Below are 57,671 nucleotides of genomic sequence, written 5' to 3' on the forward strand. Positions count from 1 at the left end.
CGAAGTCGTGCTGGTTCACGCGGATTTCCTGCCGGTGCTGGAGGCAATTCGCGAGAAGCTGCCGCGCGTGCATACATTCGTTCTGATCGACGATGAAGGCAACGCAACGCTGCCACCGGGCATTGAGTTCGCGGGCGAATACGAGCAATTGCTCGCCAGCAGCGGCACGCAGTTCGACTTCCCCGACTTCGACGAGAACACGCGCGCGACGACCTTCTACACGACCGGCACGACCGGTTTGCCAAAGGGCGTGTATTTTTCGCATCGGCAACTCGTGCTGCACACCATCACGGTGATGGCCGCGCTCACGAGTCCCGAGCACGGTCAGCGCGTGCATCGCGGCGATGTGTATATGCCTCTCACGCCGATGTTCCACGTGCACGCGTGGGGCATGCCGTATATCGCCACGCTGATGGGCCTGAAGCAGGTGTATCCGGGTCGCTATGTGCCGGACCGCCTCGTCGAGTTGATGCGCGAGGAAAACGTCACCTACTCGCATTGCGTGGGGACGATCCTGCACATGATGCTCAGTTGCCCGCAGGCGAAAACCGCCGACTTCAGCAAGTGGAAGGTGGTGATCGGCGGTGGCGCGTTGCCGCATGGTCTCGCACGCGCGGCGCTCGAACGCGGCATCGACATCTTTACGGGCTATGGCATGTCCGAGACCTGCCCGGTGCTCACGCTTGCGCAGTTGATGCCTTCGCGCGAGCCGCGCACGCTCGACGAGGAAGTGAGCCTGCGTTGCCGCACGGGCCTGCCGATTCCGCTCGTCGATCTGCGCATTGTCGATGCCGAAATGCGCGACGTGCCGCACGATGGCAGCGCGAGCGGCGAGGTTGTTGTGCGCGCACCGTGGCTCACGCAGGGCTATCTGCACAACCCTGATGCGTCGAAGACGCTATGGGAAGGCGGCTGGCTGCATACGCAGGACGTGGCGCGTATCGGCACGGACGGCTATCTGCAGATCACGGATCGCATCAAGGACGTGATCAAGTCGGGCGGCGAGTGGGTGTCGTCGCTCGATATCGAGAGCCTGATCTCGCAGCATCCCGCCGTGGCGGAAGTGGCGGTGATCGGCATCAAGAGCGAGAAGTGGGGCGAGCGTCCCGCCGCGGTGATCGTGCTGCGTCCCGAGCATGGCGCACCCGTGAGCAGCGAGGAAATTCGCGCGCACGTGATGCGTTTTGCCGAGACCGGCAAGATCTCGAAGTATGCGGTGCCGGAGATCGTCAAGTTCGTCGATGCGCTGGAAAAGACCAGCGTGGGCAAACTGAACAAGAAATGGCTGCGCGAGAATTTCGATTGACGTAGCAGTTGGACCCCGGCGCCGTCCTGACTCAGGCAGGGCGGCGCCGGTCGTGTGGAGCGATCTTTCAGGCGCGCCTTGGGCGCGCCTTTTTTCGTCCGCTTTCCTGTTGGCGTTATGCCTGCGTCGTGCCCGCGGTGCGCGCCCACGGCAGCCGGCGTTTCGTGGGGGCGTCCAGGCGCGGCCAATGCACGCGCTCGACGGTGATGTGGCGGCGCGGCGCATCGTCGACGAAACGTTCGAGCGTCTCGCGGATATCGCGATCGACGAAATCGGCGCGTTCCGCGTCGATCAGCACCGTGGCGCGATCGGGAATGCGGGCGAGGCAGCGCATGAGCATGGGCTTGGCAAGAAATGAGGCATCCTTACGAAACGAGAGCAGATAGTGGTCGTCGTGCTCCGCGAGGGCGAAGGTGTCGTCGAGGTTCGCGCGCATTGCCAGCAGCATGCTCACCGCAATGCCGATGCCAATGCCGATCAGCAGATCGGTCGCGAGCACGCCCACGATGGTCGCGACGAAGGGAATCAGGCGTTCGGCGCCTTCGCGCATCATCGCCATGAAAAGCTGCGGTTTCGCGAGTTTGTAGCCGGTCTGGATCAGGATGGCCGCGAGGCAGGCGAGCGGAATCAGGTTCAGCACGGTCGTCAGGGCGAATACGCTCACGAGTAGCAGCACGCCATGCACGAAGGCCGAAAGCCGCGTGCGTGCGCCCGCGTTGAGATTCGCGGAGCTGCGCACGATCACGGCCGTAATCGGCAAGCCGCCCAGTGCGCCCGCCACCATATTGCCCACACCCTGAGCCTTGAGTTCGCGGTCGGGCGAAGCGCGCCGCCGTTGCGGGTCCATCTGCTCGACGGCTTCGAGACTCAGCAGCGTTTCCAGGCTCGCGACGATGGCGAGCGTGAGCGCGACGCGCCAGACATCGGCATCGACGAATTGCGTGAAGTCCGGCAGGGCGAACGCGCCGGCCAGCGAATCGAACGAGGCGAGCGAATCCAGCGCCACGCGCTGCTCGACCGGTAAGGCGAGCGCAGGCGCGAACGCATCGAGCAGCACCGTCGTGCCGATGCCAAGCGCCACCACCGCGAGTGGTCCAGGCACGGCGCGCACCAGCGCGTAGCGTTTCGCGCGCGGCGTTTCCCAGGCGAACAGCAACGCCACGGATACGACGGCGAGCACGAGCGCGGGCAGCAGCACAGGTCCAAAAGGCGTAGCGAGCGTGGCCGCGGTGTCGTGCGGATGCGTCGCGCCAGGCGCGCTGAGACCCAGGCCCAGCGGAACCTGCTTGACGATCAGCAGCAGGCCGATCGACGCGAGCATGCCCTTGATGACGGGCACGGGCACGAAGCTCGCCAGTTGCCCGGCGCGCAGCAGGCCCAGCACGACTTGCAGCGCGCCTGCGATCAGCACGGCGCACAGAAACGCAGAGAAACTGCCGAGCGTGCCGATGGCCGAGACCACGATCACGACGAGGCCCGCCGCCGGGCCGCTCACGCTCAGGTGCGAACCGCTGAGCAGCGCCACCACGAGGCCGCCGACGATCCCTGAGAGCAGGCCGGCGAACGGCTCGACCCCAGAGGCCGTGGCGATGCCCAGGCATAGCGGCAGCGCGACGAGAAAGACGACGATGCCCGCGAACAGGTCGCTACGCAGGCTCGCGAAGTCGAAGGAGCGAGATTTCGGCATGGAAAATCCAGTGTGGAGAGGTCGGTCGAAACGGGTGTCAGGCCGCGACGGCGGCAATGGGCGCGTCCTGAGTGTCATGCAGTTGCAGCAGACGTCCTTCGCGCAGACCGAAAACCCAGCCGTGCACTTGCGGTTTGCGCTTCGCATCGCGCAGGATCGGCGATGCTTCGAGGCGCTTGACCTGTTCGATGACGTTGAGCTCGGCGAGATGGTCGACGCGCTGGTCCATTTCGGTGATGGCGTCGAGTTCGGCACGATGGCGCAGCGCCAGATCGCGCAGTCCGGCGATGCGCCGGTTCACGAGCGGCAGCGCGGGTGAGGGCGGCGAGAGCGCCGCGCGCACGCCGCCGCAGTGATGATGGCCACAGACGATGATGTGCTCCACTTCGAGCGCGTGGACGGCGTATTCGACCACGCTGGACGCGTTGGCATCGTCGGCGGCGAACAGGTTGGCAATGTTACGGTGTACGAATAGTTCGCCCGGTTTCGCGTTGATGATGCGCTCGGCCGGCACGCGGCTGTCCGAGCAGCCGATCCACAGCACGCGCGGCTGCTGGCCTTGCGCGAGTTGGGAGAAGAAGTCCGGTTCGCGGGTGGCGACTTCGGTCGACCACGCAAGGTTGGCGAGCAGGAAGCGTTTCGGAGGGTTCATCGATGCAAGCTCCAGAGGTGAACCGGCTGGCAACGGGGGAGTCGCCGGTGTGAAATTCAATTCTTACGAATTGCTTTCTGTAGCATGCTTCGAAAAAAAATCGCGCCCCAGGAAAAAAATTCGAAAAATATTCAGGTCGTAGGTTTTATGGCATTTGCATGGTTCCAGACCGCGTTGCGCGGGCCTTTTCGGGTGCAAGCCCGGCTATTTCAGTGATCGTCCACACGCGTTGGGCGTCTAGATTCCCTTTCCCTGCTCTTGTCGATCGACCGGTTTGACGTTATATTTTTTATAACAATAGAACCTGAGAGAGTACCGCGAGCAAGGTTGCGCGCCCGGATAATTCACGGGCGCGCAGCGTTTGCACGGATCATCACATGGCATCATCCGACACCTGGCTGGTCCGCTACCCCTTGTTCCGCGAGGCGCTTTTTCATGGCGCCATGCCCCTGAGTGCGTTGCCCGCGCAGGCGCGCACGGTCGTGGCGAAACGCGTGTTCGCAGGCGACGTCGCGGGAGACATTGCCGCAAGCGCGCCCGGACACCTTGTGAGCGACGTGCGGGTAGCTTTCGTGGAATTGCCGATGAGTCTGGTCGACCAGGCGGTGCGCGATCATTGCGCGCCAGAAGGCGGCGGCGGCCCGGGCAGCGGCGACGACGCCAGCCTGGACGCCGCGATCGGCGAAACCCGCCTTCACTATCCCAGGGTCGCCAGGCCGCCTTGCCTGCTGATGCCGGGGCAGGGCGTCTTTCTGGACGGCTGGATGCGTTTTCTGGTCTATCGCGCGCGCGGCGATGTCACGGTGCCCGTGCTGGCGGTCGACTGGTTCACACTCTATGAACGGATTGCGCGTGAGCTTGAAGGCGCGCAAGCGGCCACGTCGTATTCGCCAGCGTTCGGCTACGCCCAGTCGTCGCGCGTGCCCGGTCTGGTCGAATAGAGAGAATTAGAAGAAAGCCTCCGCGGCCGCGGCGCCCGATCCCCGGCGCAAAAACCGTGGCGCGAATATCGGCGCGGTAGAATCCTTCGCCCTCCCATGCGCGCGTCGTGCGTGGGGAAGACCGAGCAGTCGACGAGATGCGAATTCGCCACCATGACGCGCCCTGCTGATATCTACTTCCGTTTCCTCCAACTCGCGGACGCCTTGCGTGGCCTGCCCGCGTTGCCGGCGCTCGACCCGCTGGAGCAGCGTATTCTGGAACTGGTGGCGCGCGTTGCGCAGACGAACGAGCGTCTTTCGGTGCGCGACATCATGGGCAAGAGCGAACTGGGTTCGCCCGCTACGCTGCATGCGCGCCTTACCTCGATGCGCGAGAAGGGGTGGCTCCGGCTGGGTGATACCGAGGACGCGCGCCGCAAGCAGGTCGAACTCACGCCCGCCGCGCTGCGCCACTTCGACAAGTTGTCCGAGGCGTTGCTGCGCGCCGCGAAGGATCAGTGACGGTTTTCGCTCGTTGAGTTTCCACGCTTCGCTTCGACTCCCATGATTCACAAGGTTCTGGTCAGTGCATGCCTGCTTGGCAGCCCGGTTCGCTATAACGGTGCGGCGAAGACGCTCGCGCATCCGCTGCTCGAAGCGTGGCAGCGCGAAGGGCGCGTGGTCTCCGTTTGTCCCGAGTTGATGGGCGGATTTGGCGTGCCGCGTCCGGCGGCTGAAATCGCGCGTGCTGAATCGGGTGATCGCGTGCTGGCGGGCGCGGCGCAAGTGGTCGATGCGTCCGGTGCCGATGTCACGGCGCTGTTCGTTGCGGGTGCGCGGGCCGCGCTGGCGAGCGCACTTGAACACGATTGCCGCTTTGCGTTGCTGATCGACGGCAGTCCGTCGTGCGGTAGCCGGTTCATCTACGACGGCAGTTTTTCCGGCCAGCGTCATGCCGGGGCAGGGGTGACTGCGGCTTTGCTTCGAGCGCATGGAATCGAAGTTTTCGCGGATTCCGAAATCGAAGCGCTGGGTGAGCGGTTGGCGCAAGAAGAGGCGTGATCGCACGTCGCTAACTATTTTCGCGTCTGCATCTTCATTGCCTCAGGCCACCGCACCTTGAGCGCGCAAGCCTTTCTCTTTTGTAGTGGCTCGCGCTCGGAGAGCTTCGCTAACTTCCTCAAGTCGTCAATTTCCCGCTGAAGTGCGTTCGAACAAGCGCTATACACCAAAAATACGAACATTATAAAAGTAATGTCAAAATTAAAGACGCATAAGGTAGAAAATTGACGGTTTACGTTGTAATATTAACGAATTGAATCGACGTAATCCCGCCATGAACGACGCCGCTCCCGACGAAGTCCGCATCACAGCCGAAATCGAACGCCTCAAGGCCGAATTCCCCAAGACGCGCGAGCTCTACCGGGAAGTGTGTGCGCTGCTCTTCTTCCGTTTTGGCGTGACGCCCACGGCAAATCGCCTCTATCAACTGGTTCATCGCGGCAGCATGGGGACGCCCACGGCGGTGTTGTCCGAGTTCTGGGCTGAGTTGCGCGAAAAGAGCCGCGTGCGTATCGAGCACGCGGACCTGCCGGAGGAGTTGCAGGGCGCGGCGGGCGAGTTGGTCGCCGCGTTGTGGACGCGTGCCACCGCTGCTGCGCAGGCGTCGCTGGAAGCGTTACGGGTGGAGGTCGAAGACGTACGGCGGGAAGCGCAGTCCAGTGTTGCGACCTTGCAGAACGATCTCGCGCGCACTGAAACGGCGCTGGAGCAACGGACCACGGCGCTGCTCGCCGCGCAGGTGCGCATACACGAACTCGAACAGGCCCAGGCCGCAGCGGAAGCCACGCGCGCCGCGCTGGAGGGGCAGGTCGAGCGCCTTCAGCAGGCGGCCCGCGAGCGCGATGCGGCGCTCGTGCAGGCGCGCGCCGATTTCGCCGCCGAACTCGACAAACTGCGTGCCGGCGCAGAGTTGGCCGAAACGCGTCTCCAGGCGGCGGAGAAACGCGCCCTGCTCGAAATCGAGCGCGAGCGTACCGCCAACACACGCCTGCAACGCGATCTCGAGGCCGCGACGAAGCGCGCCACGCGCGCTGAAGAAACCGCACGCGCTGAAACGCAGACGCTCCAGGGCCAACTGGGCGATCTGCGGCATCAGGCGGGCATGCTGGAAGGACGGCTGGAAGCGATGCGCACGACGCACGCCGTGCAGACTCAGGAGTTGGAGGCGCTGCGCAGCAAAGCGAGTGCAGCGGCAACGACCGCAGTCCCAACCACACGGCGCACCTCACGGCGCGCGGCTCGCTCCGCGGAAGTCGCCGCAAAGCCATTGCGCGTTGCGCGCAAAAAAGTCGTCAAGGACTGACAAAGCCCACCGGGCCGGCGGCGTTTCGTGGCCCCATCCACATGCTGGCTGCTGGATCTACCCTTGGGGCCACCACTTCGCTACTGTAATCGGCTTTCCCACACTGCAAAGCAGGAGAAGCCGAGGATGTCCGAGAGCGATAACAACGATGCCGATTCCATCGCCACTCAAGGCGCGCCGTCGTCGCGCACGCGCGTGCGGCGCATCGCGCAGCGGGCGCAGTACGATCGCGCCACGCTGCACGCGATTCTCGACGCGGCCTACGTCTGCCACGTCGCTTTCGCGGACGAGCACGGCGTGCATTGCATTCCCACGGCTTGCTGGCGCGAAGGCGACCATCTCTACATCCACGGCTCGAACGGCAGCCGCATGCTCAAGCTCGCCGCCGACGGCGCGCAGGTCTGCGTGACCGTCACGCACCTCGACGGTCTCGTGCTCGCGCGTTCGGCATTCAATCACTCGATGAACTATCGCTCCGCAATGATCTACGGCGCGTTCGAAGTCGTCGCGAACGATCACAAGGCCGCGGCGCTCGATGCGTTCATGGAGCACATCGCACCCGGACGTGTGCATGAGGCCCGCGCGGGCAACCGCAACGAAATGGCCGCGACCACGGTGCTGCGCCTGCCGCTTGACGAGGCGGTCGCGAAGGTGCGGGCCGCCGGTCCCGGGGACGACGAAGAGGACCTCGATCGCCCCGTCTGGGCGGGCGTGCTGCCGATGGCGCTGCGCCCGCTCGCGCCCGAGCGCGACGGCGAGTTGCCGGAAGGCGGAGAACCGGCTTACGTGAGGGAGTGGGCGAACCGTGCGGCCAGCGCGAGCCGGTAGTCCGCTGGTTTGGTGATTCAGACCTGCGCGCGGTAGCGGTGAACATTTGTAAAAGCACCGCGCCCCGTTCCTGCCGCCTGGCGCAACTACATGCGCAGGAACGGCGGCGCTTGTACCGCCCGACCGGGCGAGAGCGGGTTCGACGTAACGGCCTCTTCGATTGCCAGCGTCGGAAGTTGCTCGCTGACATAGAGCGCGTGCCGCTCGAAGATCGTGCCGATCTCGCCTTCGGCAAGCAGCTTTTCGCGCCCATAGGCGCGCGCTGGCGCGGAGAGATGGTATGTCACGTCCGCGCCTTCGAATTGAATCTCGACGAGCGATTTGTCGACCAGTTCGCTGACACAGTCGATCACGGCCTCGATGGAGAGCATGGCGTCGCGTGCAATCAGGCACGCCGCCTCCGGGCTGAACCCGCGATTGAACACGCTCAGACGCCGGAACACCGTCTGTTCGGCGGGGCTGAGCATCTCGAAGCTCCAGTCGAATGCGGCCCGCAGGGTCCGGTGTCTGGGCTGGGCGGTGCGATAACCGCCGGCAAGATAGAGCAGCGGCTCGTCGAGCCCCTCGCAGAGTCCTTCCAGTCCCAGCACGGACGCGCGCCCGGCCGCCAGTTCGAGCGCGAGCGGTATGCCGTCGAGGCGCCGGCAGATCTCTTCGACGATCCGAAGCCGCTCATCGCTCATGTCGGCGCTCACGCCGTTCGAGACCAGCCGCCTCAGAAAGAGGCCGACTGCCGGTGAGCGCAGCAGGGCGTCGCGGTTGTCGTCTGCGTTCGGGAGTGCGAGCGGGCCGACACGATAGACGACTTCGTGAGACACGCGCAGACGGAACCGGCTGGTGGCGAGAATCCTGACCTGAGGATGGGCGTGGCTGATCAGCCCGACGAGTTCGGCCACGTGCTCCACGACATGCTCGGCGTTGTCGATGACGAGCACGCCGCGCAGGCTGGCCAGCCCGCTTGCCAGGCTCCGTGGATCGTCCTCGCCCTCGCCGACGGACACACCGCAGACATCCGCGAACGCACGGATCACCGCCGTGCGCGTACCGTGTGCAGCGAGTTCGACGAAGTGGACATCGACAGCCTGTTCCGTGGCGAGTCGCTGCGCGATTTCCCGGGCGATCCTCGTCTTGCCGATGCCACCCGCGCCCACCAGCGTCACGACGCGTGCCGACGCGATCATCGCGCGTATTTCGGCGATGGCGTCTTCACGCCCGAGCAACGCGTCACGCGCGGGCAACGCAAGGGGGGCCGGCGCGGATTCATGACGTGGCAACGGCATGACCCGCACTTCGGGCGCGGTCGCGACCAGTTGATAACCGCGCCCCGGCACCGTCAGGATCAGCTTGCGATCCGCGCCCAGCGCTTTGCGGATCGCCGAAAGCTGCACGTGGATGTTGTTTTCCTCGACGATCGTATCGGGCCAGACCGCCGCCATCAGCGCGTCCTTGGAGACGATGCGTCCTGCCGCCTGGGCGATGGTGGCGAGCACATCGAACGCACGCGAGCCCAGTTCCACCACTTTGCCGCCGCGGCGCAGCGCCCGCACGCCGAGGTCCAGCTCGCATTCGCCGACCTGAATGACGGCGCAGCGTGGATCGAACGAGGGGGAATCGGCTATCGCGTAGTTCATGTCTGTTTCGTGCAGCATGGCTCGGGCAAGGAACTGAGGGCGCGGCAACCCGCCTCGTCGTGGGCGCCTCTACGTCTTGAGCGGGGCAATGGCGCGCGGATCGTATCGAGACGGATGATAGGCGAAGCGGCTTTTCCTCACCGTTATCCGTAGATTAACTTTTGTTAATCTACGGTTCCCGCAGCAGTGGCAGCCGACTTTCAAGCGCATGCGTTTATCGGGAGCGGACGTCGCGTGACGCCGATTCAGAATGCCGAAGGAACATTAACTTAATTTAATGAGGCGCCGAAAATCGGAATATCGGCGCTGGGCGGATAATTGGCGGCTGGGTGGCGGGGACCCGCAAGGCTGGGCTTCGCACGAAGAGCGGCGCCGCGCCGCGTCCGTTTTTGGCGGCTGTCTGGAACCGCGAGTGGCTGGAAATGAAGATCTTGTTAGTAGAAGACAATGTGCAGGTGGCCGGCTTTCTGAGGAAAGGGCTCGCGGAAGCGGGCCATGTGGTCGACTTCGCCGACAACGGCCGCGATGGCATGTTTCTCGCGATGGGCGGCCCCTACGATGCGATCATCCTGGATCGCATGCTGCCGGGCGGCGTGGACGGACTCAGCATCGTGTCGGCGCTGAGGGCGACGGGGAGCAAGACGCCGGTGCTGATCCTGAGCGCGCTCGATGCCGTCGACGAGCGCATTCGCGGGCTCAAGAGCGGCGGCGACGATTATGTGGTCAAGCCCTTCGCATTCGGCGAGGTGCTGGCAAGGCTCGAGGTGCTCATGCGTCGCTCGCAGACCGACGTGCTCGAAACGTCGCTCAAGGTGGGCGACTTGAGCATCGATCTGCTTTCGCGCAGGGTCACGCGCGCGGGCAAGGCGATCAGTCTGAAGCCGCGCGAATTCAAGCTGCTCGAATACATGATGCGCCATGCCGATCAGGTCGTGACGCGCACCATGCTGCTGGAAAACATCTGGGAATATCACTTCGATCCGCAGACCAACGTGATCGACGTGCACGTCAGCAAGCTTCGGCAAAAGATCGATGCGGGGTTCGAGCGCTCGCTCCTGCACACCGTGCGAAACGCCGGGTACATGTTGTCGGCCGACACATGACATCCAGCCCACTGTGAAGCCACGGAACGATGCCGCAGACCCTATGAATCCAGAAGACCCGGACGTTCAAACGTTGTGGGACGACGGTTCGCTCGTCCTTGCGCGAATCAGGTCGCGAGGCACGGCGCAAACGCGGCTCGCCGCGAATGCGTCGGCGAGCCAGCCATCGGCGCAAACCCTGGCGCTGCTCGAAAACGCCTATCGGCTGCGCGAGCGGCTCGATAGTCCGCGCTTCACGCAGCCGCACACGCTGGCGCGGGAGAGCCGGCGCACGACGCTCTTCCTCGACGACCCCGGCGGCAGCGTTCTCGCTTCCCTGCAGCCGCACCGCTTGCCGCTCGGCCAGGTCCTGTCGCTGGCGGCCAATGCGGCGGCCGCGCTCGACGCCTTGCATGCGCGCGGCCTCATCCATCACGACATCCGGCCGGCTCACCTGCTGGTCAACGCGAGGACGGGTGGGGTGGCGCTCACCGGGTTCGGATTGACCGCCGATGCTGATGCCGATGCCGAAGTTGCCACCGACGCCGCTACCAACGCCGCCATCGACAGTGCAACCGAAAGCGAGCCAAACCAGCAGCCGGTTCTGTTCACGGACGCGCTCCCCTACGTGGCGCCTGAGCGCACCGGACTGCTCAACCGTCGCCCGGATGCACGCTCCGACCTGTACTCGCTGGGCGTCGTCATCTACTGGATGCTCACGGGCCGGCTGCCCTGGCTGGCCAGTTCGGCGGCGGAGTGGCTGCATTGCCATACGGCGAGGCAGCCCATTTCGCTCAAGGAGTCGGCGCCTGAGATTCCCGACCCCGTCGCCGCCATCGTCGACCGGCTGCTCGCCAAGGCGGCCCAGGACCGCTACCAGAGCGCGCGAGGCGTGGAGCACGATTTACGTTTGTGTGCCGCGCAATGCCTGCGCGGAGCGCCTATCGAGCCCTTCGCCCTGGGCGCGGCCGACTCGGTCGATCGCTTGCTCATTCCCGGGCGCCTGTACGGGCGGGAGGCGGAAGTGCAGGCGCTGGCGGGGGCCTTCGAGCGAGTCGTGCAAGACAGCTCGCCCGCGTGCGTGCTGGTGTCCGGCTACTCGGGAATCGGGAAATCGTCGCTGGTCGAGACATTTCATCGGTCGATAGCCGCCTCGGGCAGCCTGTTCGCTTCAGGCAAATTCGATCAATACAAGCGGGATATTCCGTACGCGACGATTGCACAGTGCCTGGCGGCGCTCGTGCAACAGATTCTCGACGAGGACGCGCCCGAAATCGCTGCATGGCGGGCGCGCATCCTGCAAGCGCTCGGTTCGCACGGTCAACTGATCGTCGATCTGATCCCCGCGCTCGAAGGTCTGGTCGGCGTGCAACCGGCGGTTGCCGAACTCCCGCCGCAGGAGGCGCAGACGCGCTTCGTCGCCACGCTCACGGGATTCATCGGGGCCTTTGCTTTTCCCGGGCGGCCGCTGGTGCTTTTCCTGGACGATCTGCAATGGCTGGACGCCGGCACGATTTCGGTCCTGGAGGCTTTCGCAAAAGGGCAGGACGCAAGGGACGTGCTGCTCATTGGCGCGTATCGCGACAACGAGGTCGGGCCCACGCACCCGTTGACACGCGTCGTCGAGGCGATGCGCGCGGGGCGGGTCCGCGTTCACGACGTGTTGCTGGCCCCGCTCGGCGTGCACGACGTGGCGGGCCTCGTGCGCGACGCGACTCATAGCGACCGGCAACGCACCGCGCCACTCGCGCAGATCCTGTTCGACAAGACGGGCGGCAACCCGTTTTTTGTCGTCCAGTTCCTCCAGGTGCTGGCCGACGAAGGTTTTCTCACGTTCGACAAGGCGCGTCGCGAGTGGGCATGCAACGCTCAGCAGATTGCACAGAGCGCCTTTCCCGACAGCGTGGTGGATCTGATGGTCGACAAGCTCGGCCGCCTGCCCGATTCGACGCGCCGCGCGCTCGTCGATTTCGCCTGCCTGGGCACCACGGTGTCGAACGCGGTTCTCGCGCGCGTGAGCGGGCAGTCGCGCGAAGCGATCGATGCGGCGCTCGCGGATGCCGCCGCCCAGGGCATCGTGTATCGCCAGGCCGAGGGCTATGCGTTTGTTCATGACCGGATTCAGGAAGCCGCGTATGCGTTGATCGCCGAGGCCGATCGCGCAGGCACGCATTTGCGCATCGGGACGCTGCTGGACGGCGGGGACGGCGACCCGGAGGTCGAGCGCAATATCTTCGAGATCGTCAATCAGTTCAACCGCGCGATCCATGTGATCGAGGGCGTGGAGGTCCGCACGCGCGTGGCCAGTCTCAACTTGCGCGCCGGCCGCCGCGCGAGGGCGTCCGCGGCTTATGGTTCCGCGCTCGCGTATCTGACGCTCGGCAGCGACTTGATTGGCGCTGGCGCATGGCAGACCCATTACGCGGAGAAGTTCTCGTTCGAACTGCTGCGCGCCGAATGCGAATTCCTCACGGGAAACGCCGCGTCGGCCGAGGAGCGCCTGCGCGATCTGGCCGCGCGAGCCGCGAACGTGCCGCACAAGGCGGCCGTGGCGTTTCTGCGCGTGACGCTTCACACGGCGCTCGATCAGATGCAGGCCGCCGTCGAAATCTGTCTGGGCTATCTGCGCGAGGTCGGCATCGACTGGGTGGCGCACCCCGCCCGCGCGGCAGCGGCGGCCGAGTACGTCACGCTGCACGAACAGATCGGCCAAAGAACGATTGCTTCCCTCATCGATCTTCCGATGCTCCAGGACGACACCCTGGAGGCGACGCTCAATGTGCTGACCGCGGTGTTGCCGCCGGCCTTCTTCACGGACGAGAACCTGGTGTGTCTGGTGTTGTCCCGCATGGCGAACCTGAGCATCCGACACGGCAACGCCGACGCGTCGTCGCTGGGTTTTGCCTACCTCGGCATGGTGGCCGGCCCGATCTTCAACGACTACCGCGCGGGGTTCGAGTTCGGCAGGCTGGGACTGGCGCTGGTGGACGAGCGCGGACTCGGGCGCTTCAGGGCGCGCGTGTACATGTGCTTTGCCTATCACGTGATGCCGTGGACACAACCCATGCGCGCCGGGCTGCCGCTCTTGCGGCGGGCGTTCGAAGCGGCGACCGAGAGCGGCGACCTCACCTATATCGGCTTCAGCAGTTGTTGTCTCGTGACGAGCCTGCTTGCCGCCGGTCATCCACTGGCCGCTATCGAAGACGAAGCGCTCGAGCGCCTGCGTATCGTTCGCGCGGCGGGCTTCGGTCTGATCGTCGACATCATGAACGCCCAGTTGTCGTTGATTCGCAGCTTGCGGGGATTGCCGGCCTGGCTCGGCGCGAATGGCGCGGACCATGCGGACGAAGCGTCCTTCGAGCGGCATCTCGAAGGCAATCCCGCACTCGCCATCGCGGCCTGCTGGTACTGGATACGTCAGATGCAGGCACGCTATTTCGCGGGCGACATCCAACGCGCGCTAGAGGCGCAACAGCGCGCGGCGCCCTTGCTCTGGACCACGTCGGGACACTTCGAGCTGGCGGAATATCACTTCTTCGGCGCACTGGCGCGCCTGCATGGGCATGCGACGCTTGCGCCCGCCGAGCAGGTCGCCAACCAGACGGCGCTGATGGATCACGTCGAGAAGCTGCGCGGCTGGGCCCGGCACGCCCCCGCGAACTTCGCCTCGCGCACAGCCCTCGTCGAGGCCGAACTCGCGCGTGTGGGCAAGCGCGAGTTCGAAGCGATGCGCCTCTATGAGCAGGCGATCGAGCAGGCGCGCGAGCAGCGGCTGCTGCATGTCGAGGGTCTCGCTCATGAGATCGCCGGCCGCTTCTATGCCGACCACGGCTTTACGGCCATCAGCGTGGTCTATCTGCGCAATGCGCGCCTGGCCTGGTTGAACTGGGGGGCGATGGCGAAAGTGCGCTCGCTCGACGCGCGTTATCCCGGCCTGGCGTCGGAAGACGCTTCGAGCGCGTTGGCCACGCCGGTGGCGAATCAACTGGAGATGGAGACCGTCGTTAAGGCATCCCAGGCGATTTCCAGCGAGCGGGTGCTGGAGCGCCTCATGCATACGCTGATGACCATCGTGCTGGAGCACGCGGGCGCCCGGCGCGCCTTGCTGATTTTGCCGCACGCGGAGCAGCTCTGGATCGAGGCGGAGGCTAGTGCGATCCGCGAGGGCATCACGGTCAATGTGGGCCGCCGCGCTGCTGCGGCGGACGCCGTGCCGCTCGCGATGCTCCATCACAGTCTGCGCACGCATGAACCGGTGCGGGTGGACGACGCCGCGATCGAGAATCCGTTTGCGGCGGACGAGTATTTCAGCGGCAGGAATGCGCGCTCGGTGCTGTCGTTGCCGCTCGTCAAGCAGGACCGCCTGATCGGCGCTCTGTATCTCGAGAACGAACTGGCGCCGGGCGTCTTCACGCTCTCGCGTATGGCGGTGCTGAGGCTGCTCGCCTCGCAGGCCGCGATCTCGATCGAAAACGCCAGCCTGGAAGAGATCGAAGCGCTCCTGGAAGAAAAGGAAGCCTTGTTGCAGGAAGTGCATCACCGGGTCAAAAACAATCTGCAACTGATCAGCAGTCTGCTCAATCTCCAGGCGTCGCGCGTCGAAGACCGGTCGATGGCGGAGCGCTTTCTCGACAGCAGAAACCGGGTGCGCTCGATGGCGATGGTTCATGAGAATCTGTATCGAGCCGGCAATTTCGCGCGCATCGACATGGCGTCCCATATCCGGAATCTCTGTGCGCACCTTTCCCGCGTTTATGAACTGAGTCAATTGAACGTGTCGCTCGACGTGCGCGTGGACGATGTGCAGCTCGACATGAACCGGGCGGTGGCGTGCGGCATGATCGTCAACGAACTCGTCTCGAATGCGCTCAAGCACGCGTTTCCGCAGGGCCGGCACGGACACCTGCGCGTCCAGCTGGTGTCGGACGACTCGGACGACGAGCGCGGCTGCAAGCTGGTCGTATCGGACGACGGCATTGGCTTGCCGTCCGATTTTTCCCTCGAGACGGCCGATTCCCTCGGCCTGCAACTCGTTTCCGACCTGGCTCATCAGCTCCATGCCTCAGTCCGGCAGGACAGCCGCGTGGGGACGAGCTTTGTGATTCACTTCAAACTTTAAGGACCCGACGGGCTTGGTCATGGCATCCGCACGCATACTCATCGTGGAAGACGATCGCGTGGTGGCACGCGATATCGGTCAACAACTCGTGCGCTGCGGGCATACCGTTGTGAGCAGTGTCGCGAGCGGCGAGGAGGCGCTCGTCGTGGCGGCGCGCTCGCCGCTGGACCTCGTTCTCATGGACGTGCGCCTCGAAGGCGAGATGGATGGTATCGACGCCGCGCGGCGGCTGCGCGAAACGCATGGTCTGCCCATCGTGTTTCTCACCGCCTACGCGGACGAGGAGACGGTGCAGCGCGCGGCCGTCACCGAACCCTTCGGCTACATCCTGAAGCCCTTCGAAGACCAGCAGTTGCGCACCGTCGTGGAGATGGCGCTTTACAAGCATGCGGCCGAGCGCCGGTTGCGCGAGAGCGAGCAGCGCTACGCGGTCACCCTGGCCAGCATTGGCGATGGCGTGATCGCAACGGACTGCGAATCGCGCATCACGCTGATCAACCCCGTCGCCGAGGCATTGACCGGGTGGTCGCAAGTGGAGGCCGTCGGCCAGCCACTCGCGAAGGTGCTCGTGCTGATCGACGAAGACACGAACACGCCACTGGACGACGTGAGCGCCGCAGTCCTGCGCGCACAGGCGAGCGTCGATTTGCCAGTCAGGACCCGGCTGGTTGGCCGGCACGGGCGCGACGTTCCGGTTGAAACTCGCGGCACGCCGATCGTCGACGATGTGGGGCAGGTGGCCGGCGTCGTGCTCGCGATACGCGACGTGACGCAAGCGCGCCGCGCGGCGCAAGCGGAAATTCTGCGTGAAACCAATGAGCGTCTCGGCACGGCCATGTGGGGGTCGAATGTCGGCGTATGGGAGCTCGAATGCGACGGCGAAGATGAACGGCATTGGGTGCTGCGATGCTGGAACGTGCGCGAGTGGCTCGGCTATGGCGAGCATGCCGGTGCGCCCAGCTTTGGCCGCTTCATGGACCTCGTGCATCCCGACGACCGCGACCGCTTTGGCGACGCTATCAGAAGCCAGTCGAAGGCCGGCGGCGCGCTGGCGGTGGAACACCGCCTGCTACACAGCGACGGGTCGTACCGCTGGGTGCTCACGCGCGGCACATCGCGCCGGCACGGCGGCAGCGCGCCGGGTCGCCTGAGCGGCACGTTGATCGACATTACCGAACTCAAGCGCGCGGAACTGGCCTTGCGCGCCAGCGAGGAACGCTTTCGCGGCACGTTTGAAAACGCCGCGGTCGGGATTGCGCACTGCGCCTCGGATGGCCGCTTTCTGCGCGTCAACCAACGCTACTGCGAGATTGTCGGCTATACCCGTGAAGCGTTGCTCAACATGACATTCCGGGACGTCACCGACGCCGCTTCCCTGCCTGCCAGCGTTTCGCGCTTCGCGCAGTTGTTCGAGAAGAAAATCCCTCATTACGCCGAAGACAAGCTCCTCATACGCGGCGACGGTGCGCGCGTCTGGGTCAATGTCTGCGTCGCGATGCAATGGGAACCCGACGAGCAGATCTATCACACGATCGCGGTCTTGCAGGACATATCCGGGCGCAAGGCGCTCGAAGCCACCGTGCGCGAGGCGCGCGACGAGGCGCAAGCCGCGAACAAGGCCAAGGATCAATTTCTCGCCAATATCAGCCATGAATTGCGCACGCCGCTGAACGGCATCTTGGGCTATGCACAGATCCTGCGTCACGACGACGGGCTCGATGCGCGCCAGAAGTCGCAAGTCGCGGTCATCGAGCAAAGCGGGACGCATCTGTCGACGCTCATCAACGACTTGCTGGAGTTCGCGCGCGTCGGCGCGGGAAGCATCGAGCTGCATCTGGCCGATGTGCCGCTCACGCCATTTCTGGAAATGCTCGCGGAGATGGTGGGCGTGCGCGCGAGAGAGAAAGGCCTCACACAAAACTGTGTGATTGCGCCTTGTCTGCCAACGATCATTCGCATCGACGAAAAGCGCTTGCGCCAGGTCCTGCTCAACCTGCTGTCGAATGCCGTGAAATTCACGGACGAAGGCGATGTCACCTTCGCGGTGAGACAGCTCAGCCCGGGCGTCCTGCGCTTCGAGGTGTCGGACACGGGCGTGGGTATCACAGCCGACCAGATCGGGCGCGTGTTCCAGCCGTTCGAACAGGCCGGCGATGCCGAACGGCGCAGCGCGGGCGTAGGTCTCGGCCTTTCCATCAGTCAGCATCTCGTGCGGCTCATGAGCAGCGAGATTCATGTGGAGAGCGACCCCGGACGAGGCAGCCGCTTCTGGTTCGATCTTGCCGTACCGGATCCGGGCGAGGGAGCCTGCGCGACGAGGTCGGCGATCGACAGCGCGACCGACGATCCGGTAGCCGTCGACACGCGCCGCGCCACTGCGCCGCCGCTGGCGGTTCCCTCGCATGAGCACATGGAGGTTCTTCATCGCCTGGCGTTGCGAGGGCAGATGCGCGACGTCATGCGTCATGCCGATTCGCTGCTGGAAAGCGACGTGCGCTATCAGGCGTTCGTGCTGCGCGTACGCCAGCTCGCGGAAAATTTCGAATCGAGAGAACTGCTCGCATTCATCGAACGGCATTGGAACGGAAGAGAGCCAGCATGACAGAGGAAATTGAATGCATGGCGCCGCTCGTGCTGGTGGTGGACGACATGGCGTCGAACCTGGGCCTGGTGGTCGATTTTCTCGAAGGCAACGACCTGCGCGTCTCGATTGCCCGCGACGGCGAAGAAGCGCTCAGGCGGGCCGATCTCGTGCTGCCGGACCTGATCCTGCTGGACGTGATGATGCCGGGCCTAGATGGTTTCGAAGTGTGTCGCCGGTTGAAAGACAATCCGCGAACCCGCGCCGTCCCCGTCATTTTCATGACCTCGCTATCGCAGACGGAAGACAAGACGGCGGGTTTTCAGGTCGGGGCCGTCGACTACGTGACCAAGCCGTTACAGATGGAAGAATTGCTTGCGCGCGTGAAGACGCATTTGAAACTGGGGCGCTTGCAGAAAGCGCTCAAGGAGCAAAACGCGCGCCTTCAGGAAGAGGTGCGCAGCCGCGAGGCCGCGCAGGACGCGCTGATCGAAATGATCCATAACGTGCGCAATAGCTCGAATGCCATTGCTCACGATCTGCGAACTCCGTTGACCGAACTGCGCTTCAGGATGGAAGCGATGATCCTCGACCTCAAGAAGACGGTCGATTGCGAAACGCTGGAGCGGCTGGAGGGGGCGCTGGGCGACATCGACCGTGTCATCGGCATTTTCAACGCGCTGTTGCGGCTCGCGGAAATCGATGCAGGCGTGCGCCGGTCGGGCTTTCTGGAAAGCGACGTCGCGCATATCGTTGCCGAGGCGGTGGAGTTTTATCAGCCGCTGGCGGAGCTGCGCGGACTCGCGTTGACCCTCAGTGGTCCTGAGAGTTTGCCGGCGCTGGTCGATCCCTTGTTGCTGGCCCAGGCGATCGGCAATCTTATCGACAACGCATTGAAGTTCGCGCGCACGCAAGTCCATGTCCATCTGACTGGGGCCGACGGCAAGATCGAAATTGCCGTGGCCGACGATGGCCCCGGCGTGCCGGATGCGGAAAAAGCCCGCGTGACCGAGCGGTTTTATCGTGGCGATGCGAGCCGCGGCACGCCCGGCGTCGGACTGGGGCTGGCGCTCGTCAAAGGGGTGGCCACGCTGCATCGCGGCACGCTGGAACTCGCGGACAACGCTCCGGGGCTGATCGTGAAGCTGGCGCTATTGTGCTGACCGGGTGGGCCGCCGGGCTGGCCGTTTCTTTTCAATCGCGGCCCGTCGCCGCTTCGGGGGCAAGGCTCGCCCCGGCAGTCTGGGTCCCGCGTGTACGGGCATTCGACGCTCCCATTGCGCTGAGTCGCTGGCGCAGTTGGCCAAGGCGCTGGATATCGGGGGCAGGCGAGTCCAGATCGAGCAGGGCATCGAACGGCGCAAGCAGCGCCACAGCCTGAGCGGGCTGATCGCTTTGGATGTGATGGGTGGCCAGGTCGAGTGCGGCGCGCAGTTTCCAGATCACTGCGCCGTGTTCGCTCGCGAGCCTCATGGCGGCGTTCAGGAAATGGCGTGCCCGCGCTTCACATTGGGCGCGCTCCCCATGCGCCAAGCCGCCCAGCGCCAGCGCGTGCTGGAATTCCACCCATCCTCTGGCCCTCAGCATTTCCGGCAAAAAGTGGGACTCGCTATGGGTCTCGCTGCGCTTGATCGCCTCGTCCAGCCTCGCCTTGGCCTGCTCGAAACGGCGGGCCTTTGCCAGCATTTCGGCGCTCGTCACGATGAACGGGACAATCACGCGCCGGAAGCCGCGCGCAACGAGTCGCTGCAAGGCGGGCTCGAACCGCTCAAACCACTCGAGCCACTCGAACGTTGACGCTTCAACGCCGGACTGAAGGTCGATCTGCACGGACAGACATTGCGCATAGTCCTCCCAGACGGCGAACCGGTGGGTCGCCACCTGCGAGCGCAACAGGGCGAGATAGCGCGACGCGGCCTGCACGTCGCCACATTGCAGCGCGACCGGCACGGCCACGGTGGCCAGTACATGGCTGAGCGTGGGCTCCAGCACATCCCGGCGGGAGGGGTTCAGTGACGCTTGCACGAGTTGCATGGCGTGCGCCGGCTTGCCCTGAAACCAGGCAATGCGTGCGAGCGTGCCATTGCAAAAGGTGAGCGGGTCCACGCCGAGCGAGCTGCAGGGCGAGGTATCCGCGCCCGGTTCGCCGAGTGCCGCAACGGCGAACTCGAGGCGCTCGCGCGCTTGTTCGTGCTCGCCGAAGCTGTGCAGCGAAAGAGCAAGCATGGCGCTCGCCAGCAGCCGCTTGCCGCGTGATTCGCTACGCTCGGCGGCCTGCTGGATGCGCGTAGCGTAACGCAGCGAGGCTTGCACGTCGGCGTTCGACAGCGTGGCGTTCCAGAGGCCCCACAGGGCGCGCGTCACGAACGCCTCGTCGCGCGCTGCCTGCGCGAGTTGCAATACGCGTTGCCAAAGCGAGATCGCCGTCTCGACGTTTCCGTCCACGTAGACGAGCGTGGCGGCGTAGGCGGCGCACAGCCGCATTTCGCAGACGACATCGACCGAGCCGGCGGGCAGCGTGTCGAGCACCTCGAGCGCGTATCGCGCCCGTTCGCAGCATTCGTGCAGGAGCGACGCGTCGAGCAGCGTGCCGACCAGCGCCCCCGCGAGTGCGACGCCCTGAGCCGGGTCGCCGTTTTCGGAAAACGCCCAGTCGTAGGCGGTGCGCGCATCGTCCAGCGAAAGGCGTGCGTTGAGATCCGTGCCGTGCCGGTTGCTTTCCGGGTGAACGAGGTCGCTTTCTTCGATGCGCTTTTTCATGTAGCGCATGTGCCGGGACGCGATGACGTGCACTTCGCCTTCGTCGCGTTGCTTCTCCATCGCAAAGGCGCGCGTGCTGCCGGTCAGCCGGTACGTTGCGATCGGACCGTGAAACTCCACGTTTAAAAGCGATTTGGTCGCGAGCTCCCCAAGACTCGACACGACCACGGTGATCGACATGCCGGGCTCCGTGGCGACGGCGCAGACCGCGTCGAACGTAAAGGCGCCGGTAAAGCATCCCAGGCGGCGGAACACAATGCGCGATGGCGCGTCGAGCAGCGCGTAGCTCCACTCGAACGTCGCGCGCAAGGTCTGGTGTCGCGGCAATGCTGAACGTAAGCCCCCCGTGAGCAGGTCGAGTTGCTGGTCGAGCCGTGCGGCCACACCCTCGACGCCGAGTGTCGCGACGCGCGCCGCGGCGAGTTCGATCGCGAGGGGCAGGCCGTCGAGGCGCCGGCAGATATCGGCGACGAGCGCGATGCTCTTGTCGTCGGTGGCGCAGTGTGTTGCGAGCGAGCGGGCGCGGCACAGAAATAGCTCGACTGCCGGATGCGCGAGTATCTCGTCAGTGGCGAGTCCGCTTTGCGGCACGCCAAGCGGTTCGAGACGCAGAACCGATTCCGCGCTGATATGCAGGGCCTCACGACTCGTCACGAGCACACGCACCGACGAATTGCGCACGAGCAGCGCCTCCACGAGCCTGGCGACGACGTCGATCACATGCTCGGCGTTATCGAGCACGAGGAGGCAGCCGGATTCGGCGAGGGCATCGTAGAGGGAATCGGCGCGGACTTGTCCGTCGTCCGTGGGGAGTTTTAGCGCGTCGGCCAGGGTCGCGAGGACCGCCTCGCCCGAAGCAGCTCTCGCCAGTTCGACGAAGCCTATCGCCCGACCGCTTCGGCGATGGATTTCGCTCGCAACGTGAAGCGCGAGCGCGGTCTTGCCGATACCGCCCGCGCCGACGACCGTCGTGACCGATCCGCGTTCGAGGTGATCGAGCAGTTGGCCGATCTCGGCGGTGCGGCCGATCAGGGGCGCGACGAGTGGAGGAAGCGGGGGAAGCTGAAGTGCGGTTGCCGTTGCGGCTGCCATTCGCACAAGGGTTTCGCCTGCTTCAGGTTCAGGTGCTTCAGGTGCTTCGGACGCGCAGCTAGCTCTGGCAATCAGCAGATAGCCTCGCCCCGGTACGGTCTTGATCAGATCGCGGTCGACGCCAAGCAGTTTGCGCAATGCCGCAATATGCACCTGAAGCCGATTCTCTTCGACGATCTGACCCGGCCAGACGGCGTCCATGATGTCGTCTTTCGACAGGATCGCGCCATTGGCACGATGGAGCACTTCGAGAATATCGAAAGCGCGCGCGCCAATTCGCAGCGAAAGGCCGTTCCGCTGGATGTTTCGCTGATCGAAACTGACCTGCAACGAACCTATCTGAATCATGGTCGTCTCCGGCTGGCGAGATCGTGATTGTCTCGAAGGGACATCGGGTCGAGCGTGGACGATGTAACGGTGGGAGGCCATCGATGCTGGGCCAGTCTGTCGTTCCGGCTTCGCCGGGACGCGGATGAACAGCGCACGGTGTATTCGATGCGGGGATTGTGCACAATTCGAAGTGTAAACAAAGATTAGCGGAACGTCTTGAACAAAAATGCTCAGCGCATGGCCAGTGATTTCTATTCAAACTCGCACAAGGGCCAATATCGTCTGTTTTGCCGATCATGGTGCGATTTGGCACGCGGCGTTCGCGCTTGAGCACAATGTATAAATGTCACTTGAAAACAGGCGTTCACAATCCAATTCAGAAATTTTCAGGTCGTCATGCGGCACGGTTCCGCGTCGGATGGGAGGAAGGGCAGTCGTGTTTGCAGGGCACGCGATTCAGGATCGGCACCTGCCGTTGAAAACGGCATCACGCTGAGGACGCGGAAATGCGTCTGCGTATCGGAGTTGGCGTATCTGAACGCCTCATTAAGCATTATTAAGTGCCGGAAAAGGACCTTTTAATTCTGCGTCACTAAGCTCGGAACCCGATGCGGGCATGACCCATTTGCATCGTGGACAACAGCAACTAGCACACTCATCGCGCGCCAACGCGCACATGGGTATGCAACGACGGAGAACAACAATGAACTTGCAAGAAAACGCACACGCGCCGTCGCCCGCGCGCCGCAGAATGCTTTCGGCCAGCGCAGGCGTGGCTGGCGCGGTCGCCATGACGGCACTGCCCGCGGCGGCGTCGGCTGCGAGCGGCAGCACCGCGCACAGCGCCAACGGACATTCGCGCAGCGCCAGTTTCGTGAAGGCCAAGGACGGCACCGAAATCTACTTCAAGGACTGGGGCACGGGCACGCCGGTCGTCTTCTCGCACGGCTGGCCGCTTTCGGCGGATGCGTGGGATCCGCAGATGCTCTTCCTGGTGAATCAGGGCTATCGCGTGATCGCGCATGACCGTCGCGGCCACGGGCGCTCGGGCCAGCCGTCGGCTGGAAACGATATGGATACCTACGCAGACGATCTGGCCGCCGTGCTCGATGCGCTCGATGTGCGCAATGCCATGCTCGTCGGTCACTCGACGGGCGGCGGCGAGGTCGCGCATTACATCGGCCGGCACGGTTCGAAGCGGGTGGCGAAGGCGGTGCTGATCGGCGCCGTGCCGCCGCAGATGGTCAAGTCGGCGACCAATCCCGGCGGTCTGCCCATGTCGGTGTTCGACGGCATTCGCGACGGCGTGGCCGCCAACCGTTCGCAGTTCTATCTCGACCTCGCCACGCCGTTCTATGGCTTTAACCGTCCGAACGCGAAGGTCTCGCAAGGCCTGGTCCAGGACTTCTGGCGCCAGGGCATGCAAGGCTCGATCAAAGGCCAGTACGAGTGCATCAAGCAGTTCTCCGAAGTCGATTACACGGAAGACCTGAAGAAGATGGACATGCCGACGCTCATCCTCCACGGCGACGATGACCAGATCGTGCCGATCGACGATGCGGCGCGCCTGTCGGCGAAGATCGTCAAGCACGCGACGCTCAAGGTCTACCCGGGCGCACCGCATGGCATGTGCAGCACGCATGTCGAGCAGGTGAACGCCGATCTGCTGGCGTTCCTGAAGGCATAAGGCTCGCCGCGAGGGAAGCCGTCTGTCGCCCGATCGGCGGCTTTTCTTCGCGCGCCACCGGCGCGTTCATAACGATTAAGCGCTGAAACAGGACTTTAAGCCTGTGGCCTCGTAGGCTGTGCTGAGGTTGCCGGGCGTCTGCGTGTGCTCAGCCGCAGCCGATCGCGCCCGCCTGCACGGCTGATAGCGCTCGAGCCGGCACTGCCAACCGCCCACGCGATACCCATCGAACCATTCAAAGAGACACGTATGAGCGCTCAGAGCTTCGTGGAGACGGCCGATCGCACTTCGCGGACACGGAGCGCCTCATGAAACCTGAATTTTCGGCATCACCCGACGAAGTGGCGGGTGTGCGTATTCCGCGCACCGCGCTTGCGATGCTTGCGGTGGAGAACGCCTGCGCGGCGCTCGATCCGGTTCTGGTGGGACACGCGCGCCGTGTGTTCGTGTTCGCGGCGCTGGCGGCTCGCCGCGAGCGACATGCCTACGATGCGGAAACGCTTTACGTCAGCGCGATGTACGCGAACATGGGCCTGAGCCCGGCCTACGCGCATTCGAGCCTGCGCTACGAGGTGGACAGCGCCGACGCGGCGCGTGCGCTGCTTGCCGGCGTCTCTTCCTGCTTGGCCGAGGACGTGTGGCGGGCCATCGCCCTGCATACTACGCCAGGCATTCCTGAGCATGTTTCGCCGCTTGCGCGCGTGTTGGCGCTGGCGGCGGGGACCGATCTCGTCGGGGCGAACTACGACGCGTACACATGCGCCGAGCGCGAGGCCATTCTTGCGGCTTATCCGCGCGAAGCCACGTTCAACGAAGACGTGATACGGGCGATAGGCCGGGGCGTCGCCCATCGACCGCAGACGACAAGCGGCACGTGGAGCGCGGACATTCTTGCCCGCCTCGATCCTGACTATTGCCGGCTGAATTTTTGCGGGCTCATACTCGGTTCGCGCTGGAGTCAGCCGGACAAGGCCTTTTTCGCCCACTCGCACTCAAGAAGGCGGAATTCATAGCGGCGCTTCGCGACGTGCCGCGCACGGCGTCAGGCCCGCTGCAATCGAGTCGAGCGATGCTCTAGGGCCCGCGCTCGCGGGCGGCCCAAAAGTGAAGTGTTCCGAAACATCTATCCGGGATACGGCGCGCACCTACCCCCGAGAATTCAGAATAATTTAGCCACGCATTGAGGCGCATGGCCCCGAGTGCTGTCAGTATGTAGGGTCGCGCGCCCGCCTGTTCAGGAACTGGGATTCTTCGCGAGCAGCAGCGCGCAAAGGATGCCGATGACCGCGCATGCCGCTGCGAGCCGGTAGTTGTCTGCAAGCGCCAGCGTGACGGCCTGGGTGCGCACGGCATGGTCGAGCAGCGCGAGACTGGTGGCGGGCGCCAGAGACGGATTGCTCGCGAGCCAGGCGCCGCCTGCCGAGGGCAGCGCGAGCAGCCGCTCGAGGGTGAGCGGATTGAATGCATCGACATGGGCGCCAAGCAATGCCGAGTTCGTCACTTCGAAAATGCGTTGCGTGAGTGCGAGCGAGGTCGTGCCCAACTGACCGCTGAAAAGGCGCGTCGTTTGAATGACCGCGCCGAATGTCAGGGCGTGCTCGGCGGTGAAATGTCTGCCGAGGAAATAGATGACCGAGGTGAGCACCGTGGTTTGTCCCAGCGCCTGTAGCAATTGCGAGGGAATGAAGTCCGCTTCGGCCCAGGCGCTGGTGATGCCGGTGCCGAGCGCGAAGGCGAGCGCCACGGCGGCGAAGCCGAACTTGATGAGCATGCGCGGGTCGACGCGCAGCAGCATGAACGCGATGGCGGGCGCGAAAAGCGCCTGAGGGATGGCGATCCAGCGCAGCGTGTCGCCAACCTGAAGCGGCCGCAAGCCGTGAACGCTGGCGAGAAAGACGGACGGAATGAAGCTCGTGTTCAGCACGCAGAAGCGGATGAGCCCGACCAGGATGATCAGAATCAGGATATTGGGTCGCAGAAACCAGGCGAGATGAATGGCAGGACGTGCGGACACGAGCTGGATGGCGATCGAACCGGCGAGGAGCACGGCGCCCGCGCCCATCATCCAGATGATGAAAGGCGACTGGAACCAGAACAGCCGCTCGCCCTGGTCGAGCGCGATCACGAGCGTCATGAAACCGCATGCGCCCAGCAGCAGCCCGGCGTAGTCGGGCGGCGCTTCGCGCGCGCGGGTGGGCTCGTCGCGCATCGCAATGAAAAGACAGAGCATGAACGGCAGGCACAGCAGCGCGTTTTGCCAGAAAAGCCAGTGCCAGCTCAGGTGCTCGCTGTACCAGCCTTCCAGCGTTGCCGAGATGTTGAGGGAGGTTTCGAGGTTCATCGCGTAGGCGGCAATGCCGAACGGAATCAGGCGCGCAGGCAGCGTGCGCACGATGAAGCTCACGGTGGTGGGCACGAATGCGCCCGACGACAGTCCGGCACAGGTTTGCAGCAGGATGAAAACGCGAAAATCGGTGGCGAGGGGCAGCAGGCATTCCACAACGAGGAACAGCGATGCGGCGACGAGGAGCACCCGGCGCACCCCGAAGACGAACGCGGCCCACACGGCAATGGGGCCCACGAACATCTGCGCAGCCGTGAACGCGGTGTTGATCCACGAGCCGTCGTCGAAGCTCACACCTAGCGCGCCGCGTATGTCGGCGAGGCCGAGCGAGGTGATGCGCGAGGTCAGCGTGGAAATCATCGCGCCGAGCAACACCGCGCCGATCGCCGCGTACGAACGCCAGGTCGGAATGGGCGCGGCCGGCACCGGCGCGGGTGTGGCCGGCGCGAGGCAGGCAGGAGAGGGCGCGGCGTTCTGCATTCGTGGGAGGATTCAATGAACAATAGTTGTCCGAAGTATATTACGATCGCTGACGACTGCCGGAAAGGGGCGCGAATTGAACTCTGTACCGCCGAACGATAGTGCGCTGACAAGAAGACATCTGTTCGTCATCGCGGGCTTCGCCGTCTTTGCGCTGCTCGTCGCGGTCGCGATCGTGTTGGCCTTTTCGGAAGGCAGCCACGGCACCGACGACGCCTATGTCACCGGGCACGTTCACCTGATCTCGCCGCGCGTGAACGGGACGGTCGAGCGCGTCGTCGTCGACGACAACCAGTTCGTGCATGCGGGGCAGGTGCTCGTCGAGCTGGACCCGCGCGACTTCGACGTGCGCGTGGCGCTCGAGCGCGCCCGCATTCTTCAGTCGCAGGCGGCGCAGCGCGGCGCAGAGGGCGCGATCGCCGAGGCGCAGGCCGCCATCGTCGCCGCCAAGGCCGACGAGCACAAGGCGGGGCTCGACTACGAGCGGGCGAAGGCGCTCGTTTCCGGAACGCCGCGCGCGCTTTCGCAGCAGGAATTCGATAACGCCAACGCCGCCTGGGTGGCCGCGCGCTCGCATGTCGATGCGGCCAACGCGCACCTCGTTGCCGCGCGCGCCGCGCTGTTCGCGGCGCAGGCCGAGGAGGCGCAAGGCACGGCGAATCTGCGTGACGCATCGTTGCAGCGCGAGTATGCGTCCGTGGTCTCTCCCGTGGACGGTTACGTGGGGCGCAAGACGGTGGAGTCCGGCCAGCGTGTGACGCCGGGCCAGCCTCTGCTCGCGGTCGTCGAGCCCGCGGTCTGGGTGGTCGCGAACTATCGTGAAACGCAGTTGAAGCACATCGCGGCCGGCGACGCCGCCACGGTGACGGTGGATGCCGAGCCCGGCGTCACGCTGCACGGCCGAGTGGACAGCCTCGCACCGGCAACGGGCGCGCAGTTCGCGCTGCTGCCGCCCGATAACGCCACCGGCAATTTCACGAAGGTCGTCCAACGCGTGCCGGTCAAGATCGTCTTCGATCAGCCTATGCCCGTGCGGCTCGCGCCGGGCCTGTCCGTCCACGCGACCATTGTGCCGGCGGAGCACGCGCGATGAACCGCGGCGCGAGCGCAATGGCGATGGCCGCCTTGCTGTGCGCGTGCACGGTTGAGCATCGAGTGGACCTGTCCGTGCCGCTCGCGCCGGGACCGTTCCGGCAGGCAGGCGCAAGCGTCGCCTCGACTGAGGTCGCGCCCCGTATGGGAAGCGCGTGGCCGGTCCTGTTCGGCGACCCGCAGATGGCGCATCTCATCGAGCTGGCGCTCGAACAGAACCTCGACATCCGCCAGGCGAATGCACGTATCGATCTGGCCCGGGCGGCGGTGACGGCGAGCCGGGCGGAACTCGCGCCACAGGTCAATGCGGGTGCGGAGTATTCGCGCAGCCGCGCGTCGGGCACGATCGACAATGCGTTGCCCAAACGCATGATGCGGACGTGGGCGGCCGCCGCCGACGTCACGTACACCGTGGATTGGACGGGCGCGCTGCGCGGCGAGGCAGCGGCGGCAGAGTCGAACGCCATTGCGACCGAGGCCGACGCAGAAGTGGCGAAGCTGCGTGTCGCCACGGAGGTCGCCGTGGATTACCTCACGCTGCACTACGTCGACGAAGACATTGCCGTGCTTGCGCGTTCCGTTGCATTGCGAGAGACGGCCGTGAAGCTCGTCGAGGCCCGCTCGCGAGTGGGCAACACGAGCGACCTCGACGTGTTGCGGGCGCGCACGGAGTGGCAGACGACGCGCGCCGAACTCGCCGAAAGCCAGCGCCTGCGCGCCAATCTTGTCGATGCGATGGCGGTGCTGCTCGGTCAATCGGCAGCGACGTTCGCACTGGTCAGTGCGGGCGCCGCCGCCGGCACGTTGCAGATGCCGCCAGTGCCGGTCGGCCTGCCCGCGGATGTGCTCGCGCAGCGCCCCGATATCTACGCCGCGGGACGTCGGCTCGATGCCGCGGCATGGAGCGTGGGCGTGGCGCGAACGGCATGGTTGCCGCAGTTGACGTTGACGGCCGACGGCGGCTTCGCGAGCCGCAGTCTCAGCGAGTTTCTCGATCGCAACAGTTCGCTGTGGGGGCTCGCCACCTCGCTCGCGTTGCCGCTTTTCGACGGCGGCCGGCGCGACGCCGCGCTCGCTTCGGCGCAGGCGCGTTACACGCTTGACGAGGCGGCGTATCGCGGTGTGGCCTACGACGCGCTACGCGAAGTGCAGGATGCGCTCAACGATATCGCCGCCGGGCGCGAGCGCATTGCCGAGTTCGACGCTGCCGCCGCGACCTCGAACCAGGTCGCGCAGCTATCGCGGCGACGCTATACGCTTGGCTACGTCGATTACTTTGAAGTGGTCGATTCGGATCGCGATGCCCTGTCGATCAAGCGCGACGCCATTCACGCGCGCCAGGCGCTGGCGGTGGCGACCGTCGGCCTCGTGCGCGCGCTGGGCGGCGGCTGGTCCGCGCCGCAATCCGCACAAACGGCGCGCGCCGCACTGGCGGCCAGCGGTGTTGCCGCGAGATAGCGGCGGCGCAAGCTGGCGTTGCGGCGCGCGCAACGAAAGTCCACGCCATACTGGCGCGACGCGCATCCATTCAGAACGTTTCAGTGCTGGTTAAGGTACGCCAGTGAGAAAGATGACACGATGAGCGCACACGATACAGGCCGCCAGACAAGACGCATATGATCGACGTAGACGATATCCGTACAAGCCTCAACTCAAGCGCGGACACCCGTACGGGCGCACCCGAATCCGAACCGCCGTTTTCGTCGCTGGAACATCGGCGGCATCAGATGTTTCCCTGCCTTTCCAGCGCGGAGATTGGCAGCGCAAGCCGTTTCGCTCGCCGCAAGGCGTTCGAGGCCGGAGCGCGGATCTTCGAAACCGGCAGCGTGGCCGAGGGCTTGCATATCCTGCTGAGCGGGCGCGTGCGAGTCGAATCGCGCGATGCGCAGGGACACACCACGCTCGTCACCGAGCACCACGACGGCCATTTCATGGGTGAGATGGTTCAACTCACCGGCAAACCGTCGCTCGTCGACGCGATCGCGCTAACCGACTGCGAGACGCTCGTGCTCAAGCCCGAGCAACTGCGCGCGCTCATCGTCGCGGACGCCCAGCTTGGCGAGCACATCATGCGGGCGCTGATCCTGAGGCGTCTCGGGCTCATCGAGCAGGGGCTCGGTCCTGTCATCGTGGGCTATGGCGACGATGCCCGACTCGTGCGGTTGCAGGGTTTTCTGCGGCGTAACGCCTATCCCGCCGCCGTGATCGACGCCCGAAACGATTCGGATGCCGTACGGTTTCTGGCCGGGCTCACTTCGACGCCTGAAGACTTTCCGCTGGTCTTTTGCCCCGACGGAACGGTCCTGCGCGCGCCGGATGAAGTGGAACTCGCCACGCGGCTTGGCCTCGTGCCGACGTTCTGTGCATCGCAGTGCTACGACATGGCGATTGTCGGCGCGGGGCCGGCGGGCCTGGCGGCCGCGGTTTATGCGGCATCGGAAGGGCTCTCGGTGGTGGTCTTCGATCGGCGCGCGCCGGGAGGTCAGGCGGGCGCGAGCGCACGCATCGAAAACTATCTGGGGTTTCCGACCGGTATCTCCGGGCAGGCACTCGCGGCGCGCGCGTTCCAGCAAGCGCTGAAGTTTGGTGTCCACGTCGCCATTCCCACTGCGGTCGAGGGCATCGAGCGTACGTCCGGCAGGTTTGCGCTAGCGCTTTCCGACCGGCAATCTGTGCGGGCGAAGGCGGTTGTGGTGGCGAGCGGCGCGGCGTACCGGCGGCCGGCCGTGCCAGGCTTCGAACACTTCGAAGGCCGAGGCCTGTACTACTGGGCGTCGCCCATCGAGGCGCGTCTCGTGCGGGGGCAGGACATCGTGCTGATTGGCGGCGGTAATTCGGCGGGGCAGGCGATCGTGTTTCTCGCCAACTTCGCGAGAAGCGTGCGCGTGCTGATTCGTCGGCCGAATCTCGACGCCACCATGTCGCGTTACTTGATCGACCGGATCGCCGCCTTGCAGAACGTTTCGATTTGCGCAGGCTGCTCGCTCGAGTCGCTTGAGACGAGCAGCGGAAGTCTTGAGCGTATTCAGATCCGGCATCAAGACGCCGGAGTCGAGAGCATCGAGACCCGGCATCTTTTTCTGTTCATCGGCGCCGACCCGAAAACCGACTGGCTGACCTCGACCGGCGTCCAGCGCGACGAACACGGATTCATCGTGACCGGGCCGTCCGGCGGGGGCGCGGACCCGGACTGTCTCCCGCTCGAAACGAACGTGCCCGGTCTCTTCGCTATCGGCGATGTGCGCTCGGGCGCGGCAAAACGCGTGGCGTCGGCGGTAGGCGATGGGGCGGCCGTGGTCGGGCAGATTCACGCGTGGCTTGGCCGATGTGCGGAGCAAAGCCACGCTTCCTGAAGGCGGCATCCCTGAGCGCTGCAATCGCAGCCTTTGCTCCCCGCGTCACCCGTTACGGTTCGAGCAGTCGTTGCAGGCGCAACTCCTCGAGATCGAGTTCGGACTCGATGCGATGCAGGACCGCGTCGTCGACCTTGCCGACGCGGTGCAGGTCTAGCAAAGTCGTGCGCGAGACACCGACGAGTTCGAGCTCGACGCGCAGGAAACGCGCGCGATCCTCGACCCGCTCGACGCCGGAGGTGTGCGCATCCTGGTTTGCGTTCACGCGGGTGCGGTATTCGGCACGCAGACGTTCGAGCGTGGTTCGTTCGATAGCGGACGCACGCTTGCCGATATCGTCGAGCGCAGCCAGCGACGCACCGAAGGTTTTCGCGCGCGCCTCGTGCTCGGACAAGGTACGGCGCGCGGCCGGGCGCAGTTTCAGCAGCCGGATCAGCGGCGCCAGACTGCCGCCTTGCACCACGAGCGTCGCGATGATGAGCAGAAAGGTGCTGAACACGATCAGGTCGCGGCCAGGGAAACTGGCCGGCAACGCAATCGCGGCCGCCAGACTCACGACGCCGCGCATGCCGGCCCATCCCAGCACGACGGCCTCCGCGAACGACCACGGCTGGCCGCCCGTGCGTCTCGCGCGCCACTGGCTCGGCAGCCAGACCGCGGCGAATACCCACACGAGGCGCGCAACGATGGCCGCCGCCGTCGCGGGCAATGCGACGCGCAATCCGGCCGCGAGCACGGCGCCTTCGTGATGCACGCCCGCGAGAATGCCATGCAGCGCGAGGCCGATCAGGATGAAGACGAGCGCATCGAGTACGAACACGATCGCTTCCCACGTCGCCTTGGCCTTGATGCGCATGTCCGCATCGAAGACGCGATGCTGCCGCACGCCCAGCACGAGACCGCAGGTCACCACCGAGAGCACGCCCGAGCCGTGCACGGCCTCGGCGATGCCGTAGCTCGCCCACGCCATGACGAAGGTCACGACGATGCCGAGCATCGGATCGCGCAGGCGCGGCAGCAGCCAGCACATGGCCTGGCCGCAAGCGATGCCGACTGCGACGCCGATCAACGTCAGCGCGAAGAATAGGCCCATTGCACTCGCGACGGTGATCGTGGCCGCGAGCGCGGCGGAGACCGCCATTTGATAAAGCAGCAGGCCCGATGCGTCGTTCACGAGGCTCTCGCCTTCGAGTACCGCGACGAGCCGACCGGGTAGCGGATGGCGCTGGAGGATCGCCTTCGCGGCGACCGCATCGGGCGGCGAGACGATCGCGCCGAGCGTGAAGCACGCGGCCCACGGCAAATCCGGATTGAAGGCGCGCACCGCGACGGCAACGGCGACGGTCGTGAACGTGACCGCACCGAGCACGAGCGAGGTAATGGTGGCGAGTTCCTCCCTGAATTCCTTCCATGCCGTAAAGAACGAACTCGACATCAGCAGCGGCGGCAGCACGGCCGCGAGCAGCAGGTCGGGATCCATCTCGGGAACGCGTTTGCCCGCGACGGCGATGACGCAGCCGCCCAGCAACAGCACAACGGCTGGCGGGATCGAGATGCGCTCGGCAAGCCAGGTGAGCGCGCCCGCGCCACAGATCAGCAACAGGAGGTAGTGAAAAAATTCGACGTTATTCATGGGCGGGCCGATCTGTTAAGCATCCGCAAATCCGTACACGGCGACGCGTCACGAGCCTGGTTGATCTTTTGGCGCGGCATTGGACACCTGGGCGCCCGGCAGCGAGCCGAACATATGCTGGCCGCATTTTGCGTCGCGCCATGCCGCGCGCGGTTTGTCGCCCGAGAGCATCCGGCGCGCGAGGGGAAGGATCTGTTCGCCGGCCAGCATGCCTAGCAGCCCCATCAACGCGATGATGGGAGGAGCGGGCGATTGCACGCCAATCGCGTAATAGACGACGCCGACCAGCACACCGGCGAGCAATGAAAGGATATAGGGTTTCATGATACGAATCTCGGTAATGACCGGCTTAAGACCGACTTAATGACAGGCTTGATCAAAAGCCTTTGCACGGCAATTTTCTCGAAAGGGTATCGGGTTTCTAGAAGCGGGAAAAGGCGCGTTCAGATTATTTAAGGGTAATTTTTCTTGAATTAGATTAATTCGATTTTTAAGTTGTCGAAATGGCGTTTTAGCGTGTCAAATAAGCGCAGCTGGCCGACGATCTCGCCAGTGCAATACACCCTGGTCACCTCCCGTTCATACCCGCGAGGCCTTGTCTGCCTCCCGGTTCAAAGGAAACCTGTGTCATGAGCAATCCTAAACTTGAAGTCCTCACCCCGCAGAACAGCCAGCTGATCATCATCGATCAACAACCGCAGATGGCTTTCGGCGTGCAGTCGATCGACCGTCAGGTGCTGAAGAATAACGTCGTGGCGCTGGCCAAGTCCGCCAAGGTGTTCAACGTGCCGACCACGATCACCACCGTCGAATCGGAAAGCTTCTCGGGCTATACGTATCCGGAATTGCTCGACGTGTTTCCGGACCACAAGCTGCTGGAGCGTACCTCCATGAACTCGTGGGACGACCAGAAGGTGCGTGACGCGCTCAAGGCGAACGGCCGCAAGAAGGTCGTCGTGGCCGGTCTGTGGACGGAAGTCTGCAATACGACGTTCGCGCTGTGCGCGATGCTCGAAGGCGACTACGAAATCTACATGGTGGCCGATGCCTCCGGCGGCACGTCGAAGGATGCGCACGACTACGCGATGCAACGCATGATCCAGGCCGGCGTCGTGCCCGTGACGTGGCAACAGGTCATGCTCGAATGGCAACGCGACTGGGCTCACCGCGAAACGTACGACGCGGTCATGGCGATTGCGAAGGAACATTCGGGCGCCTATGGCATGGGCGTCGACTACGCCTACACGATGGTTCACAAGGCCGCGCAACGCACGGCGCAGCCGCACGAACTGCTCGCGGCCGTACCGGCGAAGTAATCGCGTTCTTTGCGGCTGCCCGGGCTGGAGCGGCGCGTTCCGTGCGGGCACGCCGCTGCGGCAGACGCATGAGGGTGGGCGTTTTCAGCTTTTGTTGCAGCGGGTGTTCATTGGCACCGCGCGGAACAACGGGAAGCAACGAGCCGCAATTCAATCCTTCGAAGAGTTTGACCGTATGGAAACGTATCTCGTGTCGCTCGGTGCGGGCGCGCTTGCCGGCGTGATCTACAGCGCCATCAAGGTCCGCTCGCCGGCGCCGCCGCTGGTCGCCCTCGTCGGTTTGCTGGGCATGGTGATCGGCGTGCAGGTCATCCCCACCCTCAAACCGTTGTTCGGCTTTTAATCGCAGTACGTGAAGCGAGGATACGCACATGTGTGCAACCGCTACCCATCCCGATCTCATTTTGCATAACGGGCGATTCACTACGCTCGACCGTTCGAACCCGCTTGCCACAGCCGTGGCGATCGCCGATGGCCGCTTCGTGGCGGTGGGCAGCGATGCGGAAGTCATGCCGCTCGCGGGCAGCGCGACCCGGGTCGTCGATCTCGGCGGCCGGCCGGCGCTCCCTGGCTTGATCGACAACCACTTGCATCTGATTCGTGGCGGTCTCAACTACAACATGGAATTGCGCTGGGACGGCGTTCGCTCGCTCGCCGTCGCCATGGACATGCTCAAGCAGCAGGTGGCAATCACGCCCGCGCCGCAGTGGGTGCGCGTAGTGGGCGGCTTCACCGAACATCAGTTCGAAGAGAAGCGGCTGCCGACCATCGAAGAACTCAACGCTGTTGCGCCCGATACGCCGGTCTTCATCCTGCACCTGTACGATCGCGCGCTGCTCAACGCTGCGGCCTTGCGCGTCGTGGGCTATACCAAAGAAACGCCTGAGCCGCCGGGCGGCACCATCATGCGCGACGGCGCGGGCAATCCCACCGGGCTGTTGCTCGCGAATCCCAATGCGTCGATTCTCTATGCGACGCTCGCGAAAGGCCCGAAGCTGCCGTTCGAGTATCAATACAATTCGACGCGCCATTTCATGCGCGAACTCAATCGCCTTGGCGTCACCGGCGCTATCGACGCGGGCGGCGGTTCGCAGAATTACCCCGACGACTACGAAGTCATCCGCAAGCTCCACGAGTCCGGCGAGATGACGGTGCGTATCGCGTACAACCTCTTCACGCAGAAGCCCAACGCCGAAAAGGAAGACTTCCTGAACTGGACCAGTACGGTCAAGTATCACGATGGTTCGGACTACTTCCGGCATAACGGCGCGGGCGAGATGCTGGTGTTCTCGGCGGCCGACTTCGAGGACTTCCGCGTTGCGCGCCCGGAACTGCCGCCCGGCATGGAAGGCGAGCTGGAAGGCGTGGTGCGCGTGCTTGCGCAGAACCGCTGGCCGTGGCGCCTGCATGCCACCTACGACGAAACCATCAGCCGTGCGCTCGACGTGTTCGAGAAGGTCAATCAGGACATTCCGCTCGCGGGCCTCAACTGGTTTTTCGATCACGCGGAAACCGTTTCCGAGCGTTCGATGGACCGTATCGCGGCGTTGGGCGGCGGCATCGCCGTGCAGCATCGCATGGCTTACCAGGGCGAGTATTTCGTCGAGCGCTACGGCGCGCAGGCCGCGGAAGCCACGCCGCCCGTCGCGAAGATGCTCTCGAAGGGCATCAAGGTGTCGGCCGGCACCGACGCCACGCGCGTCGCGTCGTACAACCCGTGGGTGTCGCTCGCGTGGCTCGTGACCGGCAAGACGGTCGGCGGTCTGCGGATGTATCCGCAGCGCAATCTGCTCGACCGCGAAACGGCCTTGCGCATGTGGACCGAGTACGTCACCTGGTTCTCGAATGAAGAAGGCCGCAAAGGCCGCATTGCGGTCGGCCAACTCGCCGACCTGATGGTGCCGGACCGCGACTTCTTTGCGTGCGCCGAAGACGATATCGCTACCACGTCGGCCTTGCTTACGGTGGTCGGTGGCCGGATCGTCTGGGGCGCCGGCCCGTTCTCGCAATACGACACGCCCATTCCGCCCGCCATGCCGGACTGGTCGCCGGTGCGCCAGTACGGCGGCTACGGCGGGTGGGGCGCGACGCAGCGCGAGGGCTCGCCGCTTCAGCGCGCCGCCGCGGCCGCGCTGTGCGCCTGCGCGAATGCCTGCGACCTGCACGGTCACGGCCACGCAAGCGCATGGGGCAAGACGCTGCCCACCTCCGACGCCAGCGGCTTCTGGGGCGCGTTCGGCTGCTCCTGCTGGGCGGTCTGACATGATGGCGCTGAGCGGCAGTGGCAGTCGTCGAGGCAGCAGCAGCCCCGCATGGGTCCGCGCGCTGCTTTCGCAGGGGTGGGTCGCGCCGCTCATGCGCCTTGCGCTGGTGTCCGCGTATCTGATCGGCGGCGTCAACAAGGCGCTGCACTTCGACGGCGCTATCGCCGAGCAGGCGCATTTCGGCCTGCATCCGCCCGCGCTTTGGGCCGCGCTCGCAATCGTGGTCGAGATCGGCGGTTCGCTGTGCGTGGTGCTGCGCCGCTTCACCTGGCTCGGCGCGGGTGGTCTCGGCATGTTGACGGTGGTGGCGATGCTGGTCGCCAACGACTTTTGGAACCAGGCCGGCACCGCGCGCTTCATCGCACTCAACAGTTTTTTCGAGCATCTGGGACTGATCGCGGCGCTTGTGCTCGCGACCCTGCTCGCCGATACGCAGACCGCGTCCGGCAGCAGCCGGGCATGATCGATCGGCCAGATGAAACATCAAGGAAATCTCGTTATGAAAGCTCTTCGCCCTGTACTCGCTGCCCTGATGGTGGCGAGCAGTCTCCTCGCCGCACCCGTGTCGTTCGCGAAGCCGCCCGCAGCGCCGACGCTCGCGCCCTGGGTCGCGGTCGGTCCGCAGTACGACACGACCCACGTGTACGTCGCGCCGGAAGATTTCGACCGCTTCACCGACAGCTTCGTGGCGACCTTCGGCGGCAGCAAGTCGAAGCAGGGCGTGTTCCAGGTCACGCCGACGCCGAGCCAGACCATGTCGCAACTCGTCTTCACGCCGTCGGGCACGATCTCCGTGTTCGGCTTCAAGACGCCGATTCCCTGGCCGTTCGGCGCTGAGCGCACGGGCTACCTCGTGACCGACATGGACGCGGCGATGAAGTCGGCGCGCGCGCGCGGCGCGGATGTGATCGTCGATACGTTCCCCGATCCGATCGGTCGCGACGCAGTGGTGACGTGGCCGGGCGGTCTGAACATGCAGCTTTATTGGCACACCCAGGTACCGCACTACGACGCCCTCCAGACCGTGCCCGAGAATCGTGTGTATGTGTCGCCGCAAAGTCTGCACAAGCTGGTTCATGCCTATGTGAACTTCTCGCACGGCAAGGTGGTGTCCGACGATGCGCACGCACCGGGCGTCGAAATCGGCCGGCCGAACGACACGTATCGCCGTATCCGCATCGAATCGGGCTTCGGCAAGATGACCGTGCTCGTGACCGACGGCCATCTGCCTTACCCGTACGGCCGCGAAATGACGGGCTATGAAGTGCCGAATCTCGCTCAGACGCTGGAGAAGGCCAAGGCTGCGGGCGTGAGCGTGCTGGTGCCGCCTTTCACGTCGGATGGGCGCGACGCGGCGATCGTCCAGTTCCCGGGCGGCTATATCGCCGAGATCCACGCCAGCGCGGCGAAATGAAACACGAGGACACGATCCTCGCCGCCATTGCCGGCTTCGTCGACACGCTGAGCTTCGTCGCGCTGTTCGGGTTGTTCACCGCGCACGTCACCGGCAACTTCGTGCTGATTGGCGCGGGCGTGGCGGGCTATGGCCAGGGCGTCCTGCTCAAGCTGATCGTGTTTCCCGCATTCGTTGGCGGGGTCGTGCTCAGCAGCATGCTGGTGCGATCGCTCTCCGAGGCGCGCGCACGTCAGGGCGCGCGCCTGCTCCATGCGGTGCAGGCCGTGCTCATGCTCGGCTTTTGCCTCGCGGGCGTCTGGGCGTCGCCGGTCACGTCTCCCGACAGCCTGCCCGTCATCGCGGCGGGCGTGGTGGGGGCGTTCGCGATGGGCGTGCAGAACGCCCATCCGCGCCTGATCCAGCGGGCTGGCGTGCCCAATACCGTGATGACGGGCAACGTCACCCAGGCCATCCTGGACGTGATCGACATGCTGTCGGCGGGTACGGCCGAGAGCGAACGCGCGACGGCGCGCGCGCGTTTCGCAAAGATGATGCCGGCCATCGTCGCATTCGCGATCGGCGCGGCGGCCGGTGCACTGGGGCTGCGCCATCTGGGCTTCTGGGCGCTGCTCGCGCCAGCGTGCGCGCTTGCCGGGCTCGCGTTGCGCACCGGCGAACACGAGCGCACGGCCACGCCGGGGCATACGTGAAGCCAGGCGGCGAAGGGTGTCGCCGCGACTACGCCCGCCGCGTGAAGCGGTCGGGCACATCCAACCACTCGCCGGAAACGGCAGGCAAAACGGCAGGAAAATTCATGGTATCGAGCACGATGCGCGGGCGGCGCTTCGAAAAGGCCGCCGGTGTGACGGCCATCGCAGGGCTGTTGTTGACGGGCGTCGATGCCGTGTTCGCGCAGGCGGCTGCCCAAAGCGCGCCTGCCGCGGCGGCGGCATGCGACGTCAAACGACCCGTCGTGATGTTCAATCGCTGGCAGGAAGACTGGTCCGTGCTGGCCAATCCGTGTGTGCCGCGCGCGCCGCTCGACGGCCTCAAGTACATCCCGCTCGGCGGCGATCCCTCGTCGTATCTTTCGCTCGGCGCGAATCTGCGCGAGCGCATCGAAAGCAATAACGCGCCGCTGTTCGGCATCGGTTCCGCGCAATCGGATACTTATCTGATCCAGCGCGTCGAGGTGAATGCCGATGCGCATCTCGGCCAGCACTGGCAGTTCTTCGTGCAACTCGAAGACGCGCGTGCATTCGGCAAGAACTCGGTGACGACGGTGGACAAGAATCCGCTCGATCTCGAGCAGGCCTTCGTGACCTATACCGGCGCGCTTGGCGGCGGCACGGTCAAGGTTCGCGTCGGCCGCCAGGAGATGGCTTTCGACTTGCAGCGTTTCATCTCCGTGCGCGACGGCCCGAACGTGCGCCAGGCGTTCGACGCCGTCTGGGCCGACTACGAGTACCAGAAGTGGCGCTTCATCGCGTACGCGACGCAACCCGTGCAGTACCGCGACGCGACCACCTTCGACGACGTGTCGAACCGCGATCTCACCTTCAGCGGTGTGCGTTTCGAGCGTCAGTCGGTAGGTCCCGGCGATCTGTCCGGTTACTGGTCGCGGTATAACCGCACGAACGCGCGATTTCTCGATGCGAGCGGCCCCGAACGTCGAGACGTGTGGGACTTGCGCTATACCGGCACGCACGGCCGCTTCGACTGGGACGCCGAAGGCATGCTCCAGACGGGCACGGTCGGCAACAGCACGATCGGCGCGTGGGCGATCGGCTCGATCGCCGGCTACAAGCTCGACATGCCCTGGTCGCCGCGCATCGGCCTGCAAGTCGATGCGGCTTCGGGCGACCGGCATCCAGGCGATGGCCGGATCGGCACTTTCAACCCGCTGTTTCCTAACGGTTACTACTTCACGCTGGCTGGCTACACCGGCTATTCGAACCTGATCCACGTGAAGCCGTCCATCACGCTCAAGCCGAGCGCGAATCTCGCGTTGCTCGGCGCGCTGGGTTTCCAGTGGCGCGAGACGACCGGCGACGCCGTTTATCAACAGGGCAGTCAGGTCGTGCCCGGCACGGCGGGCAAGGGCAGTCTGTGGACCGGGATGTATGTGCAGTTGCGCGCGGACTGGACGATTGCGGCGAACCTCATCGGTTCCATCGAAGCCGTGCACTTCCAGGTGGGGAACACGATACGCCAGGCGGGCGGCCACAACGCCGATTACGCGGGTATCGAGCTTAAGTACGGCTGGTAGCTTTCGCAGACTGCTTCCGTAGGCATATCGAACACCCGACTTGCATCCGTGAAATTGTTCTGGTAATTTTTCATGAAAATTCACCAAGATAATTTCACGAATCAATTTCACGGATGCCGCGATGTTCGTCGAATCGACCCAGCATGTAGAGAGCTACTACGCCGCGACCCTGCCCGCCGCCGCGCCGGCACGTCCGGCGCTGGAAGGGGATTGCGACGCGGATGTCCTGATCGTCGGCGCGGGTTTTAGCGGGCTGCATACCGCGTTGCGTCTCGCGCTGGCGGGCAAGCGCGTCGCGCTCGTCGAAGCGAGCCGGGTGGCGTGGGCCGCGTCCGGGCGCAACGGCGGTCAGGCGCTGCTCGGCTGGTCGTGCGATATGGCGCCGCTGGAGCGCTCGCTCGGCGTCGAACGCGCCCGTGAACTCTGGGACAGCATGCGCTGGGCCGCGCGCGAGGTGCGCGAGTTGCCGGTGCGGCATGGTTTCGATATCGACTATCGGCCCGGCAGTCTCTGGAGCGCCGTGAAACGCAGCCGCGTCGCGCTGCTCGAAGAGGCGCGCGACGAGGCCGCGCAGAAGTGGGGCTACGACGTGCTGCGCGTGATCCCGCAGCAGGACATGCCGGACTGGATCGGCAGCCCGCGCTATCGCGCCGCGCTCTACGATCCCGAGGCCGGCCATCTGAATCCGCTCAAGCTCGCGCTCGGCATCGCCGGCGCCATCGAGCGCGCGGGCGGCCGCATCTTCGAGCAGACGCGCGTGCTGCAGTGGCGCGAGGCGCCGTCCGGTTTCATCGCGAACACAACCCACGGAACGATCCGCGCGGATACGCTCGTGCTCGCCTGCAACGCCTATATCGATCGGCTCGATCCCGATCTCGCGCGCCGCGTGCTGCCGGTCGGCACGTATCAGGTCGCGACCGCGCCGCTCGATCCGGCGCTCGCGCACTCGCTGCTGCCGCAAAATAGTTGCGTGATCGACAATCAGTTCGTGCCCGACTACTTCCGCCTGAGTCCCGATCACCGGCTGTTGTTCGGCGGCGCCTGCACCTATCTGGGCGGCATCCCGAAGGACATCCGCGCGGCCATCCGACCGAGTCTCGACCGCGCGTTCCCGCAACTGCGCGGCGTCGCGCTCGACTACGCGTGGGGCGGCCATATCGACATCAGCATCCGCCGCACGCCCGATGTGGGCCATGCGCGCGGCCGCTACTGGCTGCAAGGTTTCTCGGGCCACGGCGTGCTGCCGACCTTGGCCGCGGCGCGCGCGGTAACCGACGCGATCCTCGGCGATACGCGCTTGCTCTCGCACTACGAGGCCATCCATAATCCGCGTTTTCCGGGTGGCGATGCGCTGGCCGCGCCGCTCGAGGCGCTCGGCAAGCTCTGGTACCGCCTGCGCGACGTCGTTTGATGGAGTGGGAAGCGTATGGACAGGCAGGAAGAAATCGAAGGGCTCGCGATCCTGATTCGCGATCTGCGCAAGCACAAGAAGGTAACGCTCGCGGAACTGGCGCAGCGCATCGGGCGTTCGGTGGGGTTTCTCTCGCAGGTCGAGCGCGGCCTGTCGATGCCCACGGTCGCGGACCTCACCGCCATCGGCGAGGCGCTGCAGACGCCCACGACCTACTTCTACAGCGTGAGCAAGCCGCGCGCGCTGCCGTGGGTCACGCGCCCGGGCGAGCGGCGCACGCTCTACTACGGCGGCGGGATTACGGACGTGCTGGTGTCGCCGAGTATGTCATCGGGTTTTTCGATGCTCGAAAGTCTGCTGGAGCCCGGCGCGACGAGCGGCGAGCGCCCCGTAGACGATAGCGACGAGCAGGGCGGCTTCGTGCTGGAGGGCGAACTCACGATCTGGCTCGACAGCGATGGCGAAAAAGTCACGCTCAAGGCTGGCGACAGCTTCCAGTTGCCTTCGCGTTGCCGCTTCAGCTACGCCAATCTTTCCGGGCAGCCTGCGCGCGTGCTCTGGGTCTTCACCTGAGGGCGCGCCTGAGCGCCGATCGCTAGTTTCAGCACGCCTCAAAGGCGTGCGTGTTTTCTCGATGATCTGTACTCCATACTAAAAATCAACTCGCGGTAACAAGGAACCCGACGTGACTGCCATCGCCTCCGATCTGTTGAGCGAAGTACGCGCCTTTCGTGCGGCGCATCCCGACGTGGACTATGTCGACCTGATCTGCCTCGATCTGCCGGGTCACTTCTACGGCAAGCGTTACCCCATCGCCATGCTCGAAAAGGTGGCGGCGGGCGCGATGCTCAAGCTGCCGCAGAACACCATCCTGCTCGGCGCCCAGGGCGGCGTGTATCCGATCGGCGAATACTGCTTTCACGATGGCGACCCCGACGCCGCGCGCCGTCTGGTGCCGGGCACGCTCAAGCGGGTGCGCTGGGAGGCGCAGCCGCTCGCGCAGATGCTCATCACCTCGGACGGCACGAAGGCGCCGATCGCCTTCGAGCCGCGCGAAGTGCTCGCGCGCGTGCTGCAGCGTTTCGCGCGGCGCGGGCTCAAACCGGTAGTGGCGTTCGAGCTGGAGTTCTACCTGTTCGACGCGAAGCTGCGTGAGGGACTGCCGCAGCATGCGCGCGACGCACTGAGCGACGACGCTGACGATCAGCCGAACATGCATATCGAACGGCTTTCACGTTTCGCGCCCGTGCTGCATGAGATGGTCGAGGCGGCGCGCGAACAGGGTGTCGACGCAACGGTCATCACCGCCGAACTCGGTCCCGGTCAGTTCGAGATCAATTTCGGCCATTGCGACGACGCGCTGCGCGCGGCGGACTGGTCCGCGCTGTTCTGTCGCAGCACGCGCGGCGTCGCGCTGCGTCATGGTCACCGTGCGAGTTTCATGTCGAAGCCCTGGCTCGATGCGCCGGGCAGCGGCATGCACGTGCACGTCAGCCTCTACGACGAGGCGGGGCGTAATGTGCTGGCCGCGCACGAGCGGCGCGCGCTGCGCCATGCGGTGGCCGGTTGCCTCGAACTCCTGCCGCATTGCATGCCGATCTTCGCCGCCAATCACAACGCATTCCGCCGCTATGGCGCGATGGTCAACGCAGCGAGCCGGGCGAGCTGGGGCTTCGAAGATCGCGACGCCTGCATCCGCATTCCCGAGTCGGACGAGGCGAATCTACGCATCGAGCATCGCCTCGCGGGTGCCGACGCGAACCCCTATCTGGTGCTTGCGGCGATCCTCGCCGGGATCGAATTTGGTCTCGACGCGGGCCGCGAACCGATCGCGCCGCTCAACGAAAACCGCGCCAGCGGCATCGATTTTCCGGGCGATATGCTATCGGCAGTCGCGGCCATGCAGGGGCACGCGGGGGTGCGCGAGACGCTCGGCGAAGATTTTGTGATGGTCTATTGCGAAAATAAACGGCAAGATCATCTCGAATTTATGCAGGCGATTGCTGCACGAGAATATCGGTGGTTTTTGTAAAAATACGCGAAATAGTCACTAAATAGACGAGAAAATCGCCTTGCATGAATCGTTCCCGGTGCCGGAAAGCGTCTGTAAGCCCCGTGTGCTTTACGTTTCGATATGCAACGCGATTTGCCTGTTTTGCCCGCGTGAGGTAGGGTATGCAGGTTTTCTCAACTCAACACAGGTAGCAGATGAACAAACAGGAACTCATTGACGCAGTCGCCGCAAGCACGGGCGAGACCAAGGCAGCCACGGGCGCGGCAATCGACGCGATCCTCGAAGTGGTCACCAAGGCGGTCACGTCGGGCGATTCCGTGCAGCTCGTCGGCTTCGGTTCGTTCTCGACCGGCCAGCGCGCAGCACGCGTCGGCCGCAACCCGGCAACGGGCGCGGAAATCCAGATCGCTGCGGCGAAGACGGTCAAGTTCACGGCCGGCAAGGCCTTCAAGGACGCCGTCAACGCATCGTGATGCTCGTAGCCGCTGCGCGGGTCAGCGCGTGACAGGGGCGGTTTGACGCCGCCCCGGTACGCGTTCCCGCGCTCGCCATCGCGCGGCCAACGGCTGCGCGTGAGCGGCGGCAGGGTGTATCACAAGCCGGGAGCGAAGCGCATTGCGCCTCGCTCCCGGTTGTCGTTTACGACGAAAAATATCGGGTATCCGAAGCAATCCGCATGGGAAGAAGCGCCAACCGGGCAGTCCGCGAACGGCGAAACGCTACCCGATTGGATCCGTAGTCAATACGCTTAAAGCTCGCCGCTACGTGGCGTAGCCCGCAGACCCGCCGACTCCGCACCGTTGCGCGCGAGTTCGTTGCGACGCCGCTTGGCCTCGTACATGGCCGCGTCGGCGGCACGCAGCATTGCTTCCACGCTTTCGCCTTCCTCGCAGCTTTCCCAGCCCAGCGAAAAGCTCAAACGCGGTCCACCGTAGAACTGGTTGTTCAGTTCGACCAGCTTGCCGATGCTATCCGCGACGATTTCCGCATCGCGCGCGTCGGCGCCGGGCATCAGCACCACGAATTCGTCGCCGCCGATGCGCGCGGCATGATACGGCTTCTGAATGGCCTTGGACAGCACTTCGCCCGCCCGGCGCAGCAGCGCGTCGCCAGCGGCGTGGCCCAGCTGGTCATTCACGGCCTTGAGATTGTCCATGTCCACCACGATCGCACTGACCGGGAACGGCCCCTTGCGCTGCAGACGGTTCATCTCGTCGACATAGAACGAGCGATTCTTGAGCTTGGTGAGAACGTCGTGCTTGCCGAGGAATTCGAGGTAGGCCTCGGCTTTCTTGCGCGCCGTGATGTCGGTGAGCGCGAGCAGCACGAGATCCCATTGCTCCTCGTGGCCAGGAAAGACCGAGAACTGCAAATGCACGTTCAGCTCGCTGCCGTCGAGCGCATAGTTCACCACCTCGCGCTGCTGGAACAAACGGCCTTCCCACAGGTCGAGTAACTGCTCGCGAAAGTGCGGGCGCATTTCGTCGCGAAAGACCTGGGGCAGACGCGACAGCAAGGTCGCCTTGTCGGGGGCGCGGTACATGCCGAGCGTGTAGTGATTCACGTCGATCACCTGGATCTCGCTCATGCAGCGCTCGACGAATTCGGGGTGCACGTCGGTGAAGGTGCGGAAATCGACGATGCCCTGCATGCGTGCGTCTTCGAGCAACTGACGGATCGCCGAAAAATTTTCCACCCAGAGTGACACGGGCGCGTGCTCAAAAATGCCGAGCGCGTATTGCTCGCTCGCCGCCGCGCGATGGCGCGCCTCGTCGAGCGCGGAGACGTCCTCGATCGAAACGAGCACGCGGCTCCAGTCGTTTTCATGGCCGGGCAGGATCACGCCGCGCAAGAGGATATCCATGCGACGCCCGCCTAACGTGTAATTCACGCTCTTGCTCTCGAACGTGCTGCTGCCTTGCCACATCTGTTCGAGTTCGCCCACGTGCGCCTGGAACATGTCGTCGCGCAGGACTTCCGCGAGATGCGCGGTGAGTTCCTCCTGGCTGCGCGCGCCGTAGAGGGCGAGCGTGTGGCGGTTGACCTTCAGCACACGGATGCACGCCGAACATTCGGCCACGCGGCGCGGGTCTTCTTCGAGCCACGCGCGCAGGTTCGTGACGCCGGCTTCGCGCCAGCTCTCGAACAGCGCGCGTAGCTGGCTATAGTCCTCGAGCCACAGCGAAGTGGGGGTGACGTCGAAGAAGTCGAGCAGATCGACGCCCATACTGGCAAAGCTGGCGGCGGTGGCCGGAGTGCCTTGTTGCATGTTGGGGGCAAAGAGAGAGGTTGAGGCGCGACGCGGACCGCGCGGCGCGAACTCCTTGCATCCTACCCGAATACCGGGCGCATGAAACTGCGTTCATAACTCACGATGCAGCGCGTGTCGTTTGCGTACTGAAAGGCGGCCTGGCAGGCGGCGTCGTGTTGCGATTGCTCGCGATAGGTTTCGTAGGCGGCCAGACTCGGAAAGGAAAACAAGGCGAGCGCGATATTGTTCGCCCCTTCGCTGGGCAGAAAATAACCGTGATGCTGGCCGCCGAATTGCTCGACGAGAGGAATCCACATCTTGGCGTACGCCTCGAATTCAGCGAGGCGATAAGGGTCGATGACGTAGCGTAGCGTGCAGGTGATCATGGATAGGCGCGTGCGATTGCTCAAGAGTGTTGATTCTAGTGCAGCGGCGGCCACGAAGCCGCCGCTATTTCTGCGCCTTTACGCCCTTATCGGGCCGCCTCGATCAGTTCGAAACCTTCATCGAGCCAGCCCGTGATGCCCCCCGTCATGATCTTGACCGGACGCCCGAGCCGCGCGAGCCGGATCGCACCGCGCGTCGCACCATTGCAGTGCGGTCCCGCGCAATAGGTGACGAAGAGCGTGTCGGCCGGATAGTCCGCGAGCTTCGATTCGACGATCTTGCCGTGCGGCAGATTGACGGCCCCGGGCACGTGGCCGCGCGCGAAGAGCGCCGGGCCGCGCACGTCGAGCAGTACGAAGTCCGGCGGCGTGTTACTGGCGGCGAGCGCCGCGTGCACGTCGGCGCAATCGGTTTCGTAGGCGAGCGAGGCGCTGAAATGGGCGAGCGCCTCGGTGCTCGGCGCGGCGGGGACGTCGGATACGAATGACATGCCAGTTTCCTCGTTGGGGTGTCGATAGCGATCATTCTCGCGTTGGCGCGCTCGCGGCGACAGTGGCGCGATTGCCATTCTCCGGTAACATTGCGCCATGCCATCGACTTCCTCTCAGCCAGCCCATCTTGTCGTTGCGCTCGCCTACGACCGTCTCTGCACGTTCGAATTCGGCTGCGTGACCGAGCTGTTCGCGCTCGAACGCCCCGAACTCGATGTCGAGTGGTATCGCTTCGCTGTCTGCGCGGCCGAGCGCGGTCCGTTGCGCGCGGCGGGCGGCATCACTGTGTCCGCGCCTTATACGCTCGCCATGCTCGATCGTGCGCAGACCATCGTGATACCGGGCTGGCGCGATCCGGACGAGCGCCCGCCCGAGGCGTTGCTCAAGAAATTGCGCGCCGCTCACGAGCGCGGCGCGCGACTCTGTTCGATCTGTTCGGGCGTGTTCGTGCTGGCGGCGGCGGGCGTGCTGAACGGCAAGCGCGTGACCACGCATTGGCGTTACGCCGAGCGCTTGCAGCAGCGCTATCCCGAACTACACGTCGAACCCGATGCGCTCTATATCGACGAAGGGCCGGTGCTGACCTCGGCAGGCTCGGCCGCGGGCATCGACATGCTGCTGCATCTGGTGCGGCGCGATCACGGCGGCATGGTGGCCAACCGGGTTGCGCAACGGCTCGTGGTGCCTCCGCATCGCGAAGGCGGCCAGGCGCAGTTCGTGCCACGCCCGATGCCGCGCGACGAATCCAGCCCGCTCGCGAAGCTGATGGACTGGGTACGCGCGAATCCGCGTCTGGAGCACAGCGTGGCGTCGCTCGCAGAACGCGCCGCGATGAGCGCCCGCACGCTCCAGCGGCAGTTTCTCGACGCGACCGGCATGGGCCCATACGCCTGGGTCGTGCGCGAGCGCGTGAGCATCGCGCGCGACCTGCTCGAATCCCGGCCAGATTTGCCGATGGAGCGCGTGGCGGACCTGGCGGGTTTCGGCTCTGAAGAGTCGCTGCGGCGTCACTTCCGGCGCATCGCGCTCACGAGCCCGGCGGCTTATCGTGAGCAGTTCGCGCGCGGGCCGGGCGCACGCACCTGATCGATCAGTATTCCAGAACGATCTTGCCGAAGTGGCCACCGGCCTGTTGGAGCCGGAACGCATCGCCGATCGCTTCGAGCGGGAACGAGCGGTCGATCACGGGCTTGACGCCGGTAGCGTCGAGGGCGCGCACGAACTCGATCTGATGCTGTCGGCTGCCCACGATCAGGCCTTGCAGACGCTGCTGGCGGCGCATCATCGTGCCCGTAGGCACATGGCCTTCGATCCCGGTCAGCACGCCGATCAGCGCGATATGACCGCCCACGCGAGTCGCCAGGATCGATTGTTCGAGCGTGCCGGGGCCGCCCACTTCGACCACGTGATCGACGCCCAGGCCGTTCGTGTAGTCGAGTACCTGGCGCGACCATTGCGGCTCACGGCGATAGTTGATCAGGTGATCCGCGCCCAGTTGCCGGGCGCGTTCGAGCTTCTCGTCGGAGGAGGATGTCGCGATGACCGTCGCGCCCATCGCCTTGGCGAGTTGCAGCGCGAAGATCGACACGCCGCCTGTGCCGAGCACCAGCACCGTCGCGCCCGCTTTCAACCCACCGTCGACCACCAGGGCGCGCCATGCCGTGAGCCCCGCCGTCGTGAGTGTGGCCGCTTCGGCGTGCGTGTAGCCGTGCGGGCTGCGCGTAAACGCAGTGACAGGCGCGACCACGGCTTCGAGCGCGTAGCCGTCGACGCCATCGCCGGGCGTGGTGGAGAAGTCGGGGATCGTCGGCGCACCGTCTAGCCACGTCGGGAAAAACGTCGACACCACGTGATCGCCCACGGCGAATTCGCTCACGCCCGCACCCACGGCTTCCACCACGCCCGCGCCATCCGCCATCGGAATGCGGCCGTCGGGCGCGCCCATGCGGCCGAGCACGACACCCAGATCGTGATAGTTGAGCGAACTGGCGTGCACGCGCACGCGGATTTCGCCGGCCTGCGGCTCGCCGGGCGCGGGGATGTCCACGAGTTTGAGGTTGTCGAGCCCGGCAGGTGCGAGCAGTTTGATGGCTTTCATGGAGGTCTCCTGGATGCGTCGCCAAAAGGGCGCCGCGAGGTAAGGGGAAGGGCGTGACAAGGCGCGAACGAACACCAGACGAAGCATAGACGTGCCTCGGGCACGACTGCGACGAGCGTGGCCGCACCGGTGTCTTATCGTTTACCTTTGGCGAAATGATTTGCTATTGACAAATAAATTCGCTCGCTTCTATGATGCGCCAACGGTAGTCACTCGACGATTGGCTCGGGAAACGCACCTTGCTGCGCTGCAGCAAGGTGCAGTAGCCGGGCACGCGAGGGCCACGTGATCGGCCCGCCAGACGGGTCACGACAAAGGCGCATCAGACGCCGCTACCGGTAATCCGCACCAGGCGGGTTGCCCGCATGTTTGGAGACAAGCTCATGCCCCAATTGATCGTCACGGACTCCGTGTCCGAGCCGTCGTTCGCCCCGCACGCCGCCGTATCGGGCGAGTCCGCCTCGCAGGCGAGCGACGACCTGCTGTACCGCAAGGTCGCCTGGCGCGTCATTCCGTTTCTGTTCGTCTGCTATGTCGTGTCGTTTCTGGACCGCATCAACATCGGCTTCGCGCAGTTGCAGATGAAGCACGATCTTGGCTTTAGCGATGCGATGTACGGCCTGGGCGCCGCGATCTTCTATGTGGGCTATGTGCTCTGCGAAGTGCCGAGCAATCTGCTCCTCGCGCGCTTCGGCGCGCGCCGCACCTTCATGCGCATCATGCTGCTCTGGGGCATCGCCTCGACCTGCATGATGTTCGTGCACGCGCCCGCGCATTTCTACGCGCTGCGCTTCCTGCTGGGCGTGTTCGAGGCGGGCTTCTTTCCCGGCATCGTGCTTTACCTGACGTACTGGTTTCCGTCGCACCGGCGTGCCGCGGTGTTCTCGATCTTCTTCGCGGGTGTAGCCGTGGCGGGCGTGCTTGGCGGCCTCGTCTCGGGCTGGATCATGCGCGACCTGAACGGCGCGATGGGCTTCGAAGGCTGGCGCTGGATGTTTGCGATCGAAGGGCTGCCCGCCGTGCTGCTCGGGCTGTTGGCTGCGTTCCGGCTGGTGGACGGCCCTACGCAGGCGCGCTGGCTCAGCGATGCGGAAAAGGCCCGTCTGATCGCCCAGCGCGACGACAAATCGGGCACGGAGGGTGCGCAAGCACACGCCCATTCGTCGCGCGCAGTGTTCGCCGCGCTCGGCAATCCGCGCATCTATCTGTTCGCGTTCATCTATTTTTCGCTGACCTGCGCGTCGCTCACGCTGAACTTCTGGATGCCGCTGATGATTCGCGACTTCGGCGTGCATGACGTGCTCGCGATCAGCCTCTATACGGTGATTCCGAATGCGGTTGGCGCTGTAGGACTGATGCTGATCGCGCGCCGCTCCGACCGTCGCGGCGAGCGCCGCTGGCACTTCGCGGCCTGCACGATTGGCGGCGCCGTCGCGCTTTCGCTGTTCACGCTGCACCTGGCCAGTTTCGCGGCGATGCTCGCGATTCTCTCGATCGCCGCGGTCCTGATCTTCGCCGCGCTGCCGATCTTCTGGGCCGTGCCGCCTGCCTACCTCTCGGGCAAGTCGGCCGCCGCGGGCATCGCGCTCATCAGCAGCATCGGCATCACGAGCGGCATCGTGAGCCCGTGGGCGATCGGTCTCATCAAGACGCACACGGGCAGCATGGATAACGCGCTCTATGGGCTGGCCGCTTTGCTGGCGGTGAGCGGCGCGGCCTTGCTGATCGGCGTGCCGGCCGCGCAGAAGGCGCGCTGAAGGCTCGATCGTCGGTGTTCAGGCCGGCCGTTCCTCGATCGAATCGACGCGATCCGGGTAGAACGCCAGATGCTCCTTGATCTGGGCGACCGCTTCGTGCGGCGTCTCGTAGGTCCAGACCGCATTGATCGAGCGCTCGCCGCCCGGCACGATCGAGTAGTACGCGCAGTCGCCCTTGTAGGGACACCAGGTGGTGTGATCCGTGCGCGAGAGGAGCGCCATGTCGGCGTCCTCGCGCGGCACGTAGAGCACGCTCGGGTAGCTCGCTTCGCGCAAGGTCAATGCGCGGGTCGTATCGGCGATGGTCTTGCCCGCTACCTTGACGATCACGCGCGACGGATGGCGCTCGATGGTGATGGGATGGTCGGGGCCGGGGATCTTGACGGTTTTCGTGGTCATGTCGTGCTCCTTTGCGCCACATTGGCGTGGCGTATCAGTGTTCGATGGCGATGGCCTGCGCGTGCTGCACAGGAGTGTAGGTCGAAAATGCGATACAGCCGGAATGGGTGCTGATCCATGAAGTTTGGATGCCTGATTAAATGGGCAATGGAAAGCCGGTCGGAAATCCGTTTGCCGATGCCGACCTCGATTCCGGGTTCAACGACGCGCCCGTGATTGCGCGTGCGGCGTCAGACGCGAGGAACGTGACGGCGCGCGCCACGTCGCCTGCAGGCTCGCCAGGCGTCAATCCATTCACACGAATGCCGCGCGCGCCGCACTCCGCCGCAAAGTGGCGCACAAGCGCGGTCAGCGCGCCCCGATGCGCTGCCAGTACGGTGAGCGTTCCCGCCGTGCCGCTTACTTCGTGTGGCAAAAGCAGGACGACACTGCTCCCTTTGCACATGGCGGGCAGCAGTTGCTGTACGAGCAGCCACGGCGCGCGCACGTGCGCGGTGATCGAGTCGTCGAAGTCTGCGGGCGCGCGGGTTTCATCGGGTGCCGCCTCCAGACAGCCCGCACCCATCACGAGAATATCGAGCCGGGCGCCCACGACCGAACGCACGCGCCGCGCCAGACGATGCACGCCGTCTGCCTCGCGAAGATTGGCGCTCAAGGGCTGCGCTTTACCGCCCGCTGCGCGGATTTCATCGACGGTCGCTTGCGCGTCCGCCGCGCCGGCGGCGCAATGAGCCAGAACCTGCGCGCCTTCCTGCGCCAGCGTCACGGCGATCAGGCGGCCGACGCCACGCGCAGCATCGGTGACGAGTGCGGTTTTGCCGGAAAGCTGCGGCATCGCGAATCCTCCCAGAGTCAGCATAGGCGGCGCGAAGGGCATGCGTGCGAGCGATGGCTTCACGTGGTGTCGGCAGGTGGTGCAAACATCGCGAACCGGCCTTATGCGTTACTCTAGGTGCGCGCGTGCGCATCGGTAAAAGACTTTGCAGGCTGACCGGCATGCCTGCGAGGCATGATGCGCGTTCATCCTGAGCAATCCCACGCAAAGAGAAAACGGCAATGGAATTGCGGCACCTGCGTTATTTCGTGGCGGTGGCGGAAACCGGCAGTCTCACGGTCGCGGCGGAGCAGCGGCTCTACACGTCGCAGCCGTCCCTGAGCCGGCAGATTCGCGATCTGGAAGATCAGGTGGGCGTGCCGCTCCTCACGCGCAGCGCCCGCGGGGTGGAGTTGACGGCGGCGGGGCGCGCCTTTCTCGATCACGCGCGCCTCGCGCTCGCCCAGGTGGAGGCGGCGGCCGAAGCGGCGCGGCGCGCGGCGCTGCCTGCTCGGCAGATGTTTGCGCTAGGTTTTCTGACCGGTCAGGAGATGACATGGCTGCCGCGCGCGCTTCAGTTGCTGCGCGACGAACTACAGGGCATCGACGTGACGGTGTCGAGCTATTACTCGCCCGACGTGGCCGACGCACTCGCGCGCGGCAAGCTCGATCTGGGTTTTCTGCGCGCGGAGCCGGGTTACGACCTCGAATATCGCGTGGTGAACCGCGAACGGTTGGTCGTGCTGATGCCGAGCGATCATCCGCTAACGGCGCGCGAATCGATTCGCCCGGCCGATCTGGCTGGCGAGCCGTTCGTGATGGCGTCGAACAAGGCGCGTGTGCTGCACGACGTTATCGAGCGGTATCTGCGGGACAACAAGGTGGAAGTGACGCCGGAGCATGGCGTGGACAATCTGGCCATGGCGATGTCGCTGGTGGCATCCACGCGCGGGATTGCGCTGATGCCGGAGTATGCGAACAACCTGCTGCCCTGGTCGGTGGTGAGCCGCCCGCTTGAAGGGGAGGCGCCCACCGTCGATCTCGTGGTGGGCTACAGCGGCGCGAATTCGTCGCCCATCCTGAAGCTGTTTCTTTCGCGCCTGGACGAACTGGCGCCGTCGTGACCGTAGCCCGCCAGTGGCTTACACGTCGCTTATTGCTGCGGCGCGCCGCTCCATGCCGGCAACGTGGTGCCGTGATAGACCGCGAGGATCTTCGCGGCGACGTTCGGCTGCTGGTAGCTCGCCACAAGGTCGCGCACCCACGGCGCGTTGGCATCCTTCTCATTGACGGCGATGAAGTTGCGGTACGCACTGCCGTCCACCTTCTCCTGCGCGATGCGCTCTTGCGGAATGCGGATGCCGGCCTTGATGGCCCAGTCGGTGTTGATCACGGCGGCGTCCAGGTCGCCGATGGCGCGGCCGACGATACCCGCGTCGAGTTCCTTGATCTTCAGTTGCTTCGGATTGCTTGCGATATCGTGCGCGGTCGGCAACAGGCCGACATTGTCACGCAGCTTGATCAGGCCATACGATTGCAGCAGCAATAGCGCGCGGCCTTCGTTGCTGGGGTCGTTCGGCACGCCGATGGTCGCGCCGGTGGGCAGGGCCGCCAGCGAAGCATGCTTGCGCGAATAGAGCCCGATCGGCTGCACGTAGGTAAAGCCCACGGGCACGATGGCGTAATGGCGGGCGGCGATCTGCGCATCCAGATAGGGCTTGTGCTGGAACGAGTTCGCGTCCAGATCGTGTTGCGACAGCGCCTCGTTCGGCTGCGTGTAGTCGGCGAACGTCGTCACCTTGACCTCGATGCCGTGCTTCGCGGCATTGGCGGCGACCACGCGCCACACGTCTTCGTCCTCGCCCGACATGATGCCCACGCGCACCGTGTGTTCCGCTGCTGCGGCGGACTGAGCGAACGGCACCAGCGTGGCGCCAGCGACGATTGCGAGTGAGGCCAGCCCCGTTGCCAGCAGTGTTCTCTTGTTCTTGTTCATGAAAGTGTAACCGTGACGTGGTGAAAGATGGGCCGATGCTAGGGCGTGGCTGCGTCGCGGCCAAACAATTTCGCGCGCGTTGTTTATCGCACGGATCGTCATTAGCATTTCGCGCAGCGTGTTAAGCGCGAGTCATTCCCTTGCACTGTGGCCGCGCCGCAGTTTCCGCGTTTTTGCGCAAAGCATATGCAAAAACGTCGCTTGGCCGCCTGCGAGGCCCTGTCTACGATGCAGCGAATGCCATCTGGATGGGTTTCGCTCATGTCGACCATTGCTGTTCCTTCACACGACGCCGGGTTTGGCGCGCGCGCCAACGCCGCCGCTGCGGCTCCCCACACGGTCATTCGTAGCGCCGAGGACGTTGCGCGCATCGTGAACACCGGCCCGGCCCAAGGCACCCGCACACGCGCCGTGGTCGCCATCGCGCTGGGCGGGGTGTTCCTCGACGCCTACGATCTCACGTCGCTCGCCTATGGCGTGAAGGACATCGCGCGCCAGTTCGCGCTCACGCCCGCGCAGGTGGGCTTCGTGTCGGCCGCGATCACGTTCGGCGCGATTCTGGGGGCGTTGTTCGGCGGCTATCTGACCGACCGCATCGGGCGCTATCGCGTCTTCATGGCCGACATGCTGTTCTTCGTCGTGGCTGCCATCATCGCGGGTCTCGCGCCCAACGCATGGGTGCTCGGCGGCGCGCGCTTTCTCATGGGCTTCGGCGTGGGGCTCGATCTGCCCGTGGCGATGGCCTTTCTCGCCGAGTTTTCGCGCGTAGCGGGGCGCGGCAACAAGGCGGCGAGCGTGGCGGCCTGGTGCCCCGCCTGGTATGCGGCTACCAGTACCTGTTATCTGCTGATTCTCGGGCTCTATGCGATCCTGCCCGCGCACCATACGGACTGGCTCTGGCGGCTGACGCTCGCCTTTGGCGCCGTGCCCGCGATCGTCATTATTCTGGTGCGTCGCCGCTATATCAGCGAGTCGCCGGTCTGGGCCGCGAATCAGGGCGATCTCGAAGAAGCCGCGCGCATTCTCAAGCGTTCGTGGGGCGTGGATGCGGTGGTCGAGCGCAATGAGGGTGAAGCCGCAGCGCAGGGCGCAAAGGTGCCGCGCGCCACGTGGCGCAACTATGGCGTGCTGTTCAACGCCACGTATCGTCGCCGTACCATTCTTGCGGCGACCATCGGCGCTGCTTCGTCGTTTGGCTATAACGCCATCATTTTCGGCTTGCCCGTGATTATCGCGAGCTTCTTGAAGCAGGGGCCGCTTACGACCATCGTGGCGTCGCTTCTTCTGAATCTATTGTTCGCATTCGTGGGCGGCTTGATTGGTGTGCGCACCGCGCCCACCGTGGGCGCATGGAAGATGACGGTGCTCGGTCACACCTTGCAGGTGATCGCGCTGATTGGCCTTGCCTTGATCGGACATCCCTCCAGTGGTGGGTTCGTTGCGCTCGCAATCCTGCTGCTGGGCGCGTATCTGTTCGGGCAGGGCTTCGGTCCTGGCTCCCATTCGATGACCTATGCGTCGCTCAGCTATCCCACTTCGTTGCGTGGCATTGGCGTGGGCTTCAATCAGACGCTGGTGCGCTCGGCCTCAACTGTGTCGCTGTTTCTTTTCCCGGTGCTGGCAGCGACGCTCGGCACCAAGGTGTTCTGGGTGATCGCGATTGCGCCGTTCACGTCGCTGCTCGTGTTGCTGGCGATCCGCTGGGAACCGTCGGGCTATGACATCGACGGTGAAGACTACGGCGAGGCCGCCACCGCGCGTCACGCTCGCGCGCAAGCGAGCGCCGATGAATGCCCCGCATGCTCGCGCGCATAGCCGATAACGTCATATGCAATCGCAGAATAACTAGTAGGGGATTGGAGTTCGCACTGTTCAAATGATTGGCAGAACCCGTGCAACAGCATCCGCGCGGGCCGCAAAATCAGGTCAGTTCGAATCGCCATGCCGACTAGTGACTTCTCCAACGCCGCGGCGCGTGTGCCGCGGCTTCCCGATCCGCGCCGCGTGAGGCGCATTACGAGCGACGCCGAAGCACTCGAAGCGGCCCGCGTGCTCGCCCAAAGCGCAGCGTCAGGCGCGTCGCAGCGCGACCGCGAGCGCGCGCTGCCGTGGGACGAACTCGAGCGCTGGTCCGAAAGCGGGCTGGGTGCGATCACTGTGCCGCGTGAGTACGGTGGCGCAGACGTGTCCTATGCAACGCTTGCCGAAGTATTCGTGCTGCTGTGCGCGGCCGATCCTGCTTTCGGTCAGATTCCGCAAAACCATTTCGGTGTGCTGGGCTTGTTGCGCGAAAGCGGCTCGCCCGAGCAGAAGCAAAGATTCTACGGCGAAGCGCTGGCTGGATATCGCTTTGGCAATGCGGGGCCCGAGCGGCGCTCGGCGGCTTCGCCCACGATCCTGCAAGGCGCAACGCGTCTTTCCTCGACGCCCGATGGCTTGCGTCTGAGCGGCGAGCGTTTCTATTCCACCGGCGCGCTGTTCGCGCATCGCGTGCCCACGCGCGCCGCCGATGACGAAGGCCGCGCCGTACAGGTCTGGGCGCCGCGCGACGCAGCGGGCCTCACGGTGATCGACGATTGGCGTTCATTCGGACAGCGAACGACGGCCAGCGGCACGGTGCGTTTCGATAATGTCGCGATCGATCCGCAGGACGTGCTGCCGCTCTGGCAACTCGCCGATCGGCCCGGTCTCTTCGGCCCGACCTCGCAGATCATTCAAGCCGCCATCGATCAAGGCATCGCTGAAGCGGCGGTGGCCGATGCGATTGCCTTCGTGCGCGAGCGAGCGCGGCCCTGGATGGATTCGGGCGTGGCACGTGCGGCCGACGATCCGTACATCATCGCCGATATCGGCCGCCTGCAAATCGACTTGCACGCTGCGCGCGAAGTCCTGCTCGATGCAGGCCGCACGCTCGATGCACTGGCGGTTGAAGCCAATGACCAGGGTTTGAGCGCGCAGGGCAGCGCACGCGCCTCGGTGGCCGTGGCGGCGGCGAAGGTGCTGACCACGCGCATCGCCCTCGAAGCCAGCGAAAAGCTGTTCGAACTTGCGGGATCGTCGGCCACGCGCGCGGCGCACAACCTCGACCGCCATTGGCGCAATGCGCGCACGCACACGCTGCACGATCCCGTGCGCTGGAAGCTTCATCTGTTGGGCAACTATCACCTGAACGGCGCGTTGCCCGCACGGCATTCGTGGAATTGAACAGTTATCGAACAGGTATCGATCGGGAATAGAAGCATGAATGTCGACATTTCTTCCGCGCTGCTCGAGCGCGGCAGCGAGCAGGGCGATCGGCCGGGGCAGGCTGCTGTTGCATCGCCGCCTGCACAAAGACCGGCACGCATCGACGACGATGCACACGCGATTGCCGAGGCCCAGCGCCTCGCCAGTGAATTCGCCCGTGAAGCCGTCTTGCGCGATCATGAGCGCCGCTTGCCGTGGGACGAACTCGATGCGTTTGTCGCGAGCGGTCTCTGGTCCATCACCGTGCCGCGCGAATACGGCGGCCCTGGCGTAAAAAACGGCACGCTGGCCGAGGTTACGGCGACCATCGCGGCGGCGGACGGCTCGCTCGGCCAGATTCCGCAGAATCATTTTTACGCGTTGGAAGTCTTGCGCGTGGGCGGTAGCGCGCAACAGCAGCGTTTCTTTTATGACCGTGTGCTCGCGGGCGATCGTTTCGGCAATGCACTCGCGGAGATCGGCCACAAGGATTTCACGCGCCGCACGCGACTGTCGCGCGACGCACAGGGCTGGCGCATCGACGGCCGCAAGTTCTACTGCACGGGCGCGCTCTACGCGCACTGGATTCCGACGCTGGTGGTGAGCGAGGAGGCCGGGCGCGACGTGACGTATCTCGTGTT

General features: G+C 64.8%; 46 protein-coding genes (2 of these 46 cut by a window edge). 32 read left to right on the plus strand and 14 right to left on the minus strand.

From position 1 onward, the window contains the following. A protein-coding gene (locus tag U5782_RS23995) for a fatty acid--CoA ligase (RefSeq protein ID WP_322046372.1) crosses the window boundary here: on the plus strand, positions 1 to 1,306 show its 3' portion. Its footprint begins 371 nt before the window's first position; the window shows 1,306 of its 1,677 coding nt (coding positions 372-1,677); its start codon lies beyond the left edge, outside the window; its stop codon occupies positions 1,304 to 1,306. A 115-nt stretch (positions 1,307 to 1,421) separates the two neighbouring features. Here U5782_RS23995 and U5782_RS24000 read toward each other — a convergent pair whose 3' ends face one another. Both U5782_RS24000 and U5782_RS24005 read right to left on the minus strand, forming a co-directional pair. Further along, positions 1,422 to 2,993, minus strand: a complete 1,572-nt coding sequence (locus tag U5782_RS24000; protein ID WP_322046373.1) for a SulP family inorganic anion transporter — start codon at positions 2,991 to 2,993, stop codon at positions 1,422 to 1,424. 37 nt (positions 2,994 to 3,030) lie between these two features. Beyond that, positions 3,031 to 3,645, minus strand: coding sequence for a carbonic anhydrase (locus tag U5782_RS24005; RefSeq protein WP_322046374.1), 615 nt, complete (start codon positions 3,643 to 3,645; stop codon positions 3,031 to 3,033). 377 nt (positions 3,646 to 4,022) lie between these two features. On the opposite strand from U5782_RS24005, the gene U5782_RS24010 reads away from it, so the two are divergent. From U5782_RS24010 to U5782_RS24030, 5 genes are all read left to right on the plus strand, one after another. Next, on the plus strand, positions 4,023 to 4,586 hold the full coding sequence (locus U5782_RS24010) for a hypothetical protein (protein WP_322046375.1): 564 nt from the start codon (positions 4,023 to 4,025) through the stop codon (positions 4,584 to 4,586). 153 nt (positions 4,587 to 4,739) lie between these two features. Continuing rightward, on the plus strand, positions 4,740 to 5,087 hold the full coding sequence (locus U5782_RS24015) for a winged helix DNA-binding protein (protein ID WP_322046376.1): 348 nt from the start codon (positions 4,740 to 4,742) through the stop codon (positions 5,085 to 5,087). 42 nt (positions 5,088 to 5,129) lie between these two features. Next, the gene (locus tag U5782_RS24020) at positions 5,130 to 5,627 is read left to right on the plus strand and encodes a DUF523 domain-containing protein (RefSeq protein ID WP_322046377.1); all 498 of its coding nucleotides are present in this window, start codon (positions 5,130 to 5,132) and stop codon (positions 5,625 to 5,627) included. A 274-nt stretch (positions 5,628 to 5,901) separates the two neighbouring features. Further along, positions 5,902 to 6,930 (plus strand): DNA-binding protein, encoded by a 1,029-nt coding sequence (locus U5782_RS24025; RefSeq protein ID WP_322046378.1) that lies wholly within the window; start codon positions 5,902 to 5,904, stop codon positions 6,928 to 6,930. 126 nt (positions 6,931 to 7,056) lie between these two features. Next, the gene (locus U5782_RS24030) at positions 7,057 to 7,758 is read left to right on the plus strand and encodes a pyridoxamine 5'-phosphate oxidase family protein (RefSeq protein WP_322046379.1); all 702 of its coding nucleotides are present in this window, start codon (positions 7,057 to 7,059) and stop codon (positions 7,756 to 7,758) included. A gap of 86 nt (positions 7,759 to 7,844) precedes the next feature. On the opposite strand, the gene U5782_RS24035 is transcribed toward U5782_RS24030, so the two are convergent. Continuing rightward, positions 7,845 to 9,389, minus strand: coding sequence for an ATP-binding protein (locus U5782_RS24035; protein WP_322046380.1), 1,545 nt, complete (start codon positions 9,387 to 9,389; stop codon positions 7,845 to 7,847). A gap of 422 nt (positions 9,390 to 9,811) precedes the next feature. Here U5782_RS24035 and U5782_RS24040 point away from each other — a divergent pair, with 422 nt between their 5' ends. The 4 genes from U5782_RS24040 to U5782_RS24055 are packed head-to-tail and all read left to right on the plus strand — an operon-like array spanning position 9,812 to position 19,334. After that, positions 9,812 to 10,492 carry a response regulator transcription factor gene (locus tag U5782_RS24040; protein ID WP_322046381.1) on the plus strand — a complete coding sequence of 227 codons (681 nt, stop codon included), beginning with the start codon at positions 9,812 to 9,814 and terminating at the stop codon, positions 10,490 to 10,492. Positions 10,493 to 10,535: 43 nt separating this feature from the next. Continuing rightward, positions 10,536 to 15,590, plus strand: a complete 5,055-nt coding sequence (locus tag U5782_RS24045; protein ID WP_322046382.1) for an AAA family ATPase — start codon at positions 10,536 to 10,538, stop codon at positions 15,588 to 15,590. A gap of 19 nt (positions 15,591 to 15,609) precedes the next feature. Then, the gene (locus U5782_RS24050; RefSeq protein WP_322046383.1) at positions 15,610 to 18,192 is read left to right on the plus strand and encodes a PAS domain S-box protein; all 2,583 of its coding nucleotides are present in this window, start codon (positions 15,610 to 15,612) and stop codon (positions 18,190 to 18,192) included. Further along, a complete protein-coding gene (locus tag U5782_RS24055; protein ID WP_322046384.1) occupies positions 18,189 to 19,334 on the plus strand; it encodes a hybrid sensor histidine kinase/response regulator in 1,146 nt (381 codons plus the stop codon). Before U5782_RS24050 ends, U5782_RS24055 begins: the two co-directional genes overlap by 4 nt. 31 nt (positions 19,335 to 19,365) lie before the next feature. On the opposite strand, the gene U5782_RS24060 is transcribed toward U5782_RS24055, so the two are convergent. Then, positions 19,366 to 22,371 carry a winged helix-turn-helix domain-containing protein gene (locus U5782_RS24060; RefSeq protein ID WP_322046385.1) on the minus strand — a complete coding sequence of 1,002 codons (3,006 nt, stop codon included), beginning with the start codon at positions 22,369 to 22,371 and terminating at the stop codon, positions 19,366 to 19,368. Positions 22,372 to 23,056: 685 nt separating this feature from the next. Here U5782_RS24060 and U5782_RS24065 point away from each other — a divergent pair. Next, positions 23,057 to 24,040 carry an alpha/beta fold hydrolase gene (locus tag U5782_RS24065; protein WP_415914398.1) on the plus strand — a complete coding sequence of 328 codons (984 nt, stop codon included), beginning with the start codon at positions 23,057 to 23,059 and terminating at the stop codon, positions 24,038 to 24,040. Positions 24,041 to 24,348: 308 nt separating this feature from the next. Beyond that, positions 24,349 to 25,053, plus strand: coding sequence for a phosphohydrolase (locus U5782_RS24070; protein WP_322046386.1), 705 nt, complete (start codon positions 24,349 to 24,351; stop codon positions 25,051 to 25,053). Between the two features lie 221 nt (positions 25,054 to 25,274). Here the strand turns inward: U5782_RS24070 and U5782_RS24075 are convergent, their stop codons facing one another. Beyond that, a complete protein-coding gene (locus U5782_RS24075) occupies positions 25,275 to 26,864 on the minus strand; it encodes an MFS transporter (protein WP_322046387.1) in 1,590 nt (529 codons plus the stop codon). A gap of 76 nt (positions 26,865 to 26,940) precedes the next feature. On the opposite strand from U5782_RS24075, the gene U5782_RS24080 reads away from it, so the two are divergent. The 3 genes from U5782_RS24080 (at position 26,941) to U5782_RS24090 (ending at position 31,309) form a co-directional block, all read left to right on the plus strand. After that, positions 26,941 to 27,957: an HlyD family secretion protein gene (locus U5782_RS24080; RefSeq protein WP_322046388.1), complete on the plus strand. Its 1,017-nt coding sequence runs from the start codon at positions 26,941 to 26,943 to the stop codon at positions 27,955 to 27,957. Next, on the plus strand, positions 27,954 to 29,414 hold the full coding sequence (locus U5782_RS24085) for an efflux transporter outer membrane subunit (RefSeq protein ID WP_322046389.1): 1,461 nt from the start codon (positions 27,954 to 27,956) through the stop codon (positions 29,412 to 29,414). Before U5782_RS24080 ends, U5782_RS24085 begins: the two co-directional genes overlap by 4 nt. A gap of 158 nt (positions 29,415 to 29,572) precedes the next feature. Next, the gene (locus U5782_RS24090) at positions 29,573 to 31,309 is read left to right on the plus strand and encodes an FAD-dependent oxidoreductase (RefSeq protein WP_322046390.1); all 1,737 of its coding nucleotides are present in this window, start codon (positions 29,573 to 29,575) and stop codon (positions 31,307 to 31,309) included. Between the two features lie 52 nt (positions 31,310 to 31,361). Here U5782_RS24090 and U5782_RS24095 read toward each other — a convergent pair whose 3' ends face one another. Then, entirely contained in the window at positions 31,362 to 32,942 is a 1,581-nt protein-coding gene (locus tag U5782_RS24095) for a sodium:proton antiporter (protein WP_322046391.1), read from the minus strand. 48 nt (positions 32,943 to 32,990) lie between these two features. Beyond that, positions 32,991 to 33,266, minus strand: a complete 276-nt coding sequence (locus tag U5782_RS24100; protein ID WP_322046392.1) for a XapX domain-containing protein — start codon at positions 33,264 to 33,266, stop codon at positions 32,991 to 32,993. Positions 33,267 to 33,571: 305 nt separating this feature from the next. Here U5782_RS24100 and U5782_RS24105 point away from each other — a divergent pair, with 305 nt between their 5' ends. The 11 genes from U5782_RS24105 (at position 33,572) to U5782_RS24155 (ending at position 44,085) form a co-directional block, all read left to right on the plus strand. Next, a complete protein-coding gene (locus U5782_RS24105) occupies positions 33,572 to 34,258 on the plus strand; it encodes a hydrolase (RefSeq protein WP_322046393.1) in 687 nt (228 codons plus the stop codon). Positions 34,259 to 34,433: 175 nt separating this feature from the next. After that, a complete protein-coding gene (locus U5782_RS24110) occupies positions 34,434 to 34,601 on the plus strand; it encodes a DUF1427 family protein (protein ID WP_322046394.1) in 168 nt (55 codons plus the stop codon). A 28-nt stretch (positions 34,602 to 34,629) separates the two neighbouring features. Further along, positions 34,630 to 36,519 (plus strand): amidohydrolase, encoded by a 1,890-nt coding sequence (locus U5782_RS24115; RefSeq protein ID WP_322046395.1) that lies wholly within the window; start codon positions 34,630 to 34,632, stop codon positions 36,517 to 36,519. 1 nt (position 36,520) lies between these two features. After that, entirely contained in the window at positions 36,521 to 36,985 is a 465-nt protein-coding gene (locus tag U5782_RS24120; protein ID WP_322046396.1) for a DoxX family protein, read from the plus strand. A 36-nt stretch (positions 36,986 to 37,021) separates the two neighbouring features. Beyond that, positions 37,022 to 37,936, plus strand: coding sequence for a glyoxalase (locus U5782_RS24125; RefSeq protein WP_322046397.1), 915 nt, complete (start codon positions 37,022 to 37,024; stop codon positions 37,934 to 37,936). After that, entirely contained in the window at positions 37,933 to 38,628 is a 696-nt protein-coding gene (locus U5782_RS24130; protein ID WP_322046398.1) for a YoaK family protein, read from the plus strand. Before U5782_RS24125 ends, U5782_RS24130 begins: the two co-directional genes overlap by 4 nt. A 104-nt stretch (positions 38,629 to 38,732) precedes the next feature. Next, positions 38,733 to 40,187: an alginate export family protein gene (locus U5782_RS24135; protein WP_322046399.1), complete on the plus strand. Its 1,455-nt coding sequence runs from the start codon at positions 38,733 to 38,735 to the stop codon at positions 40,185 to 40,187. A gap of 121 nt (positions 40,188 to 40,308) precedes the next feature. Next, entirely contained in the window at positions 40,309 to 41,598 is a 1,290-nt protein-coding gene (locus U5782_RS24140; RefSeq protein WP_322046400.1) for an FAD-binding oxidoreductase, read from the plus strand. A gap of 15 nt (positions 41,599 to 41,613) precedes the next feature. Next, complete coding sequence (locus U5782_RS24145; RefSeq protein WP_322046401.1) at positions 41,614 to 42,171, plus strand: XRE family transcriptional regulator; 558 nt, start codon at positions 41,614 to 41,616, stop codon at positions 42,169 to 42,171. 112 nt (positions 42,172 to 42,283) lie between these two features. Continuing rightward, the gene (locus U5782_RS24150; protein ID WP_322046402.1) at positions 42,284 to 43,630 is read left to right on the plus strand and encodes a glutamine synthetase family protein; all 1,347 of its coding nucleotides are present in this window, start codon (positions 42,284 to 42,286) and stop codon (positions 43,628 to 43,630) included. Positions 43,631 to 43,806: 176 nt separating this feature from the next. After that, positions 43,807 to 44,085 carry an HU family DNA-binding protein gene (locus U5782_RS24155; protein WP_027818693.1) on the plus strand — a complete coding sequence of 93 codons (279 nt, stop codon included), beginning with the start codon at positions 43,807 to 43,809 and terminating at the stop codon, positions 44,083 to 44,085. 275 nt (positions 44,086 to 44,360) lie between these two features. Here the strand turns inward: U5782_RS24155 and U5782_RS24160 are convergent, their stop codons facing one another. The 3 genes from U5782_RS24160 to U5782_RS24170 form a co-directional block, all read right to left on the minus strand. Next, entirely contained in the window at positions 44,361 to 45,881 is a 1,521-nt protein-coding gene (locus tag U5782_RS24160) for a diguanylate cyclase domain-containing protein (RefSeq protein WP_415914399.1), read from the minus strand. A 62-nt stretch (positions 45,882 to 45,943) separates the two neighbouring features. Then, positions 45,944 to 46,249, minus strand: a complete 306-nt coding sequence (locus tag U5782_RS24165) for an NIPSNAP family protein (RefSeq protein ID WP_322046403.1) — start codon at positions 46,247 to 46,249, stop codon at positions 45,944 to 45,946. Positions 46,250 to 46,335: 86 nt separating this feature from the next. After that, positions 46,336 to 46,740, minus strand: coding sequence for a rhodanese-like domain-containing protein (locus U5782_RS24170; protein WP_322046404.1), 405 nt, complete (start codon positions 46,738 to 46,740; stop codon positions 46,336 to 46,338). A 97-nt stretch (positions 46,741 to 46,837) separates the two neighbouring features. Between U5782_RS24170 and ftrA the strand changes: the two genes are divergently transcribed. Then, a complete protein-coding gene (gene ftrA, locus U5782_RS24175) occupies positions 46,838 to 47,827 on the plus strand; it encodes a transcriptional regulator FtrA (protein ID WP_322046405.1) in 990 nt (329 codons plus the stop codon). Between the two features lie 4 nt (positions 47,828 to 47,831). On the opposite strand, the gene U5782_RS24180 is transcribed toward ftrA, so the two are convergent. Further along, positions 47,832 to 48,839 (minus strand): NAD(P)-dependent alcohol dehydrogenase, encoded by a 1,008-nt coding sequence (locus tag U5782_RS24180; RefSeq protein WP_322046406.1) that lies wholly within the window; start codon positions 48,837 to 48,839, stop codon positions 47,832 to 47,834. A gap of 383 nt (positions 48,840 to 49,222) precedes the next feature. On the opposite strand from U5782_RS24180, the gene U5782_RS24185 reads away from it, so the two are divergent. Further along, a complete protein-coding gene (locus tag U5782_RS24185; RefSeq protein ID WP_322046407.1) occupies positions 49,223 to 50,596 on the plus strand; it encodes an MFS transporter in 1,374 nt (457 codons plus the stop codon). Between the two features lie 18 nt (positions 50,597 to 50,614). Here U5782_RS24185 and U5782_RS24190 read toward each other — a convergent pair whose 3' ends face one another. Both U5782_RS24190 and U5782_RS24195 read right to left on the minus strand, forming a co-directional pair. Beyond that, on the minus strand, positions 50,615 to 50,995 hold the full coding sequence (locus U5782_RS24190) for a DUF427 domain-containing protein (protein ID WP_322046408.1): 381 nt from the start codon (positions 50,993 to 50,995) through the stop codon (positions 50,615 to 50,617). Positions 50,996 to 51,131: 136 nt separating this feature from the next. Beyond that, positions 51,132 to 51,830: an SDR family NAD(P)-dependent oxidoreductase gene (locus U5782_RS24195; protein ID WP_322046409.1), complete on the minus strand. Its 699-nt coding sequence runs from the start codon at positions 51,828 to 51,830 to the stop codon at positions 51,132 to 51,134. A gap of 221 nt (positions 51,831 to 52,051) precedes the next feature. Between U5782_RS24195 and U5782_RS24200 the strand changes: the two genes are divergently transcribed. Beyond that, positions 52,052 to 52,933 carry a LysR family transcriptional regulator gene (locus U5782_RS24200; protein WP_322046410.1) on the plus strand — a complete coding sequence of 294 codons (882 nt, stop codon included), beginning with the start codon at positions 52,052 to 52,054 and terminating at the stop codon, positions 52,931 to 52,933. A 29-nt stretch (positions 52,934 to 52,962) separates the two neighbouring features. On the opposite strand, the gene U5782_RS24205 is transcribed toward U5782_RS24200, so the two are convergent. Next, positions 52,963 to 53,805, minus strand: coding sequence for a MetQ/NlpA family lipoprotein (locus tag U5782_RS24205; RefSeq protein ID WP_322046411.1), 843 nt, complete (start codon positions 53,803 to 53,805; stop codon positions 52,963 to 52,965). A 261-nt stretch (positions 53,806 to 54,066) separates the two neighbouring features. Here U5782_RS24205 and U5782_RS24210 point away from each other — a divergent pair, with 261 nt between their 5' ends. From U5782_RS24210 to U5782_RS24220, 3 genes are all read left to right on the plus strand, one after another. After that, positions 54,067 to 55,620 carry an MFS transporter gene (locus tag U5782_RS24210; RefSeq protein WP_322046412.1) on the plus strand — a complete coding sequence of 518 codons (1,554 nt, stop codon included), beginning with the start codon at positions 54,067 to 54,069 and terminating at the stop codon, positions 55,618 to 55,620. 126 nt (positions 55,621 to 55,746) lie between these two features. Continuing rightward, positions 55,747 to 57,009 carry an SfnB family sulfur acquisition oxidoreductase gene (locus U5782_RS24215; RefSeq protein WP_322046413.1) on the plus strand — a complete coding sequence of 421 codons (1,263 nt, stop codon included), beginning with the start codon at positions 55,747 to 55,749 and terminating at the stop codon, positions 57,007 to 57,009. A 36-nt stretch (positions 57,010 to 57,045) separates the two neighbouring features. Continuing rightward, positions 57,046 to 57,671, plus strand: partial view of an SfnB family sulfur acquisition oxidoreductase gene (locus tag U5782_RS24220; protein WP_322046414.1) — the 5' end (the start) only. The gene runs 652 nt beyond the window's last position; 626 of the gene's 1,278 nt are visible here — the first part of the coding sequence; it begins with the start codon at positions 57,046 to 57,048; its stop codon lies off the right edge, out of view.

Source organism: Paraburkholderia sp. J67 (genome assembly GCF_905220265.1).
Taxonomy (GTDB): domain Bacteria; phylum Pseudomonadota; class Gammaproteobacteria; order Burkholderiales; family Burkholderiaceae; genus Paraburkholderia.

What these genes read in the sequence shown, in the direction of transcription:
- U5782_RS24070 (WP_322046386.1), top strand. Translation starts at nt 24,349, where the DNA reads ATGAAACCTGAATTTTCGGCATCACCCGACGAAGTGGCGGGTGTGCGT.
- U5782_RS24095 (WP_322046391.1), bottom strand. Translation starts at nt 32,942, where the DNA reads ATGAATAACGTCGAATTTTTTCACTACCTCCTGTTGCTGATCTGTGGC.
- U5782_RS24125 (WP_322046397.1), top strand. Translation starts at nt 37,022, where the DNA reads ATGAAAGCTCTTCGCCCTGTACTCGCTGCCCTGATGGTGGCGAGCAGT.
- U5782_RS24040 (WP_322046381.1), top strand. Translation starts at nt 9,812, where the DNA reads ATGAAGATCTTGTTAGTAGAAGACAATGTGCAGGTGGCCGGCTTTCTG.
- U5782_RS24015 (WP_322046376.1), top strand. Translation starts at nt 4,740, where the DNA reads ATGACGCGCCCTGCTGATATCTACTTCCGTTTCCTCCAACTCGCGGAC.
- U5782_RS24025 (WP_322046378.1), top strand. Translation starts at nt 5,902, where the DNA reads ATGAACGACGCCGCTCCCGACGAAGTCCGCATCACAGCCGAAATCGAA.
- U5782_RS24075 (WP_322046387.1), bottom strand. Translation starts at nt 26,864, where the DNA reads ATGCAGAACGCCGCGCCCTCTCCTGCCTGCCTCGCGCCGGCCACACCC.
- U5782_RS24035 (WP_322046380.1), bottom strand. Translation starts at nt 9,389, where the DNA reads ATGAACTACGCGATAGCCGATTCCCCCTCGTTCGATCCACGCTGCGCC.
- U5782_RS24110 (WP_322046394.1), top strand. Translation starts at nt 34,434, where the DNA reads ATGGAAACGTATCTCGTGTCGCTCGGTGCGGGCGCGCTTGCCGGCGTG.
- U5782_RS24100 (WP_322046392.1), bottom strand. Translation starts at nt 33,266, where the DNA reads ATGAAACCCTATATCCTTTCATTGCTCGCCGGTGTGCTGGTCGGCGTC.
- U5782_RS24130 (WP_322046398.1), top strand. Translation starts at nt 37,933, where the DNA reads ATGAAACACGAGGACACGATCCTCGCCGCCATTGCCGGCTTCGTCGAC.
- U5782_RS24205 (WP_322046411.1), bottom strand. Translation starts at nt 53,805, where the DNA reads ATGAACAAGAACAAGAGAACACTGCTGGCAACGGGGCTGGCCTCACTC.
- U5782_RS24055 (WP_322046384.1), top strand. Translation starts at nt 18,189, where the DNA reads ATGACAGAGGAAATTGAATGCATGGCGCCGCTCGTGCTGGTGGTGGAC.
- U5782_RS24085 (WP_322046389.1), top strand. Translation starts at nt 27,954, where the DNA reads ATGAACCGCGGCGCGAGCGCAATGGCGATGGCCGCCTTGCTGTGCGCG.
- U5782_RS24010 (WP_322046375.1), top strand. Translation starts at nt 4,023, where the DNA reads ATGGCATCATCCGACACCTGGCTGGTCCGCTACCCCTTGTTCCGCGAG.
- U5782_RS24005 (WP_322046374.1), bottom strand. Translation starts at nt 3,645, where the DNA reads ATGAACCCTCCGAAACGCTTCCTGCTCGCCAACCTTGCGTGGTCGACC.
- U5782_RS24210 (WP_322046412.1), top strand. Translation starts at nt 54,067, where the DNA reads ATGTCGACCATTGCTGTTCCTTCACACGACGCCGGGTTTGGCGCGCGC.
- U5782_RS24215 (WP_322046413.1), top strand. Translation starts at nt 55,747, where the DNA reads ATGCCGACTAGTGACTTCTCCAACGCCGCGGCGCGTGTGCCGCGGCTT.
- U5782_RS24120 (WP_322046396.1), top strand. Translation starts at nt 36,521, where the DNA reads ATGATGGCGCTGAGCGGCAGTGGCAGTCGTCGAGGCAGCAGCAGCCCC.
- U5782_RS24190 (WP_322046408.1), bottom strand. Translation starts at nt 50,995, where the DNA reads ATGACCACGAAAACCGTCAAGATCCCCGGCCCCGACCATCCCATCACC.
- U5782_RS24155 (WP_027818693.1), top strand. Translation starts at nt 43,807, where the DNA reads ATGAACAAACAGGAACTCATTGACGCAGTCGCCGCAAGCACGGGCGAG.
- ftrA (WP_322046405.1), top strand. Translation starts at nt 46,838, where the DNA reads ATGCCATCGACTTCCTCTCAGCCAGCCCATCTTGTCGTTGCGCTCGCC.
- U5782_RS24160 (WP_415914399.1), bottom strand. Translation starts at nt 45,881, where the DNA reads ATGCAACAAGGCACTCCGGCCACCGCCGCCAGCTTTGCCAGTATGGGC.
- U5782_RS24065 (WP_415914398.1), top strand. Translation starts at nt 23,057, where the DNA reads ATGAACTTGCAAGAAAACGCACACGCGCCGTCGCCCGCGCGCCGCAGA.
- U5782_RS24145 (WP_322046401.1), top strand. Translation starts at nt 41,614, where the DNA reads ATGGACAGGCAGGAAGAAATCGAAGGGCTCGCGATCCTGATTCGCGAT.
- U5782_RS24115 (WP_322046395.1), top strand. Translation starts at nt 34,630, where the DNA reads ATGTGTGCAACCGCTACCCATCCCGATCTCATTTTGCATAACGGGCGA.
- U5782_RS24200 (WP_322046410.1), top strand. Translation starts at nt 52,052, where the DNA reads ATGGAATTGCGGCACCTGCGTTATTTCGTGGCGGTGGCGGAAACCGGC.
- U5782_RS24030 (WP_322046379.1), top strand. Translation starts at nt 7,057, where the DNA reads ATGTCCGAGAGCGATAACAACGATGCCGATTCCATCGCCACTCAAGGC.
- U5782_RS24020 (WP_322046377.1), top strand. Translation starts at nt 5,130, where the DNA reads ATGATTCACAAGGTTCTGGTCAGTGCATGCCTGCTTGGCAGCCCGGTT.
- U5782_RS24165 (WP_322046403.1), bottom strand. Translation starts at nt 46,249, where the DNA reads ATGATCACCTGCACGCTACGCTACGTCATCGACCCTTATCGCCTCGCT.
- U5782_RS24090 (WP_322046390.1), top strand. Translation starts at nt 29,573, where the DNA reads ATGATCGACGTAGACGATATCCGTACAAGCCTCAACTCAAGCGCGGAC.
- U5782_RS24180 (WP_322046406.1), bottom strand. Translation starts at nt 48,839, where the DNA reads ATGAAAGCCATCAAACTGCTCGCACCTGCCGGGCTCGACAACCTCAAA.
- U5782_RS24140 (WP_322046400.1), top strand. Translation starts at nt 40,309, where the DNA reads ATGTTCGTCGAATCGACCCAGCATGTAGAGAGCTACTACGCCGCGACC.
- U5782_RS24000 (WP_322046373.1), bottom strand. Translation starts at nt 2,993, where the DNA reads ATGCCGAAATCTCGCTCCTTCGACTTCGCGAGCCTGCGTAGCGACCTG.
- U5782_RS24185 (WP_322046407.1), top strand. Translation starts at nt 49,223, where the DNA reads ATGCCCCAATTGATCGTCACGGACTCCGTGTCCGAGCCGTCGTTCGCC.
- U5782_RS24105 (WP_322046393.1), top strand. Translation starts at nt 33,572, where the DNA reads ATGAGCAATCCTAAACTTGAAGTCCTCACCCCGCAGAACAGCCAGCTG.
- U5782_RS24060 (WP_322046385.1), bottom strand. Translation starts at nt 22,371, where the DNA reads ATGATTCAGATAGGTTCGTTGCAGGTCAGTTTCGATCAGCGAAACATC.
- U5782_RS24050 (WP_322046383.1), top strand. Translation starts at nt 15,610, where the DNA reads ATGGCATCCGCACGCATACTCATCGTGGAAGACGATCGCGTGGTGGCA.
- U5782_RS24045 (WP_322046382.1), top strand. Translation starts at nt 10,536, where the DNA reads ATGAATCCAGAAGACCCGGACGTTCAAACGTTGTGGGACGACGGTTCG.
- U5782_RS24195 (WP_322046409.1), bottom strand. Translation starts at nt 51,830, where the DNA reads ATGCCGCAGCTTTCCGGCAAAACCGCACTCGTCACCGATGCTGCGCGT.
- U5782_RS24170 (WP_322046404.1), bottom strand. Translation starts at nt 46,740, where the DNA reads ATGTCATTCGTATCCGACGTCCCCGCCGCGCCGAGCACCGAGGCGCTC.
- U5782_RS24135 (WP_322046399.1), top strand. Translation starts at nt 38,733, where the DNA reads ATGGTATCGAGCACGATGCGCGGGCGGCGCTTCGAAAAGGCCGCCGGT.